This is a genomic window from Candidatus Burkholderia verschuerenii, from assembly GCF_001189365.1.
In the GTDB taxonomy this organism is placed as follows: domain Bacteria; phylum Pseudomonadota; class Gammaproteobacteria; order Burkholderiales; family Burkholderiaceae; genus Caballeronia; species Caballeronia verschuerenii.
The window spans coordinates 1-54,857 of record NZ_LFJJ01000012.1 but is presented as its reverse complement, the minus strand read 5'-3'; the positions used below and the strand labels follow the sequence as shown (position 1 = coordinate 54,857).

Here is a 54,857-nt window from a genome sequence, read left to right as displayed (position 1 = left end):
TGGCATGCCTCGCCTCACATAACCTCAACTTCCCGAACCGCCCGGTGCGGACCCGCACGCCGGGTGGTGTGGCAGGGTGGTGTGGCAGGGGACCGGCCAGCTTGCTGGCCGCCCCTATGCCGATTTGCGTGAATATTTTGACAAATTCAGGCAAACTTTACCGCTCAAGCGTCGCTTAAATCAGATGCTTCGCATTCCATGAACCGAGACGTGGATTGCGCGATCGGTTTCTATCGGAAAAATCAACTCATTGGCACGAATCCTGCTCGACCTGTGTAATGCGGATAAACAGAACCGACATGCGAGACAAGGCTTCCTCCGTGAGCCGTCTCCTGATCGCCGCGGCGATCGCCTTGCCCGCTTTCGCGTTCACCGCCGGATGCCAGTCGACGCCTCAGGCGAACCCGTCGCCGCCGAACGTTCCGGCGAACGACGACACGAGCGATGCAGCACTCGCCGCGCGCGTGAAGCAGACGCTGGCCGCCGATCCTGAGTTGAGACGGCTGCCCGTCAGTGTCGCGACGTTTCGCGGCACCGTGCAGCTGGCCGGTTATGTCGAATCGGAGATGCAGATTCAAAAGGCCGTCGCCCTGGCGCGCAGCGTGAGAGGCGTGCAATCCGTGAGCAACGAACTGCACCTCAGAACGCAGTAAGCCTCAGTGTCCACAGGGTGCTTCTCAACCAGTCGCTCAACAAACAAGCAAGAACGAAAAGCGCAGGACGAAAGAACAAACGCAGCGGGACATCGCGTGCCTTACCGGCCAGCGTGACATGCAAGGCGCATGACCTTCCGCACACGCGCCCGATCCCCATGCGGCGTCATTCCGGCGTCGCGTGCGGCGAAGGCGGATTACAGTCCACCTTGATAGTTGTCTGCCATGCCACATGCATTGATTGTCGAAGACGATCCCAATAGCCTGTCCGGCCTGTCCGCCATCCTGATGGCCGACGATTTCACCGTCGACACGGCCACGACTCTCGCGGAAGCGCGCGCCGCCCTGGCGCGCTTCATTCCCGACGTCGTGCTGATCGACCTGAACTTGCCGGACGGCAGCGGTCTGGACCTGCTGCCGAGCCTGCCCTCTCATGCGCCGGACGGCGCGCTGCCCGTGATCGTGATGACCGGTAACGCGACGGTCGAGAGCGCGATCGAGGGCTTTCGTCACGGCATCTGGGATTACCTGCTGAAGCCGGTCAACATTCCGCGTCTGCGTAGCCTTTTGGCGCGCATTCCGCGTCCGTACGAACTGACCGAGGAAGTGCAAGCGCTGCGCACCAAGCTGCGCGATCTCGGCCATTTCGACGAGATGCTGGGCCGCAGTACGGTGATGCAGGCGGTCTACGACCAGATCGAGCACACCGCGCCGACCGAAGCCGCCGTGATGGTTTGCGGCGAACCGGGCACGGGCAAGAAGATCGCCGCGCGCACGATCCACGATCTGAGCCGCCGCCGCAAAGGCCCGTTCGTCACCTTCGATTGCTCCGCCGCGCGCGATTCGTCGCGTTCGATGGAAAGCATCCTGTTCGGTCACGAGCGCAACGCGTACGCCGGCGCGGAGAATCGCGAGCCGGGCCTGCTCGAACAGGCGGGCGGCGGCACGCTGTTCCTCGACCAGATCGATTCGCTGCCCGCCGCGCAGCAGGAAGCGCTGCTTCGCTCGATCGATTCGCAGACCTTCATGCGCGTGGGCGGCAGCAACCGCATCATGACGGACTTCCGGCTGATCGCGGCATCGCGCACGCCGGTGCGCGATGCGGTCGCGAGCGGCGCGCTGCGCGAGGATCTATTCCAGCGGCTGTCGGCATCGTCGATCATGTTGCCGCCGCTGCGCGAACGCGACGACGATATCGCGCTGATCGCCGAGACCTTCGTCGATGAACTGAACCGCGAGAATCACATCGCCGGCATCACGAGTGGCTCGCCCAAGCGCGTCAGCCCGACGTTCCTGCGCGAGTGCATCGCGATCGAATGGCCGGGCAACGTGCGCGAATTGCGCGAACGCGTGCGGCGCGCGTATCACGCGTCGGGCGAAACGATCGAAACCTTGCGCGTCGACGAGCAAGGCGGCATGGGCGGACGCGGCCTGAACGGCAGCAGCGTGCAGGTGACGGTCGGCACCGCGCTGGCGGACGTCGAAGACATGCTGATCCGCGCGACGCTCGAAGCGGTCGGCGGCACGCGGCATCGCGCCGCGACGCTGCTCGGCATCAGCCCGAAGACGCTTTATAACAAGTTGCAGCGGATGAAGCTGGAATCGTCCTGAAGCGGTTTCATCGCTCGATGAGACAACGCCACGGCATCGCTGCCGTGGCGTTTTTCATTTAACCGAGCTTTGCCTTGATCAACTCGCGCGCCGCCAGATACTCCGCCTGATTCTGCAGCTTGCTCCAGCGCAGCGCCTTGCCGCGCGGACGCATCTGCCGGATGCGCTGCTCGGACGCCTTCGTCGGCGTATAGCGAAGTTGTTCGAGCACCTTGCCCGCCTCTTCCGGCCGATTACAGACGAGCACCATGTCGCAGCCCGCCGTCAGCGCGGCGGTCGCGGCTTCGGTCAACGTGCCGCCCGCGCGCGCGGCTTCCATCGACAGATCGTCGCTGAAGATCGCGCCGGTGAAGCCGAGCCGTCCGCGCAAAATATCCTGCAGCCAGATGCGCGAAAAGCCCGCCGGTTTGTCGTCGATACGCGTGTAGATCACGTGCGCCGGAATCACCGACGACAAGGACATGCCGAGCCAGTCGTACGGCTTCACGTCGGCGTTGAGGATTTCGTCGAGCGCGCGGTCGTCGGTCGGCAGCGCGACGTGCGAATCCGCCGATGCAAACCCGTGCCCCGGAAAGTGCTTGCCGCAATTCGCCATGCCCGCGAGCCCGTGATTCAGGCTCTTGGCGAGCATCGCGACGACGCGCGGATCGCTATGGAACGCGCGATCGCCGATTACTTGCGACTGGCCGTAGTTCAGATCGAGCACCGGCGTAAAGCTCATGTCGATGCCGCACGCGCGCAGTTCGGACGCCAGCACGAAACCGAACGCCGTCGCCACCTTACCTTGGTCGCGGTGAGCACGTCCTTGTCCCACAGCGCGCCGAGCTTGCCGGGCGCGGGCAGCACGGTGAAACCATCGGTGCGGAAACGCTGCACGCGTCCGCCTTCGTGATCCACTGCGATCAGAATATCCTCCACGCACCGCGCGAATCGCGTCGGTCAGCGCGACGAGTTGCGCGCGGTCCTGAAAATGCCTTGCGAAGAGAATGATGCCGCCGGTCATCGGATACGTGAGGCGGTCGATATCCGCGTCGGTCAGCGTCGTGCCGGCCACATCGAACATGACGGGGCCGGGAGTGCGTTTTAGCGAATTCAATTGTTGTCTTGAGCGAGTCTGGAAGGGTTGTCGGGCACTTCGGCGATCACGAAGGTCACCGCGTAATCGCGTTCGTCTGTGACCGTGACTTTCGACGTGATATTCCGCTCATCGAGCCATTGCGCGAGTTCGCCCGATGCGACGCACATCGGCTTGCCGCTCGGCTCGTTGAGCGTTTGCAGCGCGCGCCAGGTCATCGGCCAGCGCATGCCGAGGCCGATCGCCTTCGAAAACGCTTCCTTGGCGGAAAAGCGCGTGGCGAGAAACGCGAGGCCGCGCACTTCCAAGCGCGCCTTGCGCGCGTGATAGATGCGCAGTTCGTCCGGCCCGAGCACTTTCTCGGCGAAGCGGCCTTTGGTTCGCTCCATGACCGCCGCGACGCGGCTGACTTGCACGAGATCCGTGCCGATGCCGTAGATCGCCATTACGCCGCCCTCACGCGTTGCGCGCCGCCAGCCGCGACGCGACCATGATCGCCTTCATCTCGCGCACGGCGTTGTCCCAGCCCGCGAAGATCGCATGCGCGACGATCGCATGACCGATATTCAGTTCGACGATGCCCGGCAGCGCCGCGATCGGCTGCACATTGGTGTAATGCAGGCCGTGGCCCGCGTTGACCTTGAGCCCGAGCGAATTGCCGAAGTCCACGCTCTTCGCGACGCGCTCGAATTCGCGCTTCTGCTGCGCGTCGTCGTGCGCTTCGGCGTAGCTGCCCGTATGCAGTTCGATGACCGGCGCGCCCGCTTCCTTCGCGGCGCGAATCTGCGTTTCGTCCGGATCGATGAACAGCGACACGCGCGCGCCGACATCCGCGAGTTGCTTGCACGCGGCCTTGACCGCTTCGAACTGGCCCGCGACGTCGAGACCGCCTTCGGTCGTCAGCTCTTCGCGCTTTTCCGGTACGAGGCAGACATCGTGCGGCTTGATTTCGCAGGCGATATCGAGCATCTCGCGCGTTACCGCGCATTCGAGATTCATGCGCGTTTTCAGCAGCGGACGCAGCGTGCGCACGTCGGCATCGACGATATGACGGCGATCCTCGCGCAGATGCAGCGTGATGGCGTCCGCGCCAGCGTCTTCGGCGGCCAGCGCCGCGCGGATCGGATCGGGATACGTGGTGCCGCGCGCGTTACGCAGCGTCGCGACATGGTCGATATTCACGCCGAGATCGATCACGCTCGCGGCCGAGGAGAGAAAGAAGCTCATAGGTTTTGCAGGTCGATCAGTATCTGACGGGTGGCGAGCGGCGTGCCGCCCAGATGGTAATTGAGCAGGAAACGCATCAGCGTCTTGCTCTGCGAAGCGGTGTGCGGCGACGTGTAGTCGTCGCGTTCCATATCGATGAGCGTTTGCCCGGCGATCACCGGCCATTGCGCGGGCAGATCGTCGGAGGCCGCGCGCACGCCGCGATCGGGATCGAACACATAGCGGCCTTGCGGCTGCACGGGTTCGCGCGTCACGGTGCGGGTGAAGTTCATCGCGAAGCCGGTTTCGCGCAGCAGCACGGTTTCGAACGAGCGCAACACCTGCACGGCGGGTTCGTCGTGCGCGAGACGCGAGAGCGTCAGCACGTAATGATTGAACAGCGTGGGATGCGCGTCTTCGCGCGCGCAGAATTTGACCAGCAGTTCGTTGACGTAGAAGCCGCAGAGCAAGGCATCGCCGGCGAGCGGTAACATGCCGCCGACCCATTCGGCATTCGTCAGCGTGCGGACTTCGCCCTTGCCGGACCACGAAAGCCCAAGCGGCTGAAACGTCTGCAACACGCCGCGCAACACCGAATGCGGACGTTTCGCGCCCTTCGCGACCAGCGCGATACGCCCATGATCGCGCGAGAACACGTCGATGATCAGACTCGTCTCGCGATACGGATAACTATGCAGCACGAAACCCGGCTGCTCGGCGATCCGAAAATCGGAGCGCGGCTTTTTCGGCGCGCTATCGGCGCCGGACGAAGCAGACGACGCCGACGACGGCGCGGCTCGCCGCCGCTTCGGTGCGGCCGGCTTCTCGCGTTCGTCCTCGAAATCGTCGTCGGGCGAAAGGGTTCGCGCGTCGTCAGCGCCGTCGTCCATAAGCGTGCGTCATTCGTAGCCGTAAGCGCGCAGGCCTGCTTCGTTATCGGCCCAGCCGCTTTTCACCTTCACGAAGGTTTCGAGATACACCGGACCGTCGAAGAGCTTTTCCATGTCGAGCCGCGCTTCGGTGCTGATCTGCTTGAGCTTCTCGCCCTTCTTGCCGATGATTATCGCCTTGTGGCCGTCGCGATCCACGAGAATGGTCGCGAACACGCGCCGCAAGCGCCCTTCCGTCTCGAACTTGTCGATCAGCACGGTGCTCGTGTACGGCAGTTCGTCGCCGGTCCAGCGGAACACTTTCTCGCGCAGGATTTCGGCCGCGAGGAAACGCTCGCTGCGATCGGTGAGATCGTCCTCGCCGTAGATCGGCTCACCTTCCGGCAGATACGGCTTGATGATCTGCAGCAGCCGCTTGATGTCGTCCACGTTCTTCGCCGACAACGGCACGATCTCGCGAAACTCGCGCAGCGCGGACATCTGCTGCATGAAGGGAAACAACGATTCCTTGTCGTTCACGCGATCGAGCTTGTTGGCGATCAAAAGCGTCGGCGAGCCGGGCGGGATCAGATCGAGCACTTTCTGGTCGTCCGGACCGAAGCGACCGGCCTCGATCACGAACAGGATCAGATCGACCGACGTCAGCGTGGACGTCACCGCGCGATTCAGCGAGCGGTTGAGCGCGCCGCTATGGCGCGTCTGGAAACCGGGCGTATCGACGAAGATGTACTGCGCGTCCTCGAACGTGTTGATGCCGGTGATGCGGTGGCGCGTCGTCTGCGCCTTGCGCGACGTGATGCTCACCTTCTGGCCGACGAGCGCGTTCATCAGCGTCGATTTGCCGACGTTCGGCCGGCCGACGATGGCGACCATGCCGCAACGGAAACCAGAGGGAGTAGGAGCGTTTGTCATGTGTGTCTGATGCAGTGAATCGTGGGGCGCGCGGGGCGCGGCTCGCATCGCGTGCGTTCTGCGGCGTCAGTGGCCGGCATCGGCCGCGCGGGCGACGCGATTGGCCGCGTCATCGCCAGCGGTGTCGTCGGGCGTGGCATCGTCGGACGATGCCGGCGACGGCTTCGCGGTGTGCGCGGTATCGCTCCGGGTGGCCTTTTCGGGCTTGTGGATGACCTGACGCTCGGGCTTGTCCGCCGCCGCATACGCCGCCACCGATGGCTCGACGTGCGTCGCGCGGATCACCGCGAGCGGCGCGGTGGCGGGCTTTTCATCGCCGGCGTGCGCGGTTTGCGCCGTCTGTGCCTGATGATTGCGCTCGCGTTCCCGCTCGCGCCGGTCGGGCGAACGCAGATCGAGCGCGCCCTGCACGCCAGTCATGCCGGCCACGAGATCGTCGCCGGATTTGGCGGCGCGCGCGCCCTTGCGCTTCGGCTTCACGCCGAGCGTGGGCGCGGCGGCCATGACTTCATCGAGTGCTTTCTTGGCGGCCGCCTGCTCCGCCGCGCGACGGCTCGCGCCCGAACCGGTCACTTTCACATCGAGCTTCGGCACCGCGCATTCCACATCGAACTGCTGATTGTGCGCGGCTCCGTGCGTCGCGACGACCGTGTAGGTGGGCAGCGCGATCTTGTGGCCTTGCAGATATTCCTGAAGCAGCGTCTTGGCGTCCTTGCCGATGGTGCGCGGATCGATATGATCGAGCACCGGCGTGTAGAGACGCTTGATGACGGTGTGGGCGGCATCGAAACCGCCGTCGAGAAAGATCGCGCCAAAAATGGCTTCGAGCGTGTCGGCAAGGATCGACGGACGGCGGAAACCGCCGCTGCGCAATTCGCCCTCGCCCAGACGCAGACATTCGGAGACGTTCAGTGCCTGCGCGATTTCGTACAACGATTGCTGTTTGACCAGATTCGCGCGCACGCGGGACAGGTCGCCTTCGTCGAGTTTGCCGAATCGTTGGAACAAAAGCGCCGCCACCACGCAATTTAGAACGGAATCGCCGAGAAATTCGAGCCGTTCGTTGTGCGTGGCGCTGTGACTGCGGTGGGTTATCGCCTGGCGCAGCAATTCCGCATTGCGAAATTCGTACCGCAGCCGGCTTTCCAACGGAGAGGATGGCATGTAGACAGTATAACGCGGGCGCAATGGCGGACGATTCCGCCAGACAAGGCCGGAAAACGCGTGCCGAGACGGTGTTAGCCGCGCTTCTTCACGCCGTTTCGAAGCATCTTTTTTATGATTCGACGCCGGCTGTCCAGGTCTGACAAGCCGGCGTCGTGCAACTTACTGGAACGAGCCGATGCGCTTCAGATTGCTGAAGTTCATCCAGATAAAGAACGCGCGGCCGACGATATTCGCATCCGACACGAAGCCCCAGTAACGCGAGTCCGCACTGTTGTCGCGGTTGTCGCCCATCATGAAGTAATGGCCCGGCGGCACCTTGCACGTCACGCCCTGCGAGTTGTAGACGCAGTTGTCGCGGAACGGGAAATCGTCCGCGCCGATCACGAACGGCGGCACTTGCGGATTGTTGAGGATGTTGTTCTGGCGGCCGTCGAGGTCTTCGGTGAACTGCTTGGCGTAACCGACGCGTTCCTCGTCGAAGAAATCCGGTTGCGCGGCTTCGGGCACCGGCTTGCCGTTGATGGTCAGCTTCTTGTCTTCGTAGGCAATCGTATCGCCCGGCAGGCCGATCACGCGCTTGATGTAATCGACCGATTCGTCCTTCGGATAGCGAAACACCACCACGTCGCCGCGTTGCAGCGGACGGCCCTGCGTGACCTTGGTGTTGACGATCGGCAGACGCAGGCCGTAGTCGTACTTGTTGACGAGGATGAAATCGCCGACCAGCAACGTCGGCACCATCGAACCCGACGGAATCTTGAACGGCTCGACGATGAACGATCGCACCACGAACACCGCGAGAATCACCGGGAAAAAGCTCGCCGTGTATTCGAGCCACCACGGCTGACGCAGTTTCTCGTCGCGCAGGCGCGTGCGGGTCTGTTCGGCGTTTTCATCGGCGAAGCGCTCGCCGACGCGTTCCTGCTGCCGGTCGAACTCGGCGACCGCCGCTTCCGCCGCGCGCTTGCGCTGCGGCACGAAAACCAGCTTGTCCAGCACCCATGCGATACCCGTCAACACGACGAGAATCAAAAGAACCAGTGCGAAATTCATCAAACGCTTCCGGTTGTTATCGTTCTTCGCCCGAAGGCGATGCTGACTGCGCGGACGGACGCACGCTTAATCGTCCACGCGGAGAATGGCGAGGAAAGCCTCTTGCGGGATTTCCACCGAGCCGACTTGCTTCATGCGCTTCTTGCCGGCCTTCTGCTTTTCGAGCAGCTTCTTCTTTCGCGTGATGTCGCCGCCGTAACACTTGGCCAGCACGTTCTTGCGAAGCGCCTTGATGTTTTCGCGCGCGATGATGTTCGAGCCGATGGTGGCCTGAATCGCCACGTCGTACATCTGACGCGGGATGAGTTCGCGCATCTTCGCCGCCACTTCGCGTCCGCGATACTGACTCTGCGAGCGGTGCACGATCACCGACAGCGCATCGACCTTGTCGCCGTTGATCAGCATGTCGACCTTCACGACATCCGCCGCGCGGTATTCCTTGAACTCGTAGTCCATCGACGCATAGCCGCGCGAGGTCGACTTCAAGCGGTCGAAGAAGTCGAGCACGATTTCCGCCATCGGGATTTCGTAGGTCAACTGCACCTGACGGCCGTGATACTGCATGTTGATCTGCGTACCACGCTTGGCCGTGCACAGCGTGATGACCGAGCCGACATACTCCTGCGGCATGTACAGGTTCACGTTGACGATCGGCTCGCGCACTTCCTCGATCTTCGGCGGCTCCGGCATCTTGGCCGGATTCTCGACCATGATGGTCGTGCCGTCGCGCTGGACGACCTCGTAGATCACCGTCGGCGCCGTGGTGATGAGGTCCATGTCGAATTCGCGCTCGAGCCGCTCCTGCATGATTTCCATGTGCAGAAGGCCCAGGAAGCCGCAACGGAAGCCGAAGCCCAGCGCCTGCGAGACTTCCGGCTCGAATTGCAGCGACGCATCGTTCAGCTTCAACTTTTCGAGCGATTCGCGCAGCGCGTCGTACTGATTCGCCTCGACCGGATACAGCCCCGCGAACACCTGCGGCTTCACTTCCTTGAAGCCCGGCAGCGGTTCGACGGCGGCACGATTCGCGACGGTGACGGTGTCGCCCACTTTCGCGGCCGTCAGTTCCTTGATGCCCGCGATCACGAAGCCCACCTGACCCGCCGCCAGTTCCGGCAGATTGGTCGACTTCGGCGCGAACACGCCGACGTGCTCGACCGGATACTGCGCGCCGGTCGCCATCATCTTGATTCTGTCTTTCGGCTTGAGCGTGCCGTTGACGATACGCACCAGCATCACGACGCCGACGTAGTTGTCGAACCACGAGTCGATAATCAGCGCCTGCAGCGGCGCGTCCGGATCGCCCTTGGGCGGCGGCACTTTCGCGATCAGCGATTCGAGCACGTCTTGCACACCGAGACCGGTTTTCGCGCTGCAATGCGTCGCGTCGGTTGCGTCGATGCCGATCACGTCCTCGATTTCGGCGATGGCGTTTTCGGGGTTCGCGGCGGGCAGGTCGATCTTGTTGAGCACCGGCACCACTTCGACGCCGAGTTCGATCGCCGTGTAGCAGTTCGCGACAGTCTGCGCTTCCACGCCCTGCGATGCATCGACGACCAGCAGCGCGCCTTCGCACGCGGACAGCGAACGGCTGACTTCGTAGGAGAAGTCGACGTGTCCCGGCGTGTCGATCAGGTTGATGTTGTAGACCTGGCCATCGCGCGCCTTGTAGGTCAGCGCGGCGGTCTGCGCCTTGATGGTGATGCCGCGCTCGCGCTCGAGGTCCATCGAATCGAGCACCTGTGCTTCCATCTCGCGGTCCGACAGGCCGCCGCACAACTGGATGATTCGATCGGCCAGCGTGGACTTGCCGTGGTCGATGTGCGCGATGATCGAAAAGTTACGAATATGATCCATTCAGTGCCGCGTACGGTGCAGATGAAGCAAAAAGCGAAAAAGGCGCGCCCTCCCACATGCGGAGCACGCCTCGAAAATTTGGGGAAAACTCGTACATTTTAGCCGAAACGGGGGTGCTCCGGCGGTTTTCGGCGTTTAAGCGCCTCACGGCCGACGCGCCTGCAGCGCCGCGACGACCGCGCGCGGATCGAGCCGATACCGGCACAACTCGACGCCGTCCAGCGTCAGCACGGGAACAAGCTCGTTGTAATGCGCTTCGAGCGCCAGATCTTCGTCGATATCGATCCAGCGAACGCCCCGCCCGTGCGCCTGCGCGATCGGTTCCAGCGCCTCGCGCATGTCCTCGCAGAGGTGACACCAGGCGCGCCCGTAGAGGATGAAAGGCGCGTCGGGTGTCGTCATCGCCGCTTACTTCTGCGTCGGCACGCGCGGACGCAGCGGCACGAACTGCGTGTTGTCGCCGCGACGCACGAGAATCGCGACCATCTTGCTGGCATCGAGATTCTGCGCGACCGCTTCGAACTGCTTCGCGCTGGTGATATCCGTGTCGCCGATTCGCATGATGATGTCGCCCTTCTGGAAGCCCGCGCGCGCCGCCGGCCCTTCGACCGCGTCGACCTGCACGCCGTTGCCCAGCTTGAGCGACTTCTTCTGCTCGGCCGGAATGTCGCTCACCGCGAGGCCCAGCGAGTTGCTGGCGCGTTCCTTCGGCTGCGGCGCCTTCTTCGGCTCGGTCTTGGCGACCTTGTCCGGCTGCATTTCGGCGATGGTGATCGGCAGATCGCGCGTGTTGCCCTTGCGCCAGACGGTGATCGTCGTCTTGGTGCCCGGCTTGGTGTCGCCGACCATGCGCGGCAAGTCCGTCGCGGTATCGACGTTGACGCCGTTGAACTTGGTGATGATGTCGCCCGGCTGGATGCCCGCCTTTTCGGCCGGACCGCCCGCCTCGACGCTCGACACCAGCGTGCCCTGCGCCTTCGGCAGGCCGAGCGAATCGGCCACGTCCTTGGTCACTTCGCCGATCGCCACCGCGATGCGGCCGCGCGTCACCTTGCCGGTCGTCTTGAGCTGATCGGCCACGCGCATCGCTTCGTCGATCGGAATCGCGAACGAAATGCCCATGAAACCGCCGGTGCGGCTGTAGATCTGCGAGTTGATGCCGATCACCTCGCCCGCCATGTTGATGAGCGGACCACCCGAATTGCCCGGATTCACCGCGACGTCGGTCTGGATGAACGGCAGGTAATCGCCGGTATCGCGCCCCTTCGCGCTGACGATGCCCGCGGTCACCGTGTTGTCGAGCCCGAACGGCGAACCGATCGCCAGCACCCATTCGCCGACGCGCACCTTGTTCGAATCGCCGATGGTGATAGCCGGCAGATTGGTCGCGCTGATCTTCACGACCGCGACGTCCGTGCGTTCGTCCACGCCGACCAGCCGCGCCTTGAATTCGCGCTTGTCGGTGAGCGTCACGTAGATGGTGTCGGCATCGTCGACGACGTGCGCGTTGGTCATCACATAGCCGTCGGTCGACAGGATGAAGCCCGAGCCCACGCCGCTGCTCTGCTCCGAATTGTCCTGGTTGTCGTCCGGCGTGCTGCGGCTGCCGCCCTTGCCCTGATCGGCGCCGCCCGAGCCGCCGTCGCCGCCACCGTTGTTGCCGCCGCCTCCGCCGCCACGGGGCGGCTGGCCCGGCATCGGAATGCCGAAGAAGCGGCGGAAGAACTCGGACATGTCGCCATCGTCGAGACCGGGCGGCAGACCGCGCAGGTCGCTCGACGAACCGACGCGCGACGACGTGCGGATATTGACGACCGACGGCCCCACCTTGTCGACCAGCGTGGTGAAATCGGGCAGATTCGCCAAAGGCACTACCGCTGCCGCTGTTCCCGTACCCGAGATGAACGGCAGGCACACGGCGAACGCCGCGGCCGCGATGAACTTGCGCAGCGAGTAGAAGCTCATAAGTTGGAGGCCGAGGATTACTTGGAAGGCTTGTATTCTATGGCAGAAGCAAATTGCTGCAACGTGGCTTGCGGCACTTCACCCAACAAGGTAATCCAGAAATCGCCGCGACGTTTGACGAGAACATGCGTGGCGCCGCTATTGCCCGCGCCTTCCTTGCGTGAATTCTTCTCGACCGGCTCGATGAATACCGAAATCGCGGCGATGCCGTCCGAGTACACGGCCTGATCGACCGGAATCGGCGGCTGGCCTTGCTGGCTCGACGCCATCGGCCGGCGCAACTGGCGGATCATGCGGAAGCCCGGGATATTCGGCGCGACCGTCCAGCCCTGCGCCGCCATATCGATGGGTTGCACCGGCGGACGCACGATGGTCCAGCCCTGCGTGCTCTTCATGCCGTTCGCAATGGGCGCCTTGTCGATCGTCCCGCCGATGCGAACCTGCGAGAACGACAACTGCTCCAGCACGTTGCCCTGCGGATCGAGCGTCTGCGCGCGCAGCAGCAGGCCGGTTTTGGCATCGGCCCACAATTTGTACGCGAAGCGGTAGGCATCTTTGGGGTCGAGTTCGAGTACCTGACTGTCGAGACCGGCGACGCGGTCATTGCCGAGCAGTTTCGGTTCGTAGACGCTCAGCACCTGATCGCCGCTGGTGGACAGCAGCGCGGGAAACGAATCCTTGCTCAGACGATGTTCGACCACGAGCAAATGCCGCTCGGGAACGAACGTGTACATGTCGTCATCGTGACGCAGCATGCGACGCGGCGCGCCGTCGAGGCTTTCGAGCGATTCATACTCGCCGTCGCCGCGCGTGGCCAAATGCGCGATACGCGACGACTGAACCGTTGCGCCACGCTGATAGACGAAGGTGCCTTCGTAATTCTGCTGCTGGGCCGCATCGTGGATGCGATTGAGCAGAGTAGCGGCTGACTTGCGCTGGGCGGCGGGGTCGTCGCCCTGAGCGAGCGCTGCATGCGTCGCCGTCAACATCGCGGCTGCAACGAGCATCAACGCCGGCAGCCGCCCCCAATATCTTGTTTTTTTCAACCGCACACTCTGCATCAAATGAATGGCCCTATGCCCTACGGCCGCTTACTGGGCCTGGGTGACCGCCGCAGCGCGAATCAGGGGCATGGCGCCCGGCATCGACGGCTGCTGCGAAAACTGCTGATGCGCCTCGAGGTATTGATCGAGATCGGCATCGCGGATGATGTTCGCTTCGACGACCGGCGAACGCGTGGTCGCCGCCGGCACGGATGCCATCGCGACGCGCTGCACGGAATCCGCCGCGCCGTTCGTGCTCGCGACCTGCGCGCCCGAATGGCTGTCGTAGCCCTGCAATTGCGGCACGACAATCCATGTCAGCGTGGCTGCCGCCGCCGCGACCGCGAAGGCCGGCACGATCCGTCTGCGGAATGCGTTGCCGCGCGCCTTGCCGGCAACGACCGCCGTCGGCGCCAGCACATGCGCTTCGGCTTCGAAACGCGCCGAGAACGATGCCATGAACGCGCTGCTGCGCGCCGGGCTTTCGGCCAGATCGTCGGAACGCAATGCGTCGCCGATCAGATGGTAGTCGGACCACGCGGCGCGGTCGTGACTGTTCAGCTCCGCGAGAAACTGACCGAGATTGCCGATTTCGTCGAGCGATTCGCCGTCGACGAACGCCGACATGCGCTCGCCGCGCGAACCTGCGTGATTTTGAGCCTGACCTTGCATCTGAACCGAACCCATGATGCTCCCCATCCTAGACACCCACTATAGTGACACTACCTGATTCGGATATCGCGTCCTGCCCCGCGGATGCTCGCCGGCTTACCAGCGCTTGCCTTCGGGAGTGTCCAACAATGGACGCAATTTTGCCGCAATGGCTTCCCGAGCACGAAAAATTCTCGATCTGACGGTGCCGATGGGGCAATCCATCATTTCGGCGATCTCTTCGTAGCTCAGCCCTTCAATTTCCCGGAGCGTGATGGCGGTGCGCAGTTCTTCGGGAAGCATCGCCATCGCAGCGTTCACCGTCTCGGCGATCTGCTTGCTCATCAACATCGACTCGGGCGTGTTGATATCCCTTAGTTGGTCGGCATCGGAGAAAGTTTCCGCCTCTTCAGCATCGGCTTCGGTAGAAGTTGGCACGCGGCGTCCCTGAGTGGCAAGGTAATTCTTGGCCGTGTTGACGGCAATCCGGTACAGCCAGGTGTAGAACGCCGATTCGCCGCGAAATTGCGGCAATGCACGATAGGCTTTGATGAAGGCGTCCTGGGCGACGTCCTCGACCTCGGCGGGGTCGCGCACGAGGCGCGAGATCAGTCTGATGATCTTGCGGTGGTATTTGGCGACCAGAAATTCGAACGCGGCTTTGTCACCTTTCTGCACACGTTCGACCAGCACTTGGTCGATTTCTTTTTCACTCACCTGGGAAATATCCGTTTAGCTTTGGGCTGTTGTGCGGACGGCTATTGTAACGTCACGCCTGAGCGTCAACTCGAATGCTCATGCGCGGTTACAGTCTTTACAGGTAAGCGCGGGCGGCGCGGCGGGCGCTCACCGCGATCTGGCGGAAAGTGTCGGAATCGATGGAATCGGCGGCGATCAGCAGCGTGCGCGTCCGCCCCGTTTCCGCGCGAAGCGTGAGCGCGAGCAGCCATCCGCCCCACTGCGCGCAGCCGGCGATACGCCAGTGCCGCGCATCGCCGCCGCGGTCCCAAGTGGTGAAGGTATCGGCATGCACGTCGATGGCGACGGGCAGACGACGCATCCACCTGAGCGCGCCCAAACCCAGCGCCGCGACGCACGCGATGGCGGCGACGCACGCATCGAATCCGCCCGCATAGCCGCGCACGCACTCGAACACCGCCGCACCCGCGATACCGACGAACGCGACGAGCGCGCCGCGCAAGAAACGCGACGGCCGCATCGCGATGCCTTCGCTACGATGCGGCCGTTCCACGCTCGCGCTCGCCATGTTCGATTCCTTCCGACGAGCGCGTCGTGCTTTACGCGTGACGCTTGAAGACGAGCGAACCGTTCATGCCGCCGAAGCCGAACGAGTTCTTCACCGCGACATCGATCTTCATGTCCCGCGCGGTATTCGCGCAGTAGTCCAGGTCGCACTTCGGATCCTGGTTGAAGATGTTGATGGTCGGCGGCGACACCTGATTGTGGATCGCCAGCACGGTGAACACCGACTCCAGTCCGCCCGCGCCGCCCAGCAAGTGGCCGGTCATCGACTTGGTGGAGTTGACGACGACGTTCTTCGCGTGATCGCCGAATGCGCGCTTGATGCCGATCGTCTCGGCGATGTCGCCGAGTCCGGTCGACGTGCCGTGCGCATTCAGATACGTCACTTCGTCCGCGTTCACGCGCGCGTTGCGCAATGCGTTCAGCACGCTGCGGCGGCCGCCGTCGCCGTCTTCGGGCGGCGCGGTCATGTGATACGCGTCGCCGCTCATGCCGTAGCCGAGCACTTCGGCGTAGATCTTCGCGCCGCGCTTCTTCGCGTGTTCGTATTCTTCGAGAACCATCACGCCCGCGCCTTCGCCGAGGACGAAGCCATCGCGGTCGGTGTCCCACGGACGGCTCGCCGTCGCCGGATCGTCGTTGCGTTGCGACAGCGCGCGCGCCGCCGCGAAGCCGCCGATACCCAGCGGCGACACGGTCGCTTCCGCGCCGCCAGCGATCATCACGTCGGCGTCGCCATATTCGATCAGACGCGATGCCTCGCCGATGCAGTGCAGACCCGTGGTGCACGCCGTGACCATCGACAGATTCGGACCCTTGAAGCCGAAGCGAATCGACAGATGGCCAGAGATCATGTTGATGATCGACGCCGGCACGAAGAACGGCGAGATGCGGCGCGGACCGCGATTCAGCAGTTCGGTCTGCGTGACTTCGATCATCGGCAAACCGCCGATGCCCGAGCCGACCACCACGCCGACGCGTTCGGCGTTGTCATCGGTGATCTCGAGGCCGGAATCCTGCATGGCCTGCACGCCCGCCGCGAAGCCGTAATGGATGAAGGTATCCATATGGCGCGCTTCTTTCACGAGCATGTAGTTTTCGATGTTGAAGCCCTTCACCTCGCCCGCGAAACGCGTGGAAAAGTTGGTGGCGTCGAACTTCGTGATATTGGCGATGCCGGACTTTCCCGCGACCAGATTGGCCCAGCCGTCGGCAACGGTATTGCCGACAGGCGAAACGAGCCCAAGGCCTGTAACAACAACTCGACGACAGCTCACGGTAACCCCTTATCCATAGAATGACAAAAACAAAAGCCACAGCGGCCACAGGAAACCGCCCTGTGTGCCCTGTGGCTGATATACGGTCTTTGCAGCGACGGTCCTTCAAGTCTGAAGTGCACGAATCGCTGACGCGTCTGGCCTTTAGGCCTTGACGTTGGCGCGAGCGTAGTCGATCGCCTGTTGAACCGTGGTGATCTTCTCGGCCTCTTCATCGGGGATTTCCATGCCGAATTCGTCTTCGAGAGCCATCACCAGTTCGACGGTATCGAGCGAGTCCGCGCCCAGATCGTTCACGAACGATGCCTCGTTCTTGATTTCGGCTTCCGCCACGCCCAGTTGTTCGGCGACGATCTTCTTGACGCGCTGTTCGATGTTGTCCATGCAACCCTCCGAGGGGGAAAAAAGTTCAAAAATACAGGTGCGCGCATTTTATCAGGTTTGGACCCGCAAAATACGGCGCGTCAGTTCCATGACTCCACCGTCCGGTCCGCTACATCAAGAGGCTTCCGGCGGGTTCGCGAGGTTTCTTTTCTGCCGCGCTGAAGCGGTGCGCATTGTGCCCGTCGAGCATTTTGCGCGCCCGTCCCGGCGCGGATATTAAGTGAAAAACGGCGAAATGCCTATTACGCCCTACATATACATGCCGCCGTTCACATGCAGCGTCGTGCCGGTGATGTATCCGGCGAACGGCGAGGCAAGAAACGCGACGGCGTGAGCGATGTCTTCCGGGCTGCCCAAACGGCCGAGCGGAATCTGCGTGGTCAGCGCGGCACGCTGCTCTTCGGGCAGCAAGCGGGTCATGTCGGTATCGATGAAACCGGGCGCGATACAGTTGACCGTAATGCCGCGGCTGCCGATTTCACGCGCCAGCGCGCGCGTCATGCCCGCCACGCCGGCCTTGGCCGCCGCGTAGTTCGCCTGCCCCGGATTGCCCGACGAGCCCACCACCGACGTGATGTTGATGATGCGGCCGCCGCGAGCCTTCATCATCGGGCGCAGCACGGCGCGGGAGAGACGAAATACCGCACGCAAATTGGTATCGATGACGGCGTCGAACTCGTCATCTTTCATGCGCATCGCGAGTTGATCCTTCGTGATGCCCGCATTGTTGACGAGAACGTTCAGTCCGCCGAATTCCTTTACGGTGGCGTCGATGAACGCGTCGGCGGCTGCCGCGTCGTTCACGTTCAGCACCGCGCCGCGACCCTTCGCGCCTGCTTGCGCGAATGCCTCGCTGATCGCAGCCGCGCCGCTTTCGCTCGTGGCCGTGCCGATCACCGTCGCGCCCTGCTTCGCGAGTTCCAGCGCGATCGCGCGTCCGATGCCGCGCGATGCGCCCGTGACGATGGCTACTTGCTTATCCATATTCATGGTGTTCTTCCTTAACCGGCGATCAGTTTGCGCGTTTCTTCGAGCGATGCCGGATCGACGATCGAGGCACCGACCAGATTGCCGTCGATACGCTTCGTCAGACCGGCGAGCACCTTGCCCGGACCGCATTCGATAACGTGCGTCACGCCGTCCTTCGCCATCGCCTGCACGCATTCGACCCAGCGCACCGGACCGGCGGCCTGACGCACGAGCGCGTCCTTGATGGCGGCGGGATCGGAGACGATCGACACGTCGATGTTATTGATCAGCGGAATCTGCGGCGTCTTGATCTCGACTTGGGCGAGATATTCGCGCAACTGGTCCGACGCGGGCTTGAGCAGCGAGGAATGGAAAGGCGCGGAAACCGGCAGCGGCAGCGCGCGCTTCGCGCCCTTCGCCTTGGCGACTTCGCACGCTTTCTCGACCGCCGCCTTCGAACCGGCGATCACGACTTGCGCGGGCGCATTGAAATTCACCGCTTCGACCACACCCGCCGACGATGCTTCCGCGCACACGGCGCGAACCGTGTCGTCGTCGAGGCCGAGGATCGCGGCCATGCCGCCGACGCCCACCGGCACGGCGCTTTGCATCGCTTGCGCGCGGAAGCGCACCAGCGGCACGGCATCCGCGAACGCCAGCGCGCCCGCCGCGACCAGCGCGGTGTATTCACCGAGGCTGTGACCGGCGACGATCGCGGGCTTGAGTCCCGTTTCCTGCTCCCACACGCGATAGATCGCGTACGCCGCCGTCAGCATGACGGGCTGCGTGTTGGTCGTGAGATTGAGGTCTTCGGCCGGGCCTTCGGCGATCAGCTTGCCGAGATCCTGACCGAGCGCGTCGGAAGCTTGCTGCACCGTCTCGCGCACGATCGCGTGATCCGCGAACGCGTTCAACATGCCGATCGATTGCGAGCCCTGGCCCGGAAAAACGAACGCAAATTTCATCTCGTCCTCGTTGGATTGGAATGATCCGCGAAGTCTTCATGGACCGCGCGCTTGAGCAGCGCGCGAGGTCGTCGATGAAGAGGGATCAGTTACGAATAGGTAGAGGTCGATTAAGCGAATCAGAATCGGATGACCGACGCGCCCCAGGTGAAGCCGCCGCCCACACCTTCGATAAGAATGTTGTCGCCGCGCTTGATGCGGCCATCGCGCACCGCGACGTCGAGCGCCAGCGGAATCGATGCCGCCGACGTATTGCCGTGCTCGCCGACCGTCACGACCATGCGCTCCGGCGGCAGATGCAGCTTGCGCGCCGTGCTCTGCATGATGCGGATGTTCGCCTGATGCGGAATCAGCCAGTCGACGTCCTGCGCCGTGAGTTGCGCCTTGTCGAGCACTTCGATCGCGACTTTTTCCAGCACGTTGACGGCGAGCTTGAAGACCGCCTGACCGTCCATGTGCAGGAACGCGCTGCCCGACACCACGCCGCCGTTCACGTTGCCCGGCGTGCAGAGAATGTCCGAATAGCTGCCGTCCGCGTGCAGCGCGCTCGACAGCACGCCCGGTTCGTCCGATGCCTGCAGCACGACTGCGCCCGCGCCATCGCCGAACAGCACGCACGTCGTGCGATCGTTGAAGTCGAGAATGCGCGAGAACGTTTCGGCGCCGACGACCAGCGCCGTGCGGTTCAAACCGCTGCGAATGAAACTGTCCGCCGTCGCGATGCCGTATGCGAAACCGGAGCACACCGCCTGCACGTCGAACGCGGCGCCGTTGTTCTTGATGCCGAGCTTGTTCTGCAGCAGACACGCGGTACTCGGAAACACGAAGTCCGGCGTGGACGTCGCCACGATGATCAGATCGATGCTCTGCGGATCGATGCCAGCCGCTTCGATGGCGCGTTGCGACGCGATGAGCGCGAGATCGCTGGTGGTTTGATCGGGTGCGGCGAAGTGGCGAGCGTGGATGCCGGTGCGCGCGACGATCCATTCGTCGCTCGTCTCGACGCCCTGCTTCGCGAGACGGTCCGCCAATGCCTGATTCATGACGCGTTCGGACGGCAGATAGCTGCCGGTGCCGAGCACGCGAGCGTATTGATTGGTTTGAGCCATTATGCCTTCGAGTGTAGCGCAGTACCGGACTCGCCCGGCGGGTTCGGCTGCTTTGCCACGGAGTCGGACGCCGTGCCGTCGCCTGACGGTGCGGATGCGGGTGCAGCGGCTTCATCCGGGCGCGCGGATGGCGCGTTTTCTTCCATCGCGCGAACCAGACGCTCTAGCACCCCATTTTTGACGGCATCATACCCGCGTTTGATAGCCCACTCAAACCCGAAGGCTTCCGCGGAACCGTGACTTTTGATGACGAGATGCCGCAGGCCGAGCAAGGCTGCCCCGTTGTACTGCGCGGGATCGACGCGGCGCTTGAAACGCTTGAGCACTGGCATCGCGACCAGCGCCATCAGCTTCGACGTAAAGGAGCGGCTGAACTCTTCCTTGATGATGTCCGCGAGCATCTTCGCGAGACCTTCGGAGGTCTTCAGCGCGACATTGCCGACGAAACCATCGCACACCACCACATCCGTCGTGCCTTTATAGATGTCGTTGCCTTCCACGTTGCCGTAGAAGTTGAGCGTGCTCGCGCGCAGCAGCTCGCCCGCGCGCTTGATCGTTTCGTTGCCCTTGATGACTTCTTCGCCGATATTGAGCAGCCCGATGGTCGGACGCTCGCGCCCTTCGATGGCGGACACGAGCGCGTGCCCCATCTCGGCGAATTGCAGCAGATGCTCCGGCTCGCAGTTGACGTTCGCGCCGAGGTCGAGCACGGTGGTGTAGCCCTTCTGGCTAGGCATGGCGAACGCGATCGCCGGGCGTTCGATACCGGCGAGCGTCTTCAGCACATAGCGGGAGACCGCCATGAGCGCGCCGGTATTGCCAGCGGAAATGCAGGTTTGCGCCTGGCCGTCTTTCACCAGATTGAGCGCGACGCGCATGGAAGAATCTTTCTTCTTGCGCAGCGCGACTTCGACCGGATCGTCCATTGCGACGACCTCGGATGCGGCGACGACAGTCAGCCGCGGCTCGTCGAGCGCTTTTGACTTCTTGAGCTGGGCGCGGATCGCCTGCTCGATGCCGACGAGCATCAGGTGCGCGTCGGCATGCGCGCGCACGAAATTGACGGCGGCGGGAACAGTCACGGCCGGACCGTGATCGCCTCCCATGCAGTCAATGGTTATCTTTACGGTCATGGGAAGCGACGAATTTCAGGCACAAAAAAGCGGCAGTGAAATGCCGCCTTCTTGTCGTACCAGGAAAATGTCAAAGCGTGCCGGGCGCGAACAACCGGAAAGGGGTGACGCGCACGCAGCCCAAGCGATGGACGCTTAGTCGTTCTTCGTCTTGACGACTTTCTTGCCACGGTAGTAGCCGTTCGGGCTCACGTGGTGGCGCAGATGCACTTCACCCGTGCTCGGTTCGACGGCCAGCGGAGCGCCCGTCAGGAAGTCGTGGGAACGGTGCATGCCGCGCTTCGACGGCGACTTCTTGTTTTGCTGAACTGCCATGACTACTCCAGAAAAATTTTGCGAATTCTAACACACGGCCTCTCTACGCGTTCGCGGAGGAACCTCCGGGCCGCCTTGGCCCGCACCGCTCGAAGCGGGAGGTTGCGTGCGGCAGTCTTTCGCCGCACCGCTACATCAGTGCTTCTTGCCGTCCGGATCGCTCCCCTTGAGCTTCTCCAGTACCGCAAACGGATTCGGTTTTTCGTCCTCGCCGGCCTCGTCCGCCACTTCCTCGGCATCGCCCGCGCTATTCGACAGCAGGCTTTCATGCACTTCGGGGCAGACGCTGTGCTTGGGCACGAGCGGCAAGGACAACAACAATTCCTCTTCGATCAGATCGACGAGATCGAACTGGCGCGAGCCGACGATCACATCGATTTCATCGTCATCGAGCGGAAACTCGTCCGCTTCTTCCTCGGTCGCCACGATGCGATACGTCGCGTCGACATCGAGATGCTGCGAATACGGCGCCAGGCAACGCTGGCAGGTGAGCCAGATCGACCCGTGCACCGCGAGACGCAGATACGGCTGCAGCGCGTCGGTGCCGTCGTCCTGCAATTCCGGCTGCGTCGAGCCTTCGGCCTGCCAGGTGAACACGCTGTCGCGCTCTGGCGCATCGGTCGGCACTTCGGCTAACATGCGCGGCATCTGCGAGACACGCAGCGCGCCGGCTGCCTGCCGCTCTTCGCGAATTCGTAAAGATCGAGCGCGCGCGGATCGGCGGAGCTCACAGGTTTGCCAGGATTCTGAGTCATGTGCGCTCCTGCATGGGCCGTACTAGGGTTCTTGCTTCCGCGAACGGTATTCGATTCGCGGTCAGTGCTCAGTATGCACTGACTCGCCGCTTCGGTCAGGCGTGCTTGCCCGGAGTTGCCTGTCGCCGGCTTAACGTGCTTGCTGGGTTTGCTGATTCTGCCTGCTCGTACGTTGCGCGCCATTGCATACTGCCGGGCTTCATCGATTCATCGGCCTTGATTTAATTTTAATACATGTACCGATGAAAATCCTAAAATTATAGCGGCTTAACTCTTTCGAGTCAAATACTTATGATGCGCGCATCAATCCTTTGGCGCCGCGTCGCTTTTTCAGCTATTTTTGCCGATTTTTCCTCATGTCCGAGCCTTTTTCCACGCCGCCGCGCCTGATTCTCGCGTCCAGTTCGCCCTATCGACGGGAATTGCTCGGGCGCTTGCGCGTACCGTTCGACGTCGTTTCGCCGAATATCGATGAAACGCCGCTCGCGGGCGAATCGCCCGAGCAGACCGCCTTGCGGCTGTCGATCGCCAAGGCGCGTGCGGTCCGCGCGACGGGCGCGCTCGTGATCGGCTCCGATCAGGTCGCCACTTTCGATGGCCGGCAGATCGGCAAGCCCGGCACGCACGAGAAGGCCGTCGCCCAGCTTCAGGCTATGCGCGGCCGCGCCGTCGAATTCCACAGCGCGCTGTGCCTGCTCGACAGCCGCACGGATCGCGTCCAGTCAGCGGATATCGTCACGCGCGTGCGTTTTCGCCACTATTCCGACGACGAAATCGAAACCTATCTGCGCGCCGAAACGCCGTACGACTGCGCGAGCAGCGCGAAGGCGGAAGGACTGGGCATCGCGTTGCTCGACGCGATCGAATCCGACGATCCGACCGCGCTGATCGGCTTGCCGCTGATCGAACTGTCGCGCATGCTGCGCACAGCGGGCTTTTCCATTCTGGGGGCAGCATGAGCGGCGTTCTCTATCTGATCCCCAACACGCTGGGCGACGGCGACGCCGAAGCGCTCGCCCAGGTCCTGCCCGAACCGGTGCGCGCGCAGGCGGCGGCGCTCGGCTACTACATCGGCGAAAACACCAAGACGACGCGCGCGTTTTTGAAGAAAGTCGGCACGACGCGGTCGATTCAGGAAATCGACGTGCGCGAATTGAACGTGAACACGCCGCCCGCCGAAATCGACCGGCTGCTGGCGCCGATTCTCGCGGGCGCGGATGCGGGCCTGGTGTCGGAAGCAGACTGTCCCGCCGTCGCCGATCCCGGCGCGCTGCTGGTGCGGCGCGCGCATCAGAAAGGCGTGAAAGTGGTGCCGTTCGTCGGCCCGAGCTCGATTCTGCTCGCGCTGATGGCATCGGGCATGAACGGCCAGAGCTTCGCGTTCAACGGTTATTTGCCCGTCGATGCGGGCGAGCGCAGCAAGCGTCTGCGCGAACTCGAGCAGCTTTCGCGCAAAGCCAATCAGACGCAGATTTTCATCGAAACGCCCTATCGCAATCGCGCGATGCTCGACACGCTGATCGCGACTTGCGCGCCTTCGACGCTGATTTGCGTCGCCGTCGATCTGACCTTGCCGGCGGAAACCATCGTCACGCGCACGGCATCGGACTGGAAGAAGGCCAGCGCACCGGACCTGCACAAGCAGCGCCCGGCAATCTTCCTGCTGCTGGCGTCGTAGCCTTTCGCGCGTTTAGCGGATGTGCACCTTGTCGCCGAGCGTGAGCGCACGCACGGCGGCGTCACCGATGGATGCGCCGAAGCGCTTCACCACGCGCTCGCTGATGCTTTCCTTCTGCGTGTAATCGACGATATCCGGCTGCTTGATGATCTCGCGCGCGACGTAATTGGCGTCGCCGAAGCCATCGGCGAGACCGAGTTCAACGCCCTTCTCGCCGGTCCAGAACTCGCCGGAGAACAGGTCCGGATCGTCTTTCAGGCGATTGCCGCGACCTTGCTTCACCGCGTCGATGAACTGCGCGTGAATCTGGTCGAGCATTTCCTGCGCGTGCGCGGTCATGGTCGGCGTTTCGGGTGAGAACGGATCGAACGCGCCTTTGTTCGCGCCCGCCGTGTGCATGCGGCGCTGGATGCCGAGCTTGTCCATCAGCCCGGTGAAGCCGAAGCCGTCCATCAGCACGCCGATCGAGCCGACGATGCTCGCCTTATCGACATAAATCTTGTCCGCCGCCGCCGCGACGTAATAGCCGCCCGACGCGCACATATCGTCGACGACCACGTACAGCGGCGTTTTCGGATATTTCGCGCGCAAACGGCGAATATCGCGATAGATGATGCCCGCCTGCACCGGACTGCCGCCCGGACTATTGATGAGCAAAATCACGCCCGCCGTGCCTTCGTCTTCGAACGCGGCTTCCAGCGCGCCGTCGATGTTGTCGGCGCTGGCGTCGCCGTTGGCGGAGATTTCGCCTTGCAGATCGATCAGGGCCGTGTGCTTTTCGGCCTTGGCGACGCGATCGCCCGAAAAGGCGAACACGCCCCACGCCACCGCAGCGATCACGCCGAGAAACACGAAGCGGAAAAAGATGCGCCAGCGGCGCGCCGTGCGCTGCTCGCGAATCGCGGCCATCGCGATGCGTTCGAGCGCCTCGCGCTCCCAGTTGTCGCGGCGCGCGGGCGCCTGGCGTGACTCGGGTGATTCGGGTGATTCGGGTGATTCGGGTGATTCGGGTGATTCGGGCGGAAAGTTGTCGGACATGCGTGGTTATGAAGTTGAAAAAATCAGGCGGAACGCAGCGTTTCGTCCGGCAGCCAGAAGACCGCGCGCCCTTCCGGCGTATCGCGCTCCTCGACATCGACGGCCCGCAGCCGCGCGCCCCGGCACGGCCCGCCGACGCATTTGCCGGAATCCGGCTCGTAGATCGCGCCGTGCGTCGCGCACATCAGATAGAGCCCCGAGCTTTCGAAGAACTGGCCTTCGACCCAGTCGAGCTCCATCGGCACATGCGCGCAGCGGTTCAGGTAGCCGAAAGGCTTGCCGTCGTAGCGCACGAAGAAGACTACCGCATCGCCGCTCGCCTCCGCAGCATTCACGCGCACGCCCGCGCCGCCGTCGACCAGTTCGTCCGATGCGCACACCCGCACCGCGTCGCGCGTCTGCTGCTCGCTCATGCGTGCTCCCGCAGCCAGCCCGCCAGCGACGCGATGCTGTCCGCGCAGAACTTCGGCTCCAGCGCCGCCAGCGAATCCGCCGGATGCGCGCCGTACCCGACGCCGATGCCCGCCGCGCCCACGTTGATCGCCATTTGCAGGTCGTGCGTGGTGTCGCCGATCATCACCGTGCGCGTGAGGTCCTGACCGAGTTCGCGCGTGAGTTCGTGAAGCATGGCGGGATGCGGCTTGGAGAAGGTTTCGTCGGCGCAGCGCGTGCTGTCGAAGGCGCTGGTGAGCCGCACTTCGTCGAGCGCGCGATTCAGCCCGACGCGGCTTTTTCCCGTCGCGACCGCCAGAAAATAGCCCTGCTCACGCAATTCCTGAAGCAGTTCGCGCACGCCGTCGAAGAGTTCGGTTTTCTGGCCCATCGTCAGGAAATGGAAGCGATAGCGCTCCGCCAGGCGCGGATAATCCGCCGGCGCGAGCGTCGGCGCGCAAATTTGCAGCGCGTCCTTGAGGCCCAGGCCGATCACGTAGCTTGCCGATTCATCGGCCGGCACCGGCAGCCCCAGATCGCGGCACGCCGCCTGGATGCTGCGCGTGATGTGCGCGGTCGAATCCATCAAAGTGCTATCCCAGTCGAAAACGATCAGATCGAATTGCTGCCGCGCCATTTAGGGTGTCTCTCGTTAGTCTTGGTTTGATTGCTTGAGTTGATCGAGGAAGCGCCGGCATTCCGCCGGCAACGGCGCTTCGAGCTGCAGCGGCTCGCCCGTCGCCGGATGCGTGATTTTCAGCCGATACGCGTGCAAAAACATGCGTTTCAGGCCCGGTTTCGCGCTCGGCCGCGCCAGATCCTTGTTCAGCGCGAAATCGCCGTACTTGGCGTCGCCCGCGATCGGCAGGCCGATGCTCGCCATGTGCACGCGAATCTGGTGCGTGCGCCCGGTCTTCAGTTCCGCCTCGACCCACGCGTAATTGTCCCAGCGCTCGATCAGATTGAACACCGTATGCGACGGCAGGCCGTTTTCCTGAATCCGCACGCGCCGCTCGCCGTCCGCCGCCACATATTTGTGCAGCGGCGCCTTGACCACGCGACGACGGCCCCAATCGCTCTGCCAGTCGCCGTAACCCACGGCGTAATAACGCTTGTCGATGCGATTTTCGCGAATCTGCTCGTGCAGATCGACGAGCGCCGCGCGCTTCTTGGCGAGCATCAGCACGCCGGACGTTTCCCGGTCCAGCCGATGCACCAGCTCCAGAAACTTCGCGTGCGGCCGCGCGTTGCGCAATTGCTCGATCACGCCGAACGCGACGCCGCTGCCGCCGTGCACCGCCACGCCCGACGGCTTGTCGATCACGATCAGATGATCGTCTTCGAACATGATCGGGAATTCGGCGGCGGGCGCGTTCGATGAAACCGGCGGATCGTCCGGCTGCGCGACGCGAATGGGCGGCACGCGCACCAGATCGCCCATTTCCAGGCGATAGGCGGAGTCGATCCGTCCCTTGTTCACGCGGACTTCGCCGCTGCGGAGAATCCGGTAAATGTGGCTCTTGGGCACACCCTTGCAGACGCGCAACAGGAAATTATCGATGCGCTGGCCGGCGGCGGTTTCGTCGACTTCGATCATCGACACCTGTTCGCTCGCGACCTGTTTATGGGATGTTTTGCCTAACTCATTCATTCTGAATATAATTTGCGAGCAGCCTGAAAAGGTCGATGCTTTAGATCAAGCATGGACCGCGATTTATCAGACTGTAACGGCGCAAGCGATAAACCATCATTTTACTTGCGCCCAGGGCCGGTTGCTCACCCAGGAAATGAGCGACGAGTTGCACGCACGGCGATATCACCGGCAAGGACGGAGCCCACAGGCACGTTCGGTCGTGTCGATCGCTGACGGTAACGGATTTTTGGTCAAAAAGAATTTTATCGGCTAGACGTGGCACGTCCGGATGTTTGAACCGGACGTTCGCCTGATTCAACCCGGCCATCGAGCGGGAGAATCAGGCAATCACGACTCGCCGGATTTGCGAACAATCGACAACGAAATCGCTGCGGCGCTGATTGCTGCGAAGCGCGACAACGTTGCAATGACGCGAGACACGGTCGGACCACGGGAGCACACCAGCCCGAGGTCCCGCCAGCGCGGCGGGGCCGCAAAGGTAAGACAGGCAAGGCAGGAGGTGAAGCATCGCGACAGTTTGCGCGAAGCCGCCTGCAACGCCCGAACTTTGCCGCCGCCGTCGGGAGGGTCAGGAATTGCAAGAGCGCCCCGGTTTTGGCGCGTCTATTTTTGAGACGTGGAAACTGCCGCGCCGCCGTTCATCCTCAGCCGCGCAAAACGCCGCGTCGGCGTCTCCTCGATCGTTCGCATGTGCCCCACGGCACCGCCGCTGCGTCGTTTTCGCGGGCGTCGTGTGCCTGCTTTCGGCAATTCTCCCGCCAGAAGTCCCGCTCCAGCGTGCTTTGTGACAACACACAAAAAAGCGTGGCACGCCCACCTTCCCGCTTCGCGCGCGTGACGTTTTCGTCACCGACGCCGATTCGCATGACGAGGGAACGCGGAGTCACTCTGGAGCCGTTTCATGAAACGCATGCTGTTTAACGCGACGCAGCAAGAAGAATTGCGCGTCGCCATCGTCGATGGGCAGAAGCTCATCGACATCGACATCGAAACCGCCGGGCGCGAACAGCGCAAAGGCAATATCTACAAGGGAGTCGTTACCCGCATCGAGCCGTCGCTCGAAGCCTGTTTCGTCAATTACGGCGAAGACCGCCACGGTTTTCTGCCGTTCAAGGAAGTCGCCCGCCAGTATTTCCGCGACGGCGTCGAGATGCGTTCCGCGCGCATCCAGGACGCGCTGCGCGAAGGCCAGGAACTGATCGTTCAGGTCGAGAAGGAAGAGCGCGGCAACAAGGGCGCGGCGCTGACCACGTTCATTTCGCTGGCCGGCCGTTACCTCGTGCTGATGCCGAACAATCCGCGCGGCGGCGGCGTGTCGCGCCGCATCGAAGGCGACGAGCGGCAGGAACTGCGCGAAACGATGGCGCAGCTCGAATTGCCGGAAGGCATGAGCATCATCGCGCGTACGGCTGGTATCGGCCGTTCGGCGGAAGAGCTGCAGTGGGACCTGAACTACCTGATGCAACTGTGGCGCGCGATCGAAGCCGCGTCGCAGAGCGGCGTCGCCGGTCAGCCGATGCTGATTTATCTCGAATCAAGCCTCGTCATCCGCGCGATTCGCGACTATTTCCAGCCGGATATCGGCGAAATTCTCATCGATACGACCGAAATCCATGATCAGGCGCGCGCCTTCATGGATATCGTGATGCCCGACAACCTGCAGAAGGTGAAGCGCTATCACGACGACGTGCCGCTGTTCTCGCGCTTCCAGATCGAGCATCAGATCGAAACGGCGTACTCGCGCACGGTGCCGCTGCCTTCGGGCGGCGCGATCGTGATCGATCACACCGAGGCGCTCGTCGCCATCGACGTGAACTCGGCTCGCGCGACCAAGGGCGCGGACATCGAGGAAACCGCCACGCGCACCAACCTCGAAGCCGCCGACGAAGTCGCGCGTCAGCTTCGTCTGCGCGATCTGGGCGGTCTGATCGTGATCGACTTCATCGACATGGAGTCGGCCAAGAGCCAGCGCGAAGTCGAGCAACGCCTAAAAGATGCGCTCAAGCACGATCGCGCCCGCGTACAAATGGGCAAGATTTCGCGCTTCGGCCTGATGGAATTGTCGCGTCAGCGCCTGCGTCCGGCGCTGTCGGAAGGCAGCCATGTGACCTGCCCGCGTTGTAACGGCACGGGTCATATCCGCGATACCGAATCGTCCGCACTGCAAGTGCTGCGGATCATTCAGGAAGAAGCGATGAAGGAAAACACCGCGGCGATCCATTGCCAGGTGCCGGTCGAAGTCACCGCCTTCCTGCTGAACGAAAAGCGCTCGGAAATCAACAAGATCGAGTCGCGCTTCAAGGTCAACGTCGTCCTAATCCCGAACAAGCATCTGGAGACGCCGCACTACAAGCTGGAGCGCCTGCGTCACGATGACGCACGTCTGGACGATCCGCGCGCGTCGTGGAAGATGGCCGTCGAAGCCGCGACCGAACTCGAATCGGAAACCGGCTACAGCAAGCGCGCCGAAGAAGTGAAGCCGAAGCAGGAAGCGGCGGTCAAGGGCATCACGCCCGAAAAGCCCGCGCCGAGCGCGCCGGTCAAGCCGGCTCCGGTCGAAGCCGCGCCCGCGCCCGCTCCGACGCCGGTTCCGGCGAGCGGCGGTTTCTTTGCGTGGATCAAGAATCTGTTGGGCATGCAGCCGGCCGTCCAGCCGCCGGCACCCGCGTCGGTCGAGGCGCAACCGGTTCAGAAGCCGCAACGCGAGCGCACCGAGCGCACGGGCGGCGGCGATCGCAACCGCAATCGCCGTGGCGGCAATGCAAGTCGCGATGGCGCGGCAGCAGGCGCAGCCGCTGGCGGCACGGGTGGCACGGGTGGCAATGGCGCGGGCCGTCAAGGTCAGCGACGCGAGGATCGCGAAGCGCGTGGCGGTCGCGAAGGCCGCGAGCCGCGTGAAGCACGCGAACCGCGTGAGACTCGCGAGCCGCGTGAAGCACGCGAGGCACGTGAACCGCGCGAGGCACGCGAGCTGCGTGAAAACCGCGAGCCGCGCGAACGCGCTCCGCGTCAGGAAGGCGGCGAGCGTCAGGAACGCCGTGAGCGTCCCGATCGCGCCGAGCGTGTGGAACGCGGCGAGCGCCGCAAGCCGCAACCGGATGCAGCCGTCGAAGCATTGACGCAAGGCGAAACGGTGCCGTCGGAAATCGTCGAAGCCGCGCAGCTCGATGTCGACACGATGCAAGCCGGCGTGGATCCGACGTCCGCGGAAGCGCGTGACGGTGAAGAACGCCGTCGTCGTCGCCGTGGCCGTCGTGGCGGCCGTCGCGAGCGCGAAGAAGATGGCATGACGGTGAATCACGCGGCAGACGTCGCGGAAGCCGAAGGTTCGGCCGAAAGCCTGTTGGCGCAAGCCGGCGTGTTCGATGCCGAGGCCGCGCAGGAAGCCGCCGCGCGTCGCGAGCCGCGTCCGGCTGTCACTCCGCAAGCGCCGCAAGCGCCTGTCGAGCAAGTCGAGCATGTCGAAGTGAAACCGGTGGAAACGACGCCGGTCGCCGTGCAGCCGATCGACGCTCCGGCAACCCCGGAAGCCGCGCCCGCGCCTGTGGCCCAGCCGCAAGCCGAGCCGGTCGAAGCGAAGCTCCAGACGCCCGAACAGGCGCCCGAGTTCTTCGCCAAACCTAGCGCCGCGCCGTCGATCGACAACCCGTTCGGCCCGACGCCGAAGGTCGCGGAAACCAAGGCCGCCGATCCGTTCGAACCTGCCGCGCCTGCCGACGTTACGCCGACGCCCGCAGCCATCGAAGAAGCGCCGAAGCCGGTGGAAACCATCGCCGAGGCAGTCGAACCGGTGAAGACGGCGGCAGTCGCACCGACGCCTGAAGCCACGGCCGTCGCACCGCTCGAGCCGCTCGAGCCGCTCGAGCCGCTCGAGCCGATCGCTCCGATCGCTCCGATCGCGGAAACGACGCCGAAAGCGCCTGAACCCGCGCCGGTGGCGATCGAATCGGAGCCGGTGAAGGCGTTCGAGCCGGTGCCGCAACCGGTGGAAGCACCGCGTACCGCGCGCGTCGCACCGTCGATGACGCCGGAAACGCTGCAGCCGATGCTGGAAAACGCTGGCCTCGTCTGGGTCAACACCGACGCGAGCAAGCTGGCGGAAGCAAGCGCCGCGGCCGCGCGCGAACCGGCGCCGATCCGCGTGCCGCGTGAGCGCAAGGCTTTGCCGCCGGTCGATCCGACGCCGATGCAGCAAGTCGAAACCAGCAAGACCCTGCACTAAGCGGGAGCGCGCGGCCGGAAGCATCGGCCGCGCTCGCCAGCGGGACGAAAGCGCCGTCAATTCACGTCGATGGCGCTTTTTTTGCGCTTCGAATAGGACGCGCAGTAGGTAAAAGCCTGAGGATGTGGACCCGCCCGGCCGATAACCCGGAAAGGCCGCATCCGTTAAAATGAACTTCTGATTACAGTTTTAAACACACCCGAGTTTTCATGTCCCGACGCATCATCCCTCTCGCCGACATCAGCGCGATTCCGGACTTTTCCGGCGTCGCGGCGTCGCCGTCCGGGCTGCTGACGGACACGCTCGCGCGGCCGCTGCGCGATTTGCGCATCTCGGTGACGGATCGTTGCAATTTCCGCTGCGTGTACTGCATGCCGCGCGAAGTCTTCGACAAGAACTATCAGTTTCTGCCGCACGCGGCGCTGCTGTCTTTCGAGGAAATCGAGCGGCTGGCGCGCGTGTTCGTCGCGCATGGCGTCGAGAAAATCCGTCTGACCGGCGGCGAGCCGCTGCTGCGCAAGAACATCGAATATCTGATCGAGCGGCTTGCGTTGCTGCGCACGCCGGAAGGCCGTCCGCTCGATCTGACGCTGACGACCAACGGTTCGCTGCTCGCGCGCAAGGCGCAGTCTCTGAAAAACGCGGGTTTGTCGCGCGTGACCGTGAGTCTCGACGCGCTCGACGACGCGCTCTTCCGCCGCATGAACGACGCCGATTTCGCCGTCGCCGATGTGCTGAACGGCATCGAAACCGCGCAGGCGGTCGGGCTCGATCCGGTCAAGATCAACATGGTCGTCAAGCGCGGCACCAACGATCAGGAAATCGTGCCGATGGCTCGGCTGTTCAAAGGCAGCGGCGCGGTCCTGCGATTCATCGAATATATGGATGTCGGCGCGTCCAACGGCTGGAACATGAGCGAAGTGCTGCCTTCGGCGCAGGTCGTCGAACGCATCGATCTGCACTTTCCGCTCGCGCCGCTCGACGCGTATTCCGCCGCCGAAACCGCGCAGCGCTGGGGCTATCAGGACGGCAGCGGCGAAATCGGCGTGATTTCGAGCTTGACGCGCGCGTTTTGCGGCGATTGCACGCGGGCGCGTCTGTCGACCGAAGGCAAGTTGTACCTGTGCCTGTTCGCCAGCGCCGGGCACGATCTGCGCGGCCTGATCCGCAGCGGCGCCAGCGACGATGACGTCGCCGCCGCCATCGCACACATTTGGCAGGCGCGCGGCGATCGCTATTCGCAACTGCGCGGCAGTGCATCGGGCACGGCGGACGAGGATGCGCCGCGCATCGAGATGTCGTACATCGGCGGCTAACCGGGACCGCGCACGATGGCTTTCCCCACTTCGAACCTCACCGGCCTGCTGCTCGCGGGCGGACGCGGCTCGCGCATGGGCGGCGTCGACAAGGGCATACAGCCGTTTCGCGGCGAACCGCTCGCGCTGCATGTGCTGCGCCGTCTCGCGCCGCAAGCCGGCGCGATGCTGATCAGCGCGAATCGGTCCATCGTGGAGTACGAACGGATCGGCGCTGCGTTCGGCGCGACGGTGATCGCCGATACGCTCGACGATTATCCCGGCCCGCTGGCAGGCATCGCCGCCGCATTGCGCGCCGCGCACACCGAGTTCGTCCTGAGCGCGCCCTGCGATGCGCCCTTCGTCGATACGCGGCTCGCCGTCACGCTGATGCAGGCGCTGCACGACGCGAACACCGACATCGCCTACGCCGCGACAACGCACGCCGGCGCGCGCATCGCGCATCCGGTGTTCGCGCTACTGCGCACCTCGCTTGCCGACGATCTCGACGCGTGGCTCGCCGCCGGCGAACGCAAGGTTCGCGCGTGGTACGCAAGCCACAAGGCGGTCGAAGTCCCATTTCCCGATGATCGTGCGTTTTACAATATCAATGATTTGCACCAGCTGGCCGAGCTGGAGCGCGACTAGCCAAGGCCGCGCCGCCATCGTGACAAGCCGCTGACGCATTCCATCGCTACGCTCGGATAGCCCGGCCGCAGCATCTTCGCCCGGCTCACGTCCGCGACCCACTCCCACTCATGATCACGTCCAAGCCTCTTTCCGGTTGCGTCACCGACTACGATCCCAACGCCTTGCCCGTCGAGGCCGCGCAGGAAATCGTCCGTCAGTGGGCGCTGCCGCGCGCGGGCGAATCGCGGGTGGAACGCGTCGGTCTGTTCGATGCGCTGGATCGCGTGCTGGCCGAAGACGTGATTTCGCCCATCGACGTGCCCGCCTTCGACAACTCCGCGATGGACGGTTACGCCTTCGCGGGCGGCGCGCTCGCGGGCGGCGGCGCGACGGTCGATCTGCGCGTCGCGGGCACGGCCTTCGCCGGCCGTCCGTTCGACGACGCGCCGCGCGCCGATCAATGCGTGCGCATCATGACCGGCGCGCTGATGCCGCCGGGCTGCGACACGGTCGTGCCGCAAGAGCTCATCACGCGCGACGGCGATGCAATCCGCTTCGCGACGTCCGCCGTGCGTCCCGGACAAAATCGCCGTCTGTCGGGCGAGGATCTGGCGCGCGGCAATCCGGCGCGGCGCGCGGGACGCATCGTGCGCGCATCGGACCTCGGCTTGCTGGCGTCGCTCGGCATCGCCGATGTCGCCGTGTTCAAGCGGCTCACGGTCGCGTTCTTTTCGACGGGCGACGAACTGCGCTCTGTCGGCGAAACGCTCGCGCCCGGCACGCTCTACGACAGCAATCGCTACACGCTGTTCGCGATGCTCAAACGTCTGGGCGTCGCGACGATCGATCTGGGCATCGTGCGCGACGATCGCGCGTCGCTGGAAAATGCGTTGCGGGAGGCGACGCAGGCGGCGGACGTGGTCATCAGCTCGGGCGGCGTATCGGTCGGCGATGCGGACTTCACGCGCGAGCTGATGAACTCGCTCGGCGACGTCGCGTTCTGGAAAATCGCGATGCGCCCCGGCCGTCCGCTCGCCTTCGGCCGCCTGTGGTCGGGCACGCGCCCGGGCACGGGCGAGTCGGCGCTGTTTTTCGGCTTGCCGGGCAATCCGGTCGCGGTAATGGCGACGTTCTACTTCATCGTGCGCGAAGCATTGCTCGCGATGTCGGGCGCAACCCGTGTACCGTCGCTGCGCATCCGCGCGGTATGCGCCGGGCCGATGAAGAAACGCGCGGGCCGCACCGAGTTTCAGCGCGGCATCGCGACGCGTCATGACGACGGCAACTGGAGCGTCGTCACGACCGGTCCGCAAGGCTCGGGCGTGCTGAGTTCGATGAGCGAAGCCAATTGCTTCATCGTGCTCGACCACGCGCGAGGCGACGCGGACATCGGAGACGAGGTCGAGATCGTGCCGTTCGACGGCCTGATCTGACCTGCACGCTCATCGAGCGATATCGAAACAATGATTCCATCTCAGCGATAGACGGGGCTTTACCTCTATGAAAAAGCAGATTTCATCCATCGCACCGGGACCGACGGCCAAGGCGTTGATCCTCGTGTACCTCACCTTCAGCGTGCCGATCGTGCTGCTCGGCGTGGTGGTCGCGTTCGTGCGATACGGCTCGGTGGAAGTGAGCACCGTCACGAGCGCGCTGCTGCTCAACGCGATCCTCGGCTTCATCCTGTTGTGGATCGCGTGCCACGCGTACAACTGGGTGGCCTCGCGCTTCGGCGGCATCGAGATCGTCCTGACCGATGCGACGGAGGAAGGATGAGCGTCCCGTCGATTCGCCCTGCCACGCCCGCCGACGTCGGCGCGATCTGCGCGCTGATGTACGAACTCGCGGAATTCGAGAAGCTCACGCATCTGTTTGTCGCGACGAAGGAAGGCGTGCACGACGCGCTGTTCGGCGCGCGTCCTTCGGCGGAAGCGCTGGTCGCGGTTCAGGACGGTGAAGTCGTCAGCTACGCGCTGTTCTTCCATAACTTCTCGACCTTCCTCGGCAAACGCGGTCTGTATCTCGAAGACCTCTACGTGCGCCCGACACTGCGCGGTAGCGGACTCGGCACGATGATGCTGAAGAAACTCGCGGAACTGGCGGTCGAGCGGCAATGCGGACGTTTCGAATGGTCCGTGCTCGACTGGAATCAGAACGCCATCGACTTTTACGAAAAGATGGACGCGACGGTGCTGCCCGACTGGCGCATCGTGCGGATCACGGGCGACGCGCTCGACAAGCTCGCCGCCCCGAAGTAAGTCATCACGTCGTCAGCCATCACGTCTCGTCGTCGCTTTCGGGCGACGACAACTCTCCCAGCAGGTCCGGCATCTGTTCTCCCGGTAAGGCTTCTACATCGCGCAGACGCTTGTTCATCTGACGCGTGCGCGTCTGCGCCGCTTCGATGGAACGCGTGACGGTTTCGAGCTGCGTTTTCGTGCGCGCCAGCACGTCGCCGAACTTGCCGAACTCGGTCTTGACCGCGCCGAGCACCTGCCACACCTCGCTCGAGCGCTTTTCGATGGCCAGCGTCCTGAAGCCCATTTGCAAACTGTTCAGCAGCGCCGTCAGCGTGGTGGGACCGGCGATACTCACGCGATACTCGCGCTGCAAAAAGTCGCTCAGGCCCGGACGACGCAACACTTCGGCATACAAACCTTCGGTCGGCAGAAACAGCAACGCGAAATCGGTCGTGTGCGGCGGCGCGACGTATTTCATCGCGATCGATTTCGCTTCCGCGCGCAGCCGCCCTTCCAGCGCACGCGATGCCTCTTCCACCGCGACCGGATCCGCGCGTTCCTGCGCGTCGATCAGACGCTCGTAGTCTTCGCGCGGAAATTTTGCGTCGATCGGCAGCCACACGGGCGTGGCCGCATCGCCGGGCGCGCCGGGCGCATCGTGACGGCCGGGCAGCTTGATCGCGAATTCGACGCGTTGGTTGCTTTTCGGAATGGTCGCGACATTCTTCGCGTATTGATCCGGCGTCAGCAGTTGTTCCAGCAGCGATTCCAGTTGCACTTCGCCCCAGATGCCGCGCGTCTTGACGTTGGTCAGCACCTTCTTCAGATCGCCGACGCCCGCCGCCAGCGTCTGCATTTCGCCGAGTCCTCGATGCACCTGTTCCAGCCGGTCCGACACCAGCTTGAACGATTCGCCGAGGCGTTGCTCCAGCGTCGCGTGAAGCTTTTCATCGACGGTGCGGCGCATTTCCTCCAGCTTCGCGGCATTGTTCGACTCGATATCCTTGAGCCGCGCCTCGAGCGTCGCGCGCACTTCGCCGAGCCGCCGCTCGTTCGCCTCGGACAACTGGCCGAGATGCAGCGTCATCGAATCGGCGAAACGCTTGAGCGCGTTGCTCTGATCGTCGCGCGCCTGCTGGCTTTGCTGCGCGAGCTGCTGGGCGAGCGCGTCGAACTGCGCGTTCTGCACGTTCGATGTACTCGCCAGTTGCGTCGACAGCGTCTGATGAAACTGCGCGAAGCCGCTTTGCGATTCCATCCGCGACACGCGCGCCGTTTCCGCGATATCGCCGCGCAAGCCGCGTTCGAGCCGCTCCTGCCCGCGCGCGCTTCGCCCATGTCGTTGACGTGATCGGCGAGCGACGCGAATTCGTCGATCACGTCGTCGTTCGCGCCGCGCTTGAGCACGACGAACAACGCGATCAGCGCAATGACCAGCGCGATCGCGAGAAGCGCGACCGCGCCGTACAGCATGTCGATCATTTCTTCAGCACGTCCGGGTTGATGGGATTCGGCGGATTGCCCGCGCGCGGACCTTCGCCCAATCCGGCGATGAGGTTGTCGGCGGCGAGATTGGCCATCGCGCGGCGCGTGGCCTCGGTGGCGCTGGCGATATGCGGCGTCAGCACGACGTTATCGAGCACGAGGAAATCGGGATTGAAGTTCGGCTCGCCCTCGAACACGTCGAGCCCCGCCGCCGCGATGCGATTCTCGCGCAGCGCCTGAATCAGCGCCACGTCGTCGACGATGCCGCCGCGCGCGATATTCGTCAGCGTCGCGGTCGGCTTCATCAAGGCGATTTCCTTCGCGCCGATAGTGTGATGGTTCTCCTTCGTGTACGGCAAGACGAGCACGACGTGATCCGCGCGCTTGAGCAACTCTTCCTTCGACGCGTACTCCGCGTTGAGCTTCGACTCGATCTCGGGCGCGACGCGCGAGCGGTTGTGATAGATCACGCGCATGTCGAAGCCGGTCGCGCGCCGCGCCAGCGCTTGCCCGATACGTCCCATGCCGATCACGCCGAGCGTCGAGCCGTACACGTCGCCGCCGAGAAACGAATCGAACGACCATTTCTGCCACTTGCCCGCGCGCAGAAAGTGCTCCGATTCGGTGACGCGACGCGCCGCCGCCATCATCAGCGCCCAGCCGAAATCGGCGGTGGTTTCGTTGAGCACGTTCGGCGTGTTGGTGCCGAGCACGCCGTGCGCGTCGAACGCGTGCATGTCGAAGTTGTTGTAGCCGACGGCCATGTTGGCGACGACCTTCAGATTCGGCGCGCCCGCCAGTTCCTTCTCGCCGACGAGTTCGCCGGCCGCGAACACGCCGTCCTTGTCGGCGATGCGGCGCTGGAATTCCGCTTGCGGCAACACGTCGCCCGGATTCACTTCGACATCGAAATACTGCTTGAGGCGCTCGATCACATCGGGGAACGTGGGACGCGCGACGAGTACTTTCTTCTTCATCGGTTACTCCAGGAAAAATAGCCAGCCCATGACGGCGAAAAGCGGCAGAAGGACGATGCACGACCAGCCCAGATAGCCGAAAAAGCCCGGCATGCGGACGCCGCGCGATTCAGCGATCGCCTTCACCATGAAATTCGGCGCGTTGCCGATATACGTATTCGCGCCCATGAACACCGCGCCCGCCGAAATGGCGGCGAGCGTGGTGGCATCGGTGGTCATGAGCGTGTGGGCGTCGCCGCCCGCGAGATTGAAGAACACGAGATAAGTCGGCGCGTTGTCGAGGAACGAGGACAACAGGCCGGTTGCCCAGAAATAGGCGAGATCGACAGGCTTGCCCTGCGCGTCGGACACCGCGAGCACGATGCCCGCGAACGCGCCCGCCTCGCCCGCGCGCAGAATCGTGATGACCGGCGCGATAGTGATGAAGATCGCCACGAACAGTTTGGCCACTTCCACGATCGGCGCCCAGTCGAACGCGTTGCCTTCGCGCGCGCGTTTGGGCGTGAGCGCAAGCGATGCACCGAGCACGCCGAGCAGCGCGACATCGCGCACGATGTTCTGCAAGGCCACATGCGTGCCGACGACGTCGAAGAACACGCCCGGCTTCCAGATGCCGCTCATCAGCACCAGCGCGACGATCGCCACGAGCAACACGAAGTTGATCTTGCCGTCGATGCCGAGCGGTTGCGTATCCGGCGTTGGATCGGCAAACGCGCCGCGCGACTCCTCTTTTCTGCGCCAGTAATAACTGTCGAGCGCGTAAAACAACGCGAGCAGCACGATGCAGATGAACAGCATGGGCAACGCGAGATGCACCGTCGTCCAGAAGAACGAGACGCCGTTCAGAAAGCCCAAGAACAGCGGCGGATCGCCGAGCGGCGACAGCGAGCCGCCCGCGTTCGCAACCAGAAAGATAAAGAATACGACCACATGCACGACATGCTTGCGATTGTCGTTGGCGCGCTGCAACGGGCGGATCAGCAGCATGGCCGCGCCCGTGGTGCCCATGATGCTCGCAAGCGCGGTGCCGAGCGCGATCAATCCGGTGTTGAGCCGCGCCGAACCATGCAGATTGCCGCGCACGCAGATGCCGCCCGCCACCGTATAAAGCGACGCAAGCAGGACGATGAACGGCACGTATTCTTCGAGCAGCGCATGCACGAGCACGCCGCCCGCCGTGCCGACGCCGAACGCGACGGCGAACGGCACGAGAAACGCGATGGCCCAGAGCGCCGCGACCTTGCCGTAATGGTGATGCCAGAACTTGCCCGCGACGAGCGGAAACACCGCGATCGACAGCAAGATGCCGACGAACGGGATCCCCCACGCGGCGGAAAGCGTCGCGCCGTCGACCGAAGCGGCCGATGCGCTCAACGGCGCGCCGAGCGCCGCGAGCCCGCATGGCAATGCACGGCGCACCGTGTCAGGCTCCGCGCACGACGATCACATGCACGCGATACGGCCCATGCGCGCCGAGCACGATAGTCTGTTCGATATCGCCCGTGCGCGACGGTCCGGAAACGAAGTTCACCGCGCGCGGCAACTCGCCGCGTTCCGCGCGAATCAGCGCGAAGGCGTCTTCATGCGCCGCGATGATGCGCGACGCCGGCACGATGGCGATATGCGTCTGCGGCAAAAGCGCGGCGGACGCGGGCGTGTCCGGTCCGGACAGCAGCACGAGCGAACCGGTTTCGGCGGTCGCGCAAAAACATCCGGTGATACCGACGAGATCGGCGTCCTCGGGCTTGCGAAACACCGTCTGAATACCCGACGCCGCGAACGGCAGATCGGCGAGCGCGGGCCACGCGACCGCATCGGTGGGAAGCGCGGACGACTGAAGATAGCGCGCGGCTTCCACGGGGGCATCGGCGAGCGATTCGACTTCGGCGACGGTCGTCGACAGACGTTCGGCTTCGAGACGGAAGCGCGCCGATCAGTTCGTCGCGCGTGGCGGGCAACGGCGGACGCGGGCCGGCGGGATGACGCTGCACGTAATCCGTGGCGGTGGCGCGCTCCGCATCGCTCGGCTCGACGCCACGTCTGCCCTGCGCGCTGCGAATGCGCGCGAGAATATTGCGGCGCGCGGCCGATGTATCCATAGTGCCGTCCTCGTGAATGCGTGCCCGAAGTGCGTGCGCCGCATGCTTCATGCGACGCGTTCGAAATTATAACGAGCGCCTTCGCCGCACGAAGCTCGGCCGAACGGCATAAGCCGAATGCACGTTCGCGCGATCAGTCTTCGCCGACGGGCTGCGGAATGCCGAACACCTGACGCAGATACGCGAGATAAGCCTTGTCGTCGCACATATTCTTGCCCGGCGAATCGGACAGCTTGGCGACCGGCTGACCGTTGCAGCGAACCATCTTGATGACGATCTGCAAGGGTTGATAACCGAGGTCGTTGGTCAGATTGGTGCCGACGCCGAACGCGAGCTGGCAGCGTCCGCGGAAACGCTCATACAGTTGCAGCACCTTGGGAATATCCAGCGCGTCCGAGAAGACAAGAATCTTGGTGCGCGGATCGCAGCGGTTTTCTTCATAATGGCGAAGCAGCCGCTCGCCCCAGTCGAAAGGGTCGCCCGAATCGTGGCGCGCGCCGTCGAACAGCTTGCAGAAGTACATGTCGAAGTCGCGCAGAAACGCCTTCATGCCGTAGACATCCGACAGCGCGATACCGAGGTCGCCGCGATATTCCTTCGCCCACATCTCGAAGCCGAAAATCTGCGAATCGCGCAGACGCGGACCGAGCGCCTGACACGCCTGAAGGTATTCATGCGCCATCGTGCCGAGCGGACGCAGGCCGTGCTGCATCGCGAACAGCACGTTGCTGGTGCCGGCGAACTGCGCGCCGAGACGCTCCTTGAGCGTCATCAGTACTTCTTCGTGCCACTGCTTGGAGAAGCGGCGGCGCGTGCCGTAATCGGCGATCTTGCAATCCGAATATTCGGGCGGCGTGACCAGCAGCTTGATCTTGTCACGCAGACGCTCGCGGCCGGTTTGGAACCCGGGCTTGCGCTGCGTATTGCGGAAATACACCTCGTTGACGATGGCGAGCACCGGAATCTCGAAGAGAATCGTATGCAGCCACGGCCCTTCGATCATGATGTCGATCTCGCCGTTCCCCTTGGGCGACGGCGCGATGCGGATCGACTTCTCGTTCAGATGGAACAGTGCCAGAAAGTCGATGAAATCGCTCTTGATGAAGCGCATCGTCCGCAAATACTCGAGCTCTTCTTCCTTGAAGCGCAGGTTGCAGAGCTGACGCACTTCGTCGCGAATCTCGTCGATATACGGCACGAGATCGACCTTGGGCGTGCGGCAGCGGAAGCGGTATTCGACATGCGCCGCCGGAAAGTGATGCAGGACGACCTGCATCATCGTGAATTTATAGAGGTCGGTGTCGAGCAGCGAATTGATGATCATGGTTCTGACTGAAACATCGATGCAAGGTGACCGCGCGCCGTCTCGAAGCGCGAGTCTTCGAAGTCATGTTACCCGAATGCGGCCCGATTCACCGGTCATGCGAACCCTTTTAGACGCTTTCGACGCAGGCGCATCGGCCGATCGACGCGCATGCATATTCACATTGCGATTCGATATAAAGCGTGCACTGCCGCACTCGCTCCGAAATTGACCGTTACGCTACAATATGCGTTTTAGCAAGTGCCCCCTGTCCTCGCGGCTCGCCTGAGTCCGCGGGAGCCGAAGAAAGGGCGCTGCCCCCACAGATTCCGCACGCAGGAGCCCGAATGACTCACGTTGTGACCGAAAGCTGCATCAAGTGCAAGTTCACCGATTGCGTGGACGTGTGCCCGGTGGATTGCTTCCGCGAAGGTCCCAACTTCCTCGCAATCGATCCGGACGAGTGCATCGACTGCGCCGTGTGCGTCGCCGAGTGCCCGGTCAACGCCATCTATGCCGAGGAAGACGTCCCCGGCGATCAGCAGCACTTCACCGAGCTGAACGCCGAACTGTCGCGCAACTGGCCGAGCATCACCAAGACCAAGGCGCCGCTGCCCGATTCGGACGACTTCAAGGACGTGAAGGACAAGCTGGACATGCTCGAGCGTTAAGCCCGCGTGTGGCGCTTTCAGGCCTTTCGCGTAATTGCAAAAAGCTGTATGAGATGAGGAATTGGCGTTGACAGGGTAGCAAACGCTCCCTATAATCCCATGCCTCTGCTGTAGATGTTCCCCGATAGCTCAGTCGGTAGAGCGCCGGACTGTTAATCCGTAGGTCCCTGGTTCGAGCCCAGGTCGGGGAGCCAAAACTCCAGCAAAAAGCCCAGTCAGTCGACTGGGCTTTTTGCGTTTCCGGCACTTAATTTTGTTGTCGCGCGCTATCGGACGTCATTGATTATCGGCGAGCCACACGATGGTCAGCGATCGCACGCCCTGCGCGCCGCGAATCAGCACGCCTTCGATATCCGCCGTCGCGGACGGTCCGGTGACGAGCGCCGCATAGCGCGCGGATTTGAAATCGTCGCGCCGATAAACCTGCTGCAAGCCTTCGACGAGTTGCGACGGATCGAGCAACACGACCAGATGCTGTACGATATAGCCGATCGAATTGACGACGTACTCCTGCTCGCTGAACCACACCGAGCCGGTTTCCGCGACGCCGAAGCGTGCCCGCACAACGCCCACATCGACGTTTTCGAGCGATGCCGGCACCGTATCCGCCGATACTTCGCGCGTGCCCTTCACACCCGCCACCGCCGATGCAACCGCCGCGTCGCTCCCGAATCGCGACGCGATCAGCGCGTTCACGTCGTCGAGCCCGGACGCGTCGACGCAGATGCCGCCCATCGGCGTCAGCGCGGCCGTGAAGCGCTCGCGCAAATCGCCTGCGGGCGTCGGAAAAACCGGCACATCGGGACGCGGCCGCGACGCGGGCTGGGCCGAACGGATCTTCGATAGAAAGGCTTCGCGCGTCGTCATTTGGCTGGCTTCCGGTTCTTTTTGTACCACTCGTGGAATGTCTCGGCGGGCGCTTCGGGCAGATCGCGTCCGCGTCCCCAGATATTGAGCGGGTTGTACAGCACGAAGTTGGGCAACCGCTTGAGCGCCCCGCCGAGCGACGCCACCGTGCCGCGATAAAGCGTCGGACTGGCGAGCAGCCGCCCCGCCATCTTCAGCACTTCCTGCTTCACGAACGGCACTTCGTGCTTTTCCGCGATCACCGCGCGCCACTTGTAGATCTGCTCGTGAATATTCACCTTCACCGGGCACACGTTGGTGCAACTGCCGTTCATCGTCGAGGCGAACGGCAGCGCGCTGTAGCGCTTGAGATCGTAAGTGGGATTGATGATCGCGCCGATCGGCCCCGAATACGTGCCGCCGTACGACAACTCGCCGCTGCGCCGATACACCGGACACGTATTCATGCACGCGCCGCAGCGGATGCATTTGAGCGAGAACCAGAAGTCGTCCATCCCGAGCCGTTCGGAGCGGCCGTTATCGACGAGGATGTAGTGCATCTCCGTGCCAGGACGCGGCGCGCGAAAGTGCGACGTGTATTGCGTGATCGGCGAGCCGAGCGCGCTGCGCGACAGCATGCGCACGAACACGCCGAGATCGGCGATCGTCGGAATCAGCTTTTCGATGCCGATCGACGCGATATACAGCGGCAGCACGTTCGCCGACAAATCGGCGTTGCCCTCGTTCGTGCAGACGACGACCGTGCCCGTCTCCGCCACCGCGAAGTTGCAGCCGGTCATGCCCGCGGTCTTTTCGCGCACGAAGTACGGCCGCGTATTCATGCGCTGGCTTTCGGCGAGATAGTGGATATCGCTGTTCTTCGGATCGGTGCCGATGGTCTTGCCGAACAGTTCGGCAACGTCCGCGCGCAGCTTGTGCACGGCCGGCACGACCATATGGCTCGGGTCCTGATGATCGAGCTGCTGGATACGCTCGCCGAGATCGGTTTCCATCACCGTGATGCCGCTGCCGCGCGGCTCCAGATAGTCGCGCATATAGCATTCGTCGGTGAGCATCGACTTGCTCTTCACGAGCGATGTCATGCCGCGCTCGCTCATCAGCTTGTAGACCAGTTCGTTGTGCTCTTCCGCATTGGCCGCGAAATGCACGACGACGCCGTTCTTCTCCGCCTGATCCACGAACTGGCCGATGTACTCGGCGAGATTCGACAGCGTGTGTTCCTTGATGCCCGACGCCAGCTCGCGCATCGTTTCCCATTCGGGGATGCCGTGCGCCTGCGCATCGCGCTTGGAGCGCAGGTCCCACAGACGCTTGTCGTGGAAGGCGACGTGATCGGGCTTCTGCAGGAACGCGCCCGCCGCCTTCGCGTGATCGATGCGAATCGTTTTGCTCATGCGCGCGCTCCGTTCAGAACCGGCGCGATATGGATGAAGCGCGCGTCGAGCTTCAGGCGTTCGGCACAGCCTTGCTGATGCATCAGGCACGACATATCGCCCGAGACGATATATTCCGCGCCCGCGCCGACGTGATCGCGCACCTTGTCCTGCCCCATGCGCACCGACACGGCTTCTTCGGTGACGGAAAACGTGCCGCCGAATCCGCAGCATTCGTCGGGACGCGCGGGCGACACGAACTCGATGCCCTTCACGCCTTCGAGCAACGCGCGCGGCTTCGAATACGCCTGGCCGGCGACTTCCGAATTCGACGTCTCGCGCAGATGCCGCACCGCGCTGCAACTGTTGTGCAGCCCGACGCGATGCGGGAATTCGGCCCACGGAAACTCGCGCACTTTTAGCACATCGTGCAGGAATTCGACCAGTTCGAAGGTATTCCGCCGGACTTTCTGCACCGCGCTGGTCTGTTCGATGGCGATGAAATGCTCGCGCACATGATGCGTACAACTCGCCGATGGACCCACGATGTAATCTTAATCGGCGAAGTTACGCGCAAATACGCGCTCGGCGCCGGCCGCTTCCTTATGCGCGCCGCTGTTGGCCATCGGCTGGCCGCAGCAGGTTTGCTCTTGCGGATAGTCGACGTCGACGCCGAGCCGTTCAAGCAGTTCGAGCGTGGCGATGCCGACCTGCGGATAGAACGCATCAATAAAACAGGGGACGAACAGGGCAACTTTCATGGCGTGAGGCGCATGTGGGGAACAGCGCTTGGTCAGCTTGGTCTGACCAAGACTTTAAAGAGATGCGGGAATCGTGTCAAACTAGGGTAATCCAAAGCCGATCGCTTTACTCAAGCACCGCAATGACCTTCCAGCCCGTCCATCCGCACGCCTACGCGCGCGTGCGTCTTTCCGATGTCGTGTCGGGCCAGATCAGGCAATTGATCTCCGACGGCACGCTGCTGCCCGGCCAGCGCCTGCCCGCCGAACGCGATCTCGCGGAGCAGTTGAACGTGTCGCGGCCGTCATTGCGCGAGGCGCTGATCCGGCTCGAATCGGACGGATTCATCCGCGCGGTGGGACGCGGCGGTTTCGTGGTGTCGGATGTGACCGCGCCGCTGGTGTCGCATCCGCTGGCGGCCTTGCTCGAGCAGCAGCCCGACGCCAGCGCCGACGTGCTCGAACTGCGTCACGGACTGGAAATGCTGTCGACCGCCTACGCCGCCGAGCGCGCCAACGAAGATGATCTTGCGAGCATAGGCGAAGCGTATGCGGCGCTGCAGGCCGCCGTCAGCGAGAAAAGCGCGCGCATCGCGGAAAAGGATGCCGCCTTTCGCCTTTCATCTCGCCATCGCCGATGCCACGCACAATGTCGCGCTGACGCACGTCATGCACGGTTTGAACGAATTGCTGCGCGAGTCAATGCTCACCCTCGCATCGGCTGGTCGATTACGACGATGCGATCGAAGCCAGTCTGCTGGCACAGCATCGCGCGATCTACGAGGCGATCGTCGCCAGCGATGCCCCGCGCGCCCGCGATGCCGCCAGCGCCCATCTCGAATATGGTGCGCACGCTGTATCGCGATCGTCCGCCGAAAAAGCCGCGCGACGCCGCCGCCACGCCGCTTATGAAATGACGATTGCGTAACGCGATCGTAAGTAACGATAGGACATCGCCTACACGGATTTCAGACGCACACGGCTGACGCGCGGCTTTCGTTTTCGCGATACTGAAATCGTCGAAAACAACACGCGAATGGAGGATGACATGCCTTATCTCCTCGGATGGCTGCTGGGCGTACCGGTCGTGGTTCTCGTGATTCTGTATCTGATTTTCCATTGAGCACCGGTTCCGAACGAAAAAAGCAAGGGCGTCGCTACAATACGACGCCCTTTCTCTTTTCCGAAGGATTCCGATGAAACGCTCCCTCACTCTCGCAGCGGCGCTCGCAGCACCGGTCGCGATCTTCGGCGCGGGCATCGCGCACGCGGAAGAGATCGCCAGCGTCAACACCAATTTCCGTTTCACCGGCTCCGATCGCGTCACCGTCGAAGCGTACGACGATCCGCTCGTGGAAGGCGTGACGTGCTACGTGTCGCTGGCGCGCACGGGCGGCGTCAAGGGCACGCTCGGCATCGCCGAAGATCCGACCGAAGCGTCGATCGCCTGCCGTCAGGTCGCACCGATCAAGATCGCGCAGCCGCTCAAGCAGAAGACCGACGTGTTCTCGGCGGGAATGTCGTTCATCTTCAAGACCTTGCATGTGGTGCGGGTGGTCGATACCAAGCGCAACACGCTCGTTTATCTGACCTATAGCGACCGCATCGCGACGGGCAGCGCGAAGAACAGCGTCACCGCCGTGCCGATGCCCGAGGGCACGACCATCCCGATGAAATGAACCGCGACAACGTTGTAGACTGAACGATTCGCTGATCGACCGTCGATGGCCTCATGAACGCCGCCCATTTCCGCAACGCTCCACGCTACTGGCGCTCGCCGCTCCTGCCCGGCGCGGATATGGTCATGGCCGAATACTACGATCACGAATTCACGCCGCACTGGCACGACGCCTACACGGTGCAGGTGATCGAAGCCGGCGCGGAGTGCTACGACTATCGCGGCGGGCATCACGTCGCGGAAGCGGGCACGGTGCCGGTGATCAATCCGGGCGAACTGCATACGGGCGCGCGGGCGGTCGATTTCGGTTGGCGCTATCGCGTGTTCTATCTGCCGCCGGCATTCGTCGAGGATCTCGCGCGCGAGATGACCGGGCGCGCGGCATCGACCTGGTTTCCCGCAGCCGCAATCCGCGATGCCGATCTCGCGCAGCGTTTAGTGATCGCGCACAACGCGCTCGAAAACGACGCCGATCCGCTCGCCGCCGAAACCACGCTCATCGATGCCGTGACGACGCTGATCGCGCGCCATGCGCTGGAACGACCGTCGATCGTCACGCTCGCCTCCGACGCGACGCGCATCGAAACGATGAAATCGCGCCTCGCCGACGATCTGCTCGCGCCCGTCACGCTAGCGGAACTGGCCCAGACCGTCGGGCTGTCGACGTTTCATGCGGCGCGGCTTTTCACGCGCGAAACCGGGCTCGCGCCGCATGCGTGGCGCAATCAGTTGCGGATCGTCAAGGCGTTGCCGGCCTTGCGCGCGGGCGCGTCCGTCACAGAAGTCGCGGCGGCCAGCGGCTTCACCGATCAAAGTCACTTCACGCGGCATTTCAAACGCGCGTTCGGCGTGCCGCCGGGACGCTGGCGCTAAAGCAGCGCAAGAACGTACAAGCGCGACACAATACGCCCGCCGTATCCTCCGAAATTCGCCGCAGGCGCCCGCGACACCATTCCGATGATGGTCGGCGCCGCGCCCTTCGGCGTCATCTTCGGCACGCTCGTCACGGCCAGTCCGCTCACGCTGTGGCACGGTCAGCTCATGTCGCTCGCTGTGTTCGCGGGCTCGGCGCAATTTATCGCGGTCGGGCTGATCGCGGGGCACGCCAGCTTCGCCGTGATCTGGACGACGACCTTCGTCGTCAATCTGCGGCACATCCTGTATTCGGCGACGCTCGCGCCCTACGTCGCGCATCTGCCCACGCGCTGGCGCTGGGCGCTGTCCGGCCTGCTCACCGACGAAGTGTTTGCGGTCGCCTACGCGCATTACCGGAAATATCCGGCGGGCACGGTCGGGCCACATTACTTCTTCGGCTCGGGTCTGTCGATGTATCTCAACTGGCAAGCGTGGACGCTGCTGGGTCTGCTGTTCGGCGCGGCGTTTCCCGGCCTCAAGTCGCTCGGACTCGACTTCGCGATGGTCGCGACGTTTATCGCGATCATCGTGCCTCAGCTGGTGGCGGTGCGGTTCGTGGCGGCATCGCTGGCGGCGGGCGTGCTGTCGTTCGCGTGGCAGGGATGGCCGTACAAGCTCGGCTTGCTGGCGGCGGTGCTGGTCGGCGTCGCCGTCGGGATGATCGTGACGATGATGGAAAGCCGCCCACGCGCACGGAACGCACGCAATGCACGCAACGCCAAGGAGCGCACGCAATGAACGCGACATCGAACTACGTGCTGCTGATCCTCGGCATGGCGCTGATCACGTATCTGATTCGCGCGGCGGTGTTCGTGCTCGGCGAACGGCTGCCCTTTCCGCCGATCGGGCGCACGGCGCTGAGCTTCGTCCCGGTGACGGTGCTGACCGCCATCATCGTGCCGATGACGGTATCGCCGCACGGCGAAACCGCCGAGCTCACGTGGCGCAATCCGCAGCTGGTCGCGGCGCTCGTCGCCATCGCCGTGTGCGTGCTGACGAAGCGTCCGCTGCTGACCATCGCGGTGTCGCTGGCTGTGTTTTTCGCGTGGCAATTCGCGGTGTTGCGCTGACCCTGATTCGACGCAAACAGCCTGCTTTCAGGCAGCACGCATCGCGCTCTCAAGTTCTCGTCCAGATCGCCGATATCTGTAACGAACGGACTCCGCCTAGAGAGCGGCGCCGAAAGCTTTGCCGCGACCGAAAAACGGCTGCGGAACCGGGAACCAACATGCGTCAAATCACCCTTTCGTTACGCGAAGAGACCGTCGCGTCGTTGCAGCGAGACTTCGAGACGTTTCTGCGTCTGTCGCTCAAGCTCGACCCGCATTTCGTCACGCCCTCGTTCGAAGATTTTCTTCGCGCGAAATTGCTGGACAATCCGACACCGCTCACCGAGCAGGCGGTGCAGCGCATGCTCACGCACGGCCAGTACGCGTGGGCCAAGCGCGCGCTCGACAAGGAATTCCCCGAAGTCGTCGAAATCCTGATTCGCCAGGCCGCCGAACACGGCTTCGCGTTCGCGATCCGGCCGGACTGGACCGCCGAGGATCTGATCACCGCGTCGCGCGAACTGGCGACGGCCATCGTCACCGAAGCCAAGGGCGATGCCTCGCAGATCGAAGCGCTCGCCACGCAGATCAAATCCGCCACCGAAGATATTCGCGACGTCGAAACGCGCATGCAGACGCCGGCCTGGCGTCTCGCCGATTCGCTGCGTCAGCGCGTGTACGAAACGAAGATCGCCGTGGAAAACAGCGTCGGTTCGAATGCGCGCGAGAAGCTCGGCGAGTTGCGTTGTCTGCTGCGTCTGGGCATCTATTTCGGTTCGATCCAGAAGCAAGAAGCGCAGCAAGTGCTCGAATACATGCGCTCGCTGCGGCCCGAACTGTTCGTCGACGAACCGTACGACGGCTTCACGCGCTTCGCATCGTGGCTGCGCGCGATCTTCGCGCCGCCGCCACGGATGCGCGCCCGCACGCAGCGCTGATCAGTCCCACATCCTTTTGAGGCGCGCCGCGATATCGATCTTCGCTTTCGCGGCAGCCGCCAGACCGGCCACCGTCGGCGCGGCCGGCGCGATCACCGGCGGCCACGCGGCCGCCTCGAACTTCTGCATCAACTGCTGCGGGATGAAGCGCGTGCGTTGCGCCCAGACGTGACGGTCGCCCAAGTGCGTCTGGTTGTGCACGTAGAAGCGCTGCGGCGTGACGATATGCAGATCCTCTTTCGCGCGCGTCATCGCCACGTACAGGAGACGGCGTTCCTCGTCGATTTCCTCGTCGCTGCCCGTGCCGAGATCGGACGGAATGCAGCCGTCGACGCCGTTCAGCACGAACACATTGCGCCACTCCTGCCCTTTCGCCGAATGGATGGTCGAGAGGATCAGATAGTCTTCGTCGAGCATCGGCACGCCGGATTCGTCGCTGGTGGCGTCGGGCGGATCGAGCGTGAGTTCGGTGAGAAAGCGCTCGCGCGTCGGATACGTCGCCGCGATGCTTTCCATCTGCAATACATCGCCGATACGAATGGCCGCGTCTTCGTGATTGCGCTCCAGATGCGGCTCGTACCAGCGGCGGATCATCTCGAATTCGGCGGGCCAGCCCGATTCGCGTCCGCATAGTTTCGCCATCAGGCCGACGAAGCGCGGCCAGTCTTCGCTCGCACGCGCGGGCGCCTGAAAATGCGCGATGGCGTTCGGCGCATCGGTCTGCGCGACGCTATCGAGCAGACGCCCCGCGATCGCCGGCCCGATGCCCGGCAGCAGTTGCGCGACGCGAAACCCCGCCACGCGATCGCGCGGATTCTCCGCCCAGCGCAACACCGCGAGCACGTCCTTGACGTGAACGGAATCGAGAAACTTCAGCCCGCCGAACTTCACGAACGGAATGTTCCGCCGCGTCAGTTCGATTTCGAGCGTCGCGCTGTGATACGCCGCGCGAAACAGCACGGCCTGCGACTTGAGTTTCATGCCGCCTTCGCGCGCTTCGAGCACTTTTTCGACGACGTAACGCGCCTGATCGGCCTCATCGGCGACGGTCACGACGCGCGGCTTCTGCGCCGATGCCTTGTCCGTCCACAGGTTCTTCGTATAGCGCTCGGACGCGAGATCGATCACCGCGTTCGATGCTTCGAGAATCGGCTGCGTCGAACGATAGTTGCGATCGAGCGTGACGGTCGCGGCGGGCGGATCGAAGTGCTGCGGAAAATCGAGAATATTGCGCACCGTCGCGCCGCGAAACGAGTAGATCGACTGAGCATCGTCGCCGACGACCGTGAGGCCGCGGCCGTCCGGTTTCATCGCGAGCAGGATGGTGGATTGCAGGCGGTTGGTGTCCTGATATTCGTCGACCAGAACGTGATCGAAGCGGCCCGACAGATCGGCGGCGATCGTCGGTTCGGCCGCGAGATGCGACCAGTAAAGCAGCAGATCGTCGTAATCGAGGACGTTTTGCGCCTGCTTGGCGGCGACATACGCGGCGAACAGACGCTTGAGATCGGCTTCCCACTCGCGGCACCACGGAAACGACTGATCGAGCACCAGCGCGAACGACGCGCCCGTGTTGACGACGCGCGAGTAGATCGCGAAGCAGGTCGATTTGGCGGGAAAGCGCTTCTCCTTCGACGACAGTCCGAGCTCATGCCGCACGAGATTCATCAGATCGGCGGAATCTTCGCGATCGTTGATGGTGAACGACGGCGCGAGCCCGACGAGATCGGCGTAATCGCGCAATAGCCGCGCGCCGACGCCATGAAACGTGCCCGACCACGTCAGCCCCTGCGCGATGGCGCTTTTGGACCCGAGCGCCTGCGTGGCGATGCGCGTCACGCGTCGCGTCATCTCGAGCGCCGCGCGCCGCGAAAACGTCAGCAGCAAAATGCGATGCGGATCCGCGCCCTTCACCAGCAGATGCGCGAGCGTATTGGTCTTGCCCGATCCCGCGCCCGCGATCACGAGCAGCGGGCCGCCGCATCGACCGGGTTCGTCGACGCCGAATTCGACCGCGCGACGCTGCGCCTCGTTGAGCTTCGCCAGATAGGCGGCTGCGGCCGGATCGGAAGTCGAGGAGGAATCGGCGGCGGTATCGGGAAGCGTGAGCACGAGGACGAATGGCGGCGGGATGAAGTGACGCACACTGTATATCCATACAAGCTTTGCGTGCAAGTGCTTGGCGGGACAACGCTTTTGGCCCTAAATCGCGCGCAGAAAAAAGCCCGGCCGGGCAATGCGCCGGCCGGGCTTTTCCACGCGAACCAAAGCGCGTTATTCCGCCTTCTTCGCGTTCTTGACCTTGGCGTCGGCGGTGGCTTCGTTCGCCTCCGACTGCGCTTCGGTCTTCTTCTTGTCGGCCTTCGCCTGAGCGACGGCGGCCTTCTTATCGGCCTTGGTCTGCTCCTTCGATGCCTTCTGATCCGCCGTGGTCGGCCCGCTCGCCGCCGTCTGCGCGAACGATGCCGCGCTCACGCTCGTCAGCGCGCCCGCGATCAGCGCGGCCAGCAATACGTTGGTTTGACGCTTCATGATGTGTCCTCCTCGATCGATGGCTTAGTGCTGCAGGCCGGTGTCTTTCGGCGCGGCCGGCGCGGTGGCGTTCAACTCGGCCTTGGCGGCGTCCTTGTCGGCCTTGCGATTGATCTTCGCGTTCTTCACCTCTTCCTTGTATTGCGCGCTCGCCTGCTGCTTCGAGGCCTTCAGTTTGGCCTTCGATGCCTTCTTCGACCGCTGTATTCGGCGTTCGCCTGCGCGGTGGCGTTGCGCTTCTGGACCAGCGGATCGGTCGGCGCGGGCGCGACCATGCGTTGCTGCTGCGGCGTGACGCCGGGCGCGCCTCCGGTCGACGCATCGGGCGCCTGCATCTGCATTTGGGTCGGCTGCGCGGCGGTCTGCGCGTACGCGCCCGTGGCGCTCAGCGTGGCAATGGCGGCGCCGATCATCAGAAGTCGAGCTTGAGTCATGAGCGAGTCCTCTCTTTAGTTGCACCGGCGGGCGAAGCGCCGCACGGCTTTGTCGATTGTCGATTGGATGAAAATGACCGAAGCTGCATCGATCAAACGGTCTGACCGGCCGAAAATCCGACGAGTTCTCGAAAATCAGTCATTGTTACCCGTGGTTTCAGATGGCTACAATTCTGTGACTTCCGGTTTCGAACCGCTTCCGACTGATACGACCGTTCGCGTTTGCACCAGCAGGGGGCGTGCCCGCGACCGGTGAGGTTCGCTCGCTTATCATTGCCGTCTTTCTCCACGCACCGCCCGCCATGCCGCCACTTCAATTCACCCTCACGGGCGACTACATCGAACTGCACAACCTGCTCAAGCTGATGGGACTCGCCGACAGCGGCGGCTCCGCGAAAGCGCGCGTCGCGATGGGCGATGTGCGCGTCGACGGAAAAGTGGAGTCGCGCAAGACCGCGAAGATCCGCGCCGGCCAGAAAGTCGAACTCGACGGCCAGACGATCCGCGTGCGCGCGCCGGAGTGAGCGCGGCCGTCATCGACACGACGTGCGCCAGGCAATAAGCTAGTCGTCTTTCGTTTTTCAGCGCGGGACCGGCGCTGTATCGTCGTGCGATCGCTCGCGTCGACGCCGGTTCCATCCATCGAAGTTCAAGCATGCAACCGCCCTACGAGCGCGCCGGACGCGCGCATCAGCCACCGCCGACTCTGTCCCGCCACGCCGTCGATACCGCGCGACTCGCCGCGCCGCTCGCCATCGCGCAGCTATCGCAAATGGCGATGGGCGTCACCGACACCATCCTGCTCGGCTCGCTCGGCCCCGATGCGCTGGCCGCGGGCGGGCTGGGCACGAACCTGTTCTTCGTGGTCGTCACCTTGTTGCAGGGCGTGCTGACGTCGGTGAGCGTATCGGTCGCGCATGCGCGCGGCTCGAATGCGGACGAGCGCGTGCCGAGCATCTACTGGACGGGTTTCGTGCTGTCGCTGCTGCTGGCGGTGCCGGCGTTCGCGCTGCTCTCCTATGCCGAAGCGATCCTGCTCGCTTTCCACGAACCCGCCTTGCTGGCGAAGAACGTCGGCGAGTATTGCGCGGTGCTGCGCTGGGGCACACCGGGCAGCCTGATCGACGTCGGCATGATGCGCGCGTTTCTGCCCGCGATCGGCGCGGCGCGGCGGCTGTTGTGGGTGTCGATCGGCGGCGTATTCGTCAACGGCTTTCTCAATTACGGGCTGATTCACGGCGCATACGGCTTGCCGCGCGAAGGCTTCCTCGGCTCGGCGATGGCGACGTGCATCACGGTCTGGCTGAGGGCGCTGGCGCTGGTCGCGTTCCTGCATCTGCGGCCGCGTTACCGGCATTTCGTCGTGCGCGCGTGGCCGCATTGGCCGTTGATGGGCGAAATGTTCGGCATCGGCTGGCCAGTCGCGATCACGTACGGCGTCGAATCGACGCTCTTTCTTGCCACCGGCATGATGGTCGGGCTGCTCGGCGAAGCGCCGCTGGCCGCGCATCAGATCGCGCTGAACGTGGCGTCGGTGGCGTTCATGGTGCCGCTTGCCATCGGACAGGCGGCGAACGTGCGCGTGGGCTACTGGATCGGAGCGGGCGTGCCGCTCGCCGCGCGGCATGCGGGATTCGTCGCGCTGGCGCTCGGGGTCGGCTTCATGATGTGCTCGGGGCTCGTGTTGATCGTGGCGCCGCATGCGATCGTCGGGCTTTATCTTCATCTCGATGATCCGGCGAATGCGCATACGGTGTCGTTGGCGGCTTCGCTGCTCGGGGTGGCGGCCGTGTTTCAGATCGTCGATGGGATGCAGACTGTTGGGTCCGGTTGTCTGCGGGGTTTGAAAGACACGCGGGTGCCGATGCTGGCTGCGGCTTTTGGGTATTGGGGCGTGGGGTTTCCTACCGGGTATGTGCTCGCCTTTCATTTCGAGCTTGGCGCTAAGGGGCTTTGGTGGGGGTTGGCGGCCGGGCTTGCCAGTGTGGCTGTGTTGATGACTTTACGGTTTCATCGGATCAGTCGTAGGTTTTGTGGTTGATGGTGGTCGTGGCTTCGGTTGAGGTTTTTGGGGCGTTTTTTTCAGTAGCCGCCTCCCCGGCGGGGGGTCACTTTCTTTGCGGCGGCAAAGAAATTAACCAAAGAAAGCCGCTTGGCCGATCCTAAGCACCTTCTTGAGCGGCCCCGGCACAGAACCTTAGACTTGGCACAGCGATAGCGAGTGTTCGCGGTAGTGTGCAGAATGATGTGCAAAAACGCTGAGGCGGCAGGAGCGCAGAGGCAGGGGTGGCCGTGGTGTAAGTTGATGAATGTCCAGTTCGTCAACCTGCCCTCGGGAGGGCTTACGCCATGGC

General features: G+C 63.5%; 51 protein-coding genes, 1 tRNA gene and 6 pseudogenes. 21 read left to right on the top strand and 37 right to left on the bottom strand.

Annotation, left to right across the window (positions count from 1 at the left end; translation table 11 throughout):
- Window positions 1–320 precede the first annotated feature (320 nt).
- Both BVER_RS04750 and BVER_RS04745 read left to right on the top strand, forming a co-directional pair.
- On the top strand, window positions 321–653 hold the full coding sequence (locus BVER_RS04750; protein WP_370444190.1) for a BON domain-containing protein: 333 nt from the start codon (window positions 321–323) through the stop codon (window positions 651–653).
- A gap of 225 nt (window positions 654–878) precedes the next feature.
- Window positions 879–2,264 (top strand): sigma-54-dependent transcriptional regulator, encoded by a 1,386-nt coding sequence (locus tag BVER_RS04745; RefSeq protein WP_050452302.1) that lies wholly within the window; start codon window positions 879–881, stop codon window positions 2,262–2,264.
- 58 nt (window positions 2,265–2,322) lie between these two features.
- Here BVER_RS04745 and nagZ read toward each other — a convergent pair whose 3' ends face one another.
- From nagZ to BVER_RS04635, 22 genes and pseudogenes are all read right to left on the bottom strand, one after another.
- Complete coding sequence (gene nagZ, locus BVER_RS04740) at window positions 2,323–3,327, bottom strand: beta-N-acetylhexosaminidase (RefSeq protein ID WP_083452039.1); 1,005 nt, start codon at window positions 3,325–3,327, stop codon at window positions 2,323–2,325.
- 29 nt (window positions 3,328–3,356) lie between these two features.
- Window positions 3,357–3,785, bottom strand: coding sequence for a holo-ACP synthase (gene acpS, locus BVER_RS04735; protein WP_050452301.1), 429 nt, complete (start codon window positions 3,783–3,785; stop codon window positions 3,357–3,359).
- Window positions 3,786–3,795: 10 nt separating this feature from the next.
- Window positions 3,796–4,566 carry a pyridoxine 5'-phosphate synthase gene (pdxJ, locus tag BVER_RS04730; RefSeq protein ID WP_050452300.1) on the bottom strand — a complete coding sequence of 257 codons (771 nt, stop codon included), beginning with the start codon at window positions 4,564–4,566 and terminating at the stop codon, window positions 3,796–3,798.
- Complete coding sequence (recO, locus tag BVER_RS04725) at window positions 4,563–5,435, bottom strand: DNA repair protein RecO (protein ID WP_050452299.1); 873 nt, start codon at window positions 5,433–5,435, stop codon at window positions 4,563–4,565. The genes pdxJ and recO overlap by 4 nt, the downstream gene beginning before the upstream one ends.
- A 9-nt stretch (window positions 5,436–5,444) precedes the next feature.
- On the bottom strand, window positions 5,445–6,308 hold the full coding sequence (gene era, locus BVER_RS04720; RefSeq protein WP_050452298.1) for a GTPase Era: 864 nt from the start codon (window positions 6,306–6,308) through the stop codon (window positions 5,445–5,447).
- Between the two features lie 105 nt (window positions 6,309–6,413).
- A complete protein-coding gene (rnc, locus tag BVER_RS04715; RefSeq protein ID WP_083452038.1) occupies window positions 6,414–7,511 on the bottom strand; it encodes a ribonuclease III in 1,098 nt (365 codons plus the stop codon).
- 162 nt (window positions 7,512–7,673) lie between these two features.
- The gene (gene lepB, locus BVER_RS04710; protein ID WP_050452297.1) at window positions 7,674–8,567 is read right to left on the bottom strand and encodes a signal peptidase I; all 894 of its coding nucleotides are present in this window, start codon (window positions 8,565–8,567) and stop codon (window positions 7,674–7,676) included.
- Between the two features lie 66 nt (window positions 8,568–8,633).
- The gene (gene lepA / locus BVER_RS04705) at window positions 8,634–10,424 is read right to left on the bottom strand and encodes a translation elongation factor 4 (RefSeq protein ID WP_050452296.1); all 1,791 of its coding nucleotides are present in this window, start codon (window positions 10,422–10,424) and stop codon (window positions 8,634–8,636) included.
- 144 nt (window positions 10,425–10,568) lie between these two features.
- Window positions 10,569–10,826 carry a glutaredoxin family protein gene (locus BVER_RS04700; protein ID WP_050452295.1) on the bottom strand — a complete coding sequence of 86 codons (258 nt, stop codon included), beginning with the start codon at window positions 10,824–10,826 and terminating at the stop codon, window positions 10,569–10,571.
- Between the two features lie 6 nt (window positions 10,827–10,832).
- On the bottom strand, window positions 10,833–12,389 hold the full coding sequence (locus BVER_RS04695) for a DegQ family serine endoprotease (RefSeq protein WP_050452294.1): 1,557 nt from the start codon (window positions 12,387–12,389) through the stop codon (window positions 10,833–10,835).
- Between the two features lie 17 nt (window positions 12,390–12,406).
- The gene (locus tag BVER_RS04690; RefSeq protein ID WP_050452293.1) at window positions 12,407–13,450 is read right to left on the bottom strand and encodes a MucB/RseB C-terminal domain-containing protein; all 1,044 of its coding nucleotides are present in this window, start codon (window positions 13,448–13,450) and stop codon (window positions 12,407–12,409) included.
- 30 nt (window positions 13,451–13,480) lie between these two features.
- Window positions 13,481–14,119 (bottom strand): sigma-E factor negative regulatory protein, encoded by a 639-nt coding sequence (locus BVER_RS04685; protein ID WP_050452292.1) that lies wholly within the window; start codon window positions 14,117–14,119, stop codon window positions 13,481–13,483.
- An 81-nt stretch (window positions 14,120–14,200) separates the two neighbouring features.
- Entirely contained in the window at window positions 14,201–14,800 is a 600-nt protein-coding gene (gene rpoE / locus BVER_RS04680; RefSeq protein ID WP_050452291.1) for an RNA polymerase sigma factor RpoE, read from the bottom strand.
- 97 nt (window positions 14,801–14,897) lie between these two features.
- Entirely contained in the window at window positions 14,898–15,350 is a 453-nt protein-coding gene (locus tag BVER_RS04675) for a protein YgfX (RefSeq protein WP_232316376.1), read from the bottom strand.
- A gap of 31 nt (window positions 15,351–15,381) precedes the next feature.
- On the bottom strand, window positions 15,382–16,623 hold the full coding sequence (gene fabF / locus BVER_RS04670; protein WP_050452290.1) for a beta-ketoacyl-ACP synthase II: 1,242 nt from the start codon (window positions 16,621–16,623) through the stop codon (window positions 15,382–15,384).
- Window positions 16,624–16,767: 144 nt separating this feature from the next.
- Window positions 16,768–17,007: an acyl carrier protein gene (acpP, locus tag BVER_RS04665; protein ID WP_004197638.1), complete on the bottom strand. Its 240-nt coding sequence runs from the start codon at window positions 17,005–17,007 to the stop codon at window positions 16,768–16,770.
- A 249-nt stretch (window positions 17,008–17,256) separates the two neighbouring features.
- Window positions 17,257–17,997, bottom strand: coding sequence for a 3-oxoacyl-ACP reductase FabG (fabG, locus tag BVER_RS04660; protein WP_050452289.1), 741 nt, complete (start codon window positions 17,995–17,997; stop codon window positions 17,257–17,259).
- 11 nt (window positions 17,998–18,008) lie between these two features.
- Entirely contained in the window at window positions 18,009–18,941 is a 933-nt protein-coding gene (gene fabD, locus BVER_RS04655; protein ID WP_050452288.1) for an ACP S-malonyltransferase, read from the bottom strand.
- Between the two features lie 119 nt (window positions 18,942–19,060).
- On the bottom strand, window positions 19,061–20,050 hold the full coding sequence (locus BVER_RS04650; protein ID WP_050452287.1) for a beta-ketoacyl-ACP synthase III: 990 nt from the start codon (window positions 20,048–20,050) through the stop codon (window positions 19,061–19,063).
- Entirely contained in the window at window positions 20,050–21,183 is a 1,134-nt protein-coding gene (gene plsX / locus BVER_RS04645) for a phosphate acyltransferase PlsX (protein ID WP_050452286.1), read from the bottom strand. Before plsX ends, BVER_RS04650 begins: the two co-directional genes overlap by 1 nt.
- Before the next feature lie 135 nt (window positions 21,184–21,318).
- Window positions 21,319–21,498, bottom strand: a complete 180-nt coding sequence (gene rpmF / locus BVER_RS04640) for a 50S ribosomal protein L32 (protein WP_014191965.1) — start codon at window positions 21,496–21,498, stop codon at window positions 21,319–21,321.
- A 135-nt stretch (window positions 21,499–21,633) separates the two neighbouring features.
- Window positions 21,634–22,253, bottom strand: a pseudogene (locus tag BVER_RS04635) (DUF177 domain-containing protein).
- Window positions 22,254–22,609: 356 nt separating this feature from the next.
- On the opposite strand from BVER_RS04635, the gene BVER_RS04630 reads away from it, so the two are divergent.
- On the top strand, window positions 22,610–23,212 hold the full coding sequence (locus tag BVER_RS04630) for a Maf-like protein (RefSeq protein WP_050452305.1): 603 nt from the start codon (window positions 22,610–22,612) through the stop codon (window positions 23,210–23,212).
- On the top strand, window positions 23,209–23,931 hold the full coding sequence (locus BVER_RS04625) for an SAM-dependent methyltransferase (protein WP_050452285.1): 723 nt from the start codon (window positions 23,209–23,211) through the stop codon (window positions 23,929–23,931). Before BVER_RS04630 ends, BVER_RS04625 begins: the two co-directional genes overlap by 4 nt.
- A gap of 12 nt (window positions 23,932–23,943) precedes the next feature.
- Here the strand turns inward: BVER_RS04625 and BVER_RS04620 are convergent, their stop codons facing one another.
- Genes BVER_RS04620 through rluC form a run of 4 tightly spaced genes read right to left on the bottom strand, consistent with a single transcriptional unit; the run spans window position 23,944 to window position 27,052 of the window.
- A complete protein-coding gene (locus tag BVER_RS04620; RefSeq protein WP_050452284.1) occupies window positions 23,944–24,969 on the bottom strand; it encodes a S49 family peptidase in 1,026 nt (341 codons plus the stop codon).
- Between the two features lie 23 nt (window positions 24,970–24,992).
- Window positions 24,993–25,382, bottom strand: coding sequence for a Rieske (2Fe-2S) protein (locus tag BVER_RS04615; protein ID WP_050452283.1), 390 nt, complete (start codon window positions 25,380–25,382; stop codon window positions 24,993–24,995).
- Window positions 25,379–26,038 carry an HAD-IA family hydrolase gene (locus BVER_RS04610; RefSeq protein WP_050452282.1) on the bottom strand — a complete coding sequence of 220 codons (660 nt, stop codon included), beginning with the start codon at window positions 26,036–26,038 and terminating at the stop codon, window positions 25,379–25,381. The genes BVER_RS04615 and BVER_RS04610 overlap by 4 nt, the downstream gene beginning before the upstream one ends.
- 15 nt (window positions 26,039–26,053) lie before the next feature.
- Window positions 26,054–27,052, bottom strand: coding sequence for a 23S rRNA pseudouridine(955/2504/2580) synthase RluC (rluC, locus tag BVER_RS04605; protein WP_050452281.1), 999 nt, complete (start codon window positions 27,050–27,052; stop codon window positions 26,054–26,056).
- Here rluC and BVER_RS32335 point away from each other — a divergent pair.
- The 7 genes from BVER_RS32335 (at window position 26,961) to BVER_RS04575 (ending at window position 35,460) form a co-directional block, all read left to right on the top strand.
- Window positions 26,961–27,308 carry a hypothetical protein gene (locus tag BVER_RS32335; protein ID WP_198155156.1) on the top strand — a complete coding sequence of 116 codons (348 nt, stop codon included), beginning with the start codon at window positions 26,961–26,963 and terminating at the stop codon, window positions 27,306–27,308. The two genes, rluC and BVER_RS32335, sit on opposite strands and share 92 nt — an antisense overlap.
- A 648-nt stretch (window positions 27,309–27,956) precedes the next feature.
- Window positions 27,957–31,277: an Rne/Rng family ribonuclease gene (locus BVER_RS04600; protein WP_050452280.1), complete on the top strand. Its 3,321-nt coding sequence runs from the start codon at window positions 27,957–27,959 to the stop codon at window positions 31,275–31,277.
- A 209-nt stretch (window positions 31,278–31,486) separates the two neighbouring features.
- Window positions 31,487–32,593, top strand: coding sequence for a GTP 3',8-cyclase MoaA (gene moaA / locus BVER_RS04595; protein WP_050452279.1), 1,107 nt, complete (start codon window positions 31,487–31,489; stop codon window positions 32,591–32,593).
- A gap of 15 nt (window positions 32,594–32,608) precedes the next feature.
- A complete protein-coding gene (gene mobA / locus BVER_RS04590) occupies window positions 32,609–33,220 on the top strand; it encodes a molybdenum cofactor guanylyltransferase MobA (RefSeq protein ID WP_050452278.1) in 612 nt (203 codons plus the stop codon).
- Window positions 33,221–33,330: 110 nt separating this feature from the next.
- Complete coding sequence (gene moeA / locus BVER_RS04585; protein ID WP_050452277.1) at window positions 33,331–34,635, top strand: molybdopterin molybdotransferase MoeA; 1,305 nt, start codon at window positions 33,331–33,333, stop codon at window positions 34,633–34,635.
- A 67-nt stretch (window positions 34,636–34,702) separates the two neighbouring features.
- Window positions 34,703–34,978: a hypothetical protein gene (locus tag BVER_RS04580; RefSeq protein ID WP_050452276.1), complete on the top strand. Its 276-nt coding sequence runs from the start codon at window positions 34,703–34,705 to the stop codon at window positions 34,976–34,978.
- Complete coding sequence (locus BVER_RS04575) at window positions 34,975–35,460, top strand: GNAT family N-acetyltransferase (RefSeq protein WP_050452275.1); 486 nt, start codon at window positions 34,975–34,977, stop codon at window positions 35,458–35,460. The genes BVER_RS04580 and BVER_RS04575 overlap by 4 nt, the downstream gene beginning before the upstream one ends.
- A gap of 19 nt (window positions 35,461–35,479) precedes the next feature.
- Here the strand turns inward: BVER_RS04575 and BVER_RS04570 are convergent.
- The 5 genes and pseudogenes from BVER_RS04570 to pncB form a co-directional block, all read right to left on the bottom strand.
- Window positions 35,480–36,924: pseudogene (locus tag BVER_RS04570) on the bottom strand (DNA recombination protein RmuC).
- Window positions 36,921–37,904 carry a 2-hydroxyacid dehydrogenase gene (locus tag BVER_RS04565; protein ID WP_050452274.1) on the bottom strand — a complete coding sequence of 328 codons (984 nt, stop codon included), beginning with the start codon at window positions 37,902–37,904 and terminating at the stop codon, window positions 36,921–36,923. The pseudogene BVER_RS04570 and the gene BVER_RS04565 overlap by 4 nt, the downstream one beginning before the upstream one ends.
- Before the next feature lie 3 nt (window positions 37,905–37,907).
- Window positions 37,908–39,323, bottom strand: coding sequence for a sodium:proton antiporter (locus tag BVER_RS04560; RefSeq protein WP_050452273.1), 1,416 nt, complete (start codon window positions 39,321–39,323; stop codon window positions 37,908–37,910).
- A 4-nt stretch (window positions 39,324–39,327) separates the two neighbouring features.
- Window positions 39,328–40,003: pseudogene (locus BVER_RS04555) on the bottom strand (LutC/YkgG family protein).
- A 133-nt stretch (window positions 40,004–40,136) separates the two neighbouring features.
- The gene (gene pncB, locus BVER_RS04550) at window positions 40,137–41,327 is read right to left on the bottom strand and encodes a nicotinate phosphoribosyltransferase (protein WP_050452272.1); all 1,191 of its coding nucleotides are present in this window, start codon (window positions 41,325–41,327) and stop codon (window positions 40,137–40,139) included.
- A 326-nt stretch (window positions 41,328–41,653) separates the two neighbouring features.
- On the opposite strand from pncB, the gene fdxA reads away from it, so the two are divergent.
- Both fdxA and BVER_RS04540 read left to right on the top strand, forming a co-directional pair.
- The gene (gene fdxA / locus BVER_RS04545; protein WP_050452271.1) at window positions 41,654–41,977 is read left to right on the top strand and encodes a ferredoxin FdxA; all 324 of its coding nucleotides are present in this window, start codon (window positions 41,654–41,656) and stop codon (window positions 41,975–41,977) included.
- 118 nt (window positions 41,978–42,095) lie between these two features.
- A tRNA-Asn gene (locus tag BVER_RS04540) sits at window positions 42,096–42,171 on the top strand.
- Between the two features lie 82 nt (window positions 42,172–42,253).
- Here the strand turns inward: BVER_RS04540 and BVER_RS04535 are convergent.
- The 3 genes and pseudogenes from BVER_RS04535 to BVER_RS04525 all read right to left on the bottom strand — a co-directional run bounded on the left by BVER_RS04535 (window position 42,254) and on the right by BVER_RS04525 (window position 44,978).
- Entirely contained in the window at window positions 42,254–42,844 is a 591-nt protein-coding gene (locus tag BVER_RS04535) for a LutC/YkgG family protein (protein ID WP_050452270.1), read from the bottom strand.
- Window positions 42,841–44,238 (bottom strand): lactate utilization protein B, encoded by a 1,398-nt coding sequence (locus BVER_RS04530; protein ID WP_050452269.1) that lies wholly within the window; start codon window positions 44,236–44,238, stop codon window positions 42,841–42,843. The genes BVER_RS04535 and BVER_RS04530 overlap by 4 nt, the downstream gene beginning before the upstream one ends.
- Window positions 44,235–44,978, bottom strand: a pseudogene (locus tag BVER_RS04525) ((Fe-S)-binding protein). Before BVER_RS04525 ends, BVER_RS04530 begins: the two are co-directional and overlap by 4 nt.
- Window positions 44,979–45,100: 122 nt before the next feature.
- On the opposite strand from BVER_RS04525, the pseudogene BVER_RS04520 reads away from it, so the two are divergent.
- The 6 genes and pseudogenes from BVER_RS04520 (at window position 45,101) to BVER_RS04495 (ending at window position 49,537) form a co-directional block, all read left to right on the top strand.
- Window positions 45,101–45,874: pseudogene (locus tag BVER_RS04520) on the top strand (FadR/GntR family transcriptional regulator).
- 279 nt (window positions 45,875–46,153) lie between these two features.
- Window positions 46,154–46,636, top strand: coding sequence for a CreA family protein (locus BVER_RS04515; RefSeq protein WP_050452268.1), 483 nt, complete (start codon window positions 46,154–46,156; stop codon window positions 46,634–46,636).
- Between the two features lie 53 nt (window positions 46,637–46,689).
- The gene (locus BVER_RS04510) at window positions 46,690–47,508 is read left to right on the top strand and encodes a helix-turn-helix domain-containing protein (RefSeq protein ID WP_050452267.1); all 819 of its coding nucleotides are present in this window, start codon (window positions 46,690–46,692) and stop codon (window positions 47,506–47,508) included.
- Window positions 47,509–47,592: 84 nt separating this feature from the next.
- The gene (locus BVER_RS04505; RefSeq protein WP_083452037.1) at window positions 47,593–48,288 is read left to right on the top strand and encodes an AzlC family ABC transporter permease; all 696 of its coding nucleotides are present in this window, start codon (window positions 47,593–47,595) and stop codon (window positions 48,286–48,288) included.
- Window positions 48,285–48,620 carry an AzlD domain-containing protein gene (locus tag BVER_RS04500; protein WP_050452265.1) on the top strand — a complete coding sequence of 112 codons (336 nt, stop codon included), beginning with the start codon at window positions 48,285–48,287 and terminating at the stop codon, window positions 48,618–48,620. Before BVER_RS04505 ends, BVER_RS04500 begins: the two co-directional genes overlap by 4 nt.
- A 158-nt stretch (window positions 48,621–48,778) precedes the next feature.
- A complete protein-coding gene (locus BVER_RS04495) occupies window positions 48,779–49,537 on the top strand; it encodes a DUF4088 family protein (protein ID WP_050452264.1) in 759 nt (252 codons plus the stop codon).
- Here the strand turns inward: BVER_RS04495 and BVER_RS04490 are convergent, their stop codons facing one another.
- The 3 genes and pseudogenes from BVER_RS04490 to BVER_RS36190 form a co-directional block, all read right to left on the bottom strand.
- Complete coding sequence (locus tag BVER_RS04490; RefSeq protein WP_050452304.1) at window positions 49,538–51,649, bottom strand: ATP-dependent helicase; 2,112 nt, start codon at window positions 51,647–51,649, stop codon at window positions 49,538–49,540.
- Between the two features lie 162 nt (window positions 51,650–51,811).
- Window positions 51,812–52,069, bottom strand: coding sequence for a hypothetical protein (locus BVER_RS04485; RefSeq protein ID WP_050452263.1), 258 nt, complete (start codon window positions 52,067–52,069; stop codon window positions 51,812–51,814).
- A 24-nt stretch (window positions 52,070–52,093) separates the two neighbouring features.
- Window positions 52,094–52,503 (bottom strand): annotated as a pseudogene (locus BVER_RS36190) (hypothetical protein).
- A gap of 302 nt (window positions 52,504–52,805) precedes the next feature.
- On the opposite strand from BVER_RS36190, the gene BVER_RS04475 reads away from it, so the two are divergent.
- Both BVER_RS04475 and BVER_RS04470 read left to right on the top strand, forming a co-directional pair.
- Entirely contained in the window at window positions 52,806–53,027 is a 222-nt protein-coding gene (locus tag BVER_RS04475; RefSeq protein ID WP_050452262.1) for an RNA-binding S4 domain-containing protein, read from the top strand.
- A gap of 131 nt (window positions 53,028–53,158) precedes the next feature.
- Window positions 53,159–54,544: an MATE family efflux transporter gene (locus BVER_RS04470; protein WP_050452261.1), complete on the top strand. Its 1,386-nt coding sequence runs from the start codon at window positions 53,159–53,161 to the stop codon at window positions 54,542–54,544.
- Window positions 54,545–54,857: the final 313 nt, after the last annotated feature.

What these genes read in the sequence shown, in the direction of transcription:
- BVER_RS04745 (WP_050452302.1), top strand. Translation starts at nt 879, where the DNA reads ATGCCACATGCATTGATTGTCGAAGACGATCCCAATAGCCTGTCCGGC.
- nagZ (WP_083452039.1), bottom strand. Translation starts at nt 3,327, where the DNA reads ATGTTCGATGTGGCCGGCACGACGCTGACCGACGCGGATATCGACCGC.
- acpS (WP_050452301.1), bottom strand. Translation starts at nt 3,785, where the DNA reads ATGGCGATCTACGGCATCGGCACGGATCTCGTGCAAGTCAGCCGCGTC.
- pdxJ (WP_050452300.1), bottom strand. Translation starts at nt 4,566, where the DNA reads ATGAGCTTCTTTCTCTCCTCGGCCGCGAGCGTGATCGATCTCGGCGTG.
- recO (WP_050452299.1), bottom strand. Translation starts at nt 5,435, where the DNA reads ATGGACGACGGCGCTGACGACGCGCGAACCCTTTCGCCCGACGACGAT.
- era (WP_050452298.1), bottom strand. Translation starts at nt 6,308, where the DNA reads ATGGTCGCCATCGTCGGCCGGCCGAACGTCGGCAAATCGACGCTGATG.
- rnc (WP_083452038.1), bottom strand. Translation starts at nt 7,511, where the DNA reads ATGCCATCCTCTCCGTTGGAAAGCCGGCTGCGGTACGAATTTCGCAAT.
- lepB (WP_050452297.1), bottom strand. Translation starts at nt 8,567, where the DNA reads ATGAATTTCGCACTGGTTCTTTTGATTCTCGTCGTGTTGACGGGTATC.
- lepA (WP_050452296.1), bottom strand. Translation starts at nt 10,424, where the DNA reads ATGGATCATATTCGTAACTTTTCGATCATCGCGCACATCGACCACGGC.
- BVER_RS04700 (WP_050452295.1), bottom strand. Translation starts at nt 10,826, where the DNA reads ATGACGACACCCGACGCGCCTTTCATCCTCTACGGGCGCGCCTGGTGT.
- BVER_RS04695 (WP_050452294.1), bottom strand. Translation starts at nt 12,389, where the DNA reads ATGAGCTTCTACTCGCTGCGCAAGTTCATCGCGGCCGCGGCGTTCGCC.
- BVER_RS04690 (WP_050452293.1), bottom strand. Translation starts at nt 13,450, where the DNA reads ATGCAGAGTGTGCGGTTGAAAAAAACAAGATATTGGGGGCGGCTGCCG.
- BVER_RS04685 (WP_050452292.1), bottom strand. Translation starts at nt 14,119, where the DNA reads ATGGGTTCGGTTCAGATGCAAGGTCAGGCTCAAAATCACGCAGGTTCG.
- BVER_RS04675 (WP_232316376.1), bottom strand. Translation starts at nt 15,350, where the DNA reads ATGGCGAGCGCGAGCGTGGAACGGCCGCATCGTAGCGAAGGCATCGCG.
- acpP (WP_004197638.1), bottom strand. Translation starts at nt 17,007, where the DNA reads ATGGACAACATCGAACAGCGCGTCAAGAAGATCGTCGCCGAACAACTG.
- fabG (WP_050452289.1), bottom strand. Translation starts at nt 17,997, where the DNA reads ATGAATATGGATAAGCAAGTAGCCATCGTCACGGGCGCATCGCGCGGC.
- fabD (WP_050452288.1), bottom strand. Translation starts at nt 18,941, where the DNA reads ATGAAATTTGCGTTCGTTTTTCCGGGCCAGGGCTCGCAATCGATCGGC.
- BVER_RS04650 (WP_050452287.1), bottom strand. Translation starts at nt 20,050, where the DNA reads ATGGCTCAAACCAATCAATACGCTCGCGTGCTCGGCACCGGCAGCTAT.
- plsX (WP_050452286.1), bottom strand. Translation starts at nt 21,183, where the DNA reads ATGACCGTAAAGATAACCATTGACTGCATGGGAGGCGATCACGGTCCG.
- rpmF (WP_014191965.1), bottom strand. Translation starts at nt 21,498, where the DNA reads ATGGCAGTTCAGCAAAACAAGAAGTCGCCGTCGAAGCGCGGCATGCAC.
- BVER_RS04630 (WP_050452305.1), top strand. Translation starts at nt 22,610, where the DNA reads ATGTCCGAGCCTTTTTCCACGCCGCCGCGCCTGATTCTCGCGTCCAGT.
- BVER_RS04625 (WP_050452285.1), top strand. Translation starts at nt 23,209, where the DNA reads ATGAGCGGCGTTCTCTATCTGATCCCCAACACGCTGGGCGACGGCGAC.
- BVER_RS04620 (WP_050452284.1), bottom strand. Translation starts at nt 24,969, where the DNA reads ATGTCCGACAACTTTCCGCCCGAATCACCCGAATCACCCGAATCACCC.
- BVER_RS04615 (WP_050452283.1), bottom strand. Translation starts at nt 25,382, where the DNA reads ATGAGCGAGCAGCAGACGCGCGACGCGGTGCGGGTGTGCGCATCGGAC.
- BVER_RS04610 (WP_050452282.1), bottom strand. Translation starts at nt 26,038, where the DNA reads ATGGCGCGGCAGCAATTCGATCTGATCGTTTTCGACTGGGATAGCACT.
- BVER_RS32335 (WP_198155156.1), top strand. Translation starts at nt 26,961, where the DNA reads ATGCGCTGGCCGGCGGCGGTTTCGTCGACTTCGATCATCGACACCTGT.
- rluC (WP_050452281.1), bottom strand. Translation starts at nt 27,052, where the DNA reads ATGAATGAGTTAGGCAAAACATCCCATAAACAGGTCGCGAGCGAACAG.
- BVER_RS04600 (WP_050452280.1), top strand. Translation starts at nt 27,957, where the DNA reads ATGAAACGCATGCTGTTTAACGCGACGCAGCAAGAAGAATTGCGCGTC.
- moaA (WP_050452279.1), top strand. Translation starts at nt 31,487, where the DNA reads ATGTCCCGACGCATCATCCCTCTCGCCGACATCAGCGCGATTCCGGAC.
- mobA (WP_050452278.1), top strand. Translation starts at nt 32,609, where the DNA reads ATGGCTTTCCCCACTTCGAACCTCACCGGCCTGCTGCTCGCGGGCGGA.
- moeA (WP_050452277.1), top strand. Translation starts at nt 33,331, where the DNA reads ATGATCACGTCCAAGCCTCTTTCCGGTTGCGTCACCGACTACGATCCC.
- BVER_RS04580 (WP_050452276.1), top strand. Translation starts at nt 34,703, where the DNA reads ATGAAAAAGCAGATTTCATCCATCGCACCGGGACCGACGGCCAAGGCG.
- BVER_RS04575 (WP_050452275.1), top strand. Translation starts at nt 34,975, where the DNA reads ATGAGCGTCCCGTCGATTCGCCCTGCCACGCCCGCCGACGTCGGCGCG.
- BVER_RS04565 (WP_050452274.1), bottom strand. Translation starts at nt 37,904, where the DNA reads ATGAAGAAGAAAGTACTCGTCGCGCGTCCCACGTTCCCCGATGTGATC.
- pncB (WP_050452272.1), bottom strand. Translation starts at nt 41,327, where the DNA reads ATGATCATCAATTCGCTGCTCGACACCGACCTCTATAAATTCACGATG.
- fdxA (WP_050452271.1), top strand. Translation starts at nt 41,654, where the DNA reads ATGACTCACGTTGTGACCGAAAGCTGCATCAAGTGCAAGTTCACCGAT.
- BVER_RS04535 (WP_050452270.1), bottom strand. Translation starts at nt 42,844, where the DNA reads ATGACGACGCGCGAAGCCTTTCTATCGAAGATCCGTTCGGCCCAGCCC.
- BVER_RS04530 (WP_050452269.1), bottom strand. Translation starts at nt 44,238, where the DNA reads ATGAGCAAAACGATTCGCATCGATCACGCGAAGGCGGCGGGCGCGTTC.
- BVER_RS04515 (WP_050452268.1), top strand. Translation starts at nt 46,154, where the DNA reads ATGAAACGCTCCCTCACTCTCGCAGCGGCGCTCGCAGCACCGGTCGCG.
- BVER_RS04510 (WP_050452267.1), top strand. Translation starts at nt 46,690, where the DNA reads ATGAACGCCGCCCATTTCCGCAACGCTCCACGCTACTGGCGCTCGCCG.
- BVER_RS04505 (WP_083452037.1), top strand. Translation starts at nt 47,593, where the DNA reads ATGATGGTCGGCGCCGCGCCCTTCGGCGTCATCTTCGGCACGCTCGTC.
- BVER_RS04500 (WP_050452265.1), top strand. Translation starts at nt 48,285, where the DNA reads ATGAACGCGACATCGAACTACGTGCTGCTGATCCTCGGCATGGCGCTG.
- BVER_RS04495 (WP_050452264.1), top strand. Translation starts at nt 48,779, where the DNA reads ATGCGTCAAATCACCCTTTCGTTACGCGAAGAGACCGTCGCGTCGTTG.
- BVER_RS04485 (WP_050452263.1), bottom strand. Translation starts at nt 52,069, where the DNA reads ATGAAGCGTCAAACCAACGTATTGCTGGCCGCGCTGATCGCGGGCGCG.
- BVER_RS04475 (WP_050452262.1), top strand. Translation starts at nt 52,806, where the DNA reads ATGCCGCCACTTCAATTCACCCTCACGGGCGACTACATCGAACTGCAC.
- BVER_RS04470 (WP_050452261.1), top strand. Translation starts at nt 53,159, where the DNA reads ATGCAACCGCCCTACGAGCGCGCCGGACGCGCGCATCAGCCACCGCCG.